At 70.9% G+C, this 57,385-nt stretch carries 47 protein-coding genes and 2 tRNA genes (2 of these 49 cut by a window edge); 30 read left to right on the forward strand and 19 right to left on the reverse strand.

Going from position 1 to position 57,385, the window contains the following annotated elements; genetic code table 11:
* From moxJ to JOD31_RS08940, 12 genes are all read left to right on the forward strand, one after another.
* Positions 1-109, forward strand: the 3' end of a protein-coding gene (gene moxJ / locus JOD31_RS08885; RefSeq protein ID WP_204949975.1) for a methanol oxidation system protein MoxJ. 737 nt of this gene lie to the left of the window's left edge; only the last 109 of its 846 coding nucleotides appear in the window; its start codon lies off the left edge, out of view; its stop codon occupies positions 107-109.
* Positions 110-151: 42 nt separating this feature from the next.
* Positions 152-730, forward strand: a complete 579-nt coding sequence (gene moxG, locus JOD31_RS08890; RefSeq protein WP_204949976.1) for a cytochrome c(L), periplasmic — start codon at positions 152-154, stop codon at positions 728-730.
* A gap of 109 nt (positions 731-839) precedes the next feature.
* A complete protein-coding gene (locus JOD31_RS08895) occupies positions 840-1,145 on the forward strand; it encodes a methanol dehydrogenase (RefSeq protein WP_204949977.1) in 306 nt (101 codons plus the stop codon).
* A 204-nt stretch (positions 1,146-1,349) separates the two neighbouring features.
* Entirely contained in the window at positions 1,350-2,405 is a 1,056-nt protein-coding gene (locus JOD31_RS08900; RefSeq protein WP_210341390.1) for an AAA family ATPase, read from the forward strand.
* A complete protein-coding gene (locus tag JOD31_RS08905; protein WP_271206117.1) occupies positions 2,402-3,280 on the forward strand; it encodes a DUF58 domain-containing protein in 879 nt (292 codons plus the stop codon). Before JOD31_RS08900 ends, JOD31_RS08905 begins: the two co-directional genes overlap by 4 nt.
* A 149-nt stretch (positions 3,281-3,429) precedes the next feature.
* A complete protein-coding gene (locus JOD31_RS08910; protein ID WP_204949978.1) occupies positions 3,430-4,317 on the forward strand; it encodes a hypothetical protein in 888 nt (295 codons plus the stop codon).
* Positions 4,314-5,510, forward strand: a complete 1,197-nt coding sequence (locus tag JOD31_RS08915) for a vWA domain-containing protein (RefSeq protein ID WP_246482402.1) — start codon at positions 4,314-4,316, stop codon at positions 5,508-5,510. The genes JOD31_RS08910 and JOD31_RS08915 overlap by 4 nt, the downstream gene beginning before the upstream one ends.
* Positions 5,507-6,067, forward strand: a complete 561-nt coding sequence (locus JOD31_RS08920; RefSeq protein ID WP_204949979.1) for a hypothetical protein — start codon at positions 5,507-5,509, stop codon at positions 6,065-6,067. The genes JOD31_RS08915 and JOD31_RS08920 overlap by 4 nt, the downstream gene beginning before the upstream one ends.
* Entirely contained in the window at positions 6,064-7,044 is a 981-nt protein-coding gene (locus tag JOD31_RS08925) for a vWA domain-containing protein (RefSeq protein WP_204949980.1), read from the forward strand. Before JOD31_RS08920 ends, JOD31_RS08925 begins: the two co-directional genes overlap by 4 nt.
* Complete coding sequence (locus JOD31_RS08930) at positions 7,044-7,577, forward strand: SRPBCC family protein (RefSeq protein ID WP_204949981.1); 534 nt, start codon at positions 7,044-7,046, stop codon at positions 7,575-7,577. The genes JOD31_RS08925 and JOD31_RS08930 overlap by 1 nt, the downstream gene beginning before the upstream one ends.
* Complete coding sequence (locus JOD31_RS08935) at positions 7,574-8,539, forward strand: YncE family protein (protein ID WP_204949982.1); 966 nt, start codon at positions 7,574-7,576, stop codon at positions 8,537-8,539. The genes JOD31_RS08930 and JOD31_RS08935 overlap by 4 nt, the downstream gene beginning before the upstream one ends.
* A complete protein-coding gene (locus tag JOD31_RS08940; protein WP_204949983.1) occupies positions 8,536-9,552 on the forward strand; it encodes a TraB/GumN family protein in 1,017 nt (338 codons plus the stop codon). The genes JOD31_RS08935 and JOD31_RS08940 overlap by 4 nt, the downstream gene beginning before the upstream one ends.
* Positions 9,553-9,738: 186 nt before the next feature.
* Here JOD31_RS08940 and JOD31_RS08945 read toward each other — a convergent pair whose 3' ends face one another.
* From JOD31_RS08945 to JOD31_RS08955, 3 genes are all read right to left on the reverse strand, one after another.
* Positions 9,739-10,314 carry a TetR/AcrR family transcriptional regulator gene (locus JOD31_RS08945; RefSeq protein ID WP_204949984.1) on the reverse strand — a complete coding sequence of 192 codons (576 nt, stop codon included), beginning with the start codon at positions 10,312-10,314 and terminating at the stop codon, positions 9,739-9,741.
* Positions 10,311-13,700 carry an acyl-[ACP]--phospholipid O-acyltransferase gene (locus JOD31_RS08950; protein ID WP_204949985.1) on the reverse strand — a complete coding sequence of 1,130 codons (3,390 nt, stop codon included), beginning with the start codon at positions 13,698-13,700 and terminating at the stop codon, positions 10,311-10,313. Before JOD31_RS08950 ends, JOD31_RS08945 begins: the two co-directional genes overlap by 4 nt.
* A 262-nt stretch (positions 13,701-13,962) precedes the next feature.
* Positions 13,963-15,105 (reverse strand): zinc-binding metallopeptidase family protein, encoded by a 1,143-nt coding sequence (locus tag JOD31_RS08955; protein WP_204949986.1) that lies wholly within the window; start codon positions 15,103-15,105, stop codon positions 13,963-13,965.
* A 202-nt stretch (positions 15,106-15,307) separates the two neighbouring features.
* Here JOD31_RS08955 and JOD31_RS08960 point away from each other — a divergent pair, with 202 nt between their 5' ends.
* The 4 genes from JOD31_RS08960 to JOD31_RS08975 all read left to right on the forward strand — a co-directional run bounded on the left by JOD31_RS08960 (position 15,308) and on the right by JOD31_RS08975 (position 22,637).
* Entirely contained in the window at positions 15,308-18,625 is a 3,318-nt protein-coding gene (locus JOD31_RS08960) for a transglutaminase family protein (RefSeq protein WP_204949987.1), read from the forward strand.
* A 96-nt stretch (positions 18,626-18,721) separates the two neighbouring features.
* Positions 18,722-21,169: a circularly permuted type 2 ATP-grasp protein gene (locus tag JOD31_RS08965; protein ID WP_271206118.1), complete on the forward strand. Its 2,448-nt coding sequence runs from the start codon at positions 18,722-18,724 to the stop codon at positions 21,167-21,169.
* Entirely contained in the window at positions 21,166-22,044 is an 879-nt protein-coding gene (locus tag JOD31_RS08970; protein ID WP_204949989.1) for a transglutaminase family protein, read from the forward strand. Before JOD31_RS08965 ends, JOD31_RS08970 begins: the two co-directional genes overlap by 4 nt.
* A gap of 8 nt (positions 22,045-22,052) precedes the next feature.
* A complete protein-coding gene (locus JOD31_RS08975) occupies positions 22,053-22,637 on the forward strand; it encodes a cytochrome b (RefSeq protein WP_246482403.1) in 585 nt (194 codons plus the stop codon).
* A gap of 33 nt (positions 22,638-22,670) precedes the next feature.
* On the opposite strand, the gene JOD31_RS08980 is transcribed toward JOD31_RS08975, so the two are convergent.
* Positions 22,671-22,747 (reverse strand) — tRNA-Arg (locus tag JOD31_RS08980).
* A 155-nt stretch (positions 22,748-22,902) separates the two neighbouring features.
* On the opposite strand from JOD31_RS08980, the gene JOD31_RS08985 reads away from it, so the two are divergent.
* Genes JOD31_RS08985 through JOD31_RS08995 form a run of 3 tightly spaced genes read left to right on the forward strand, consistent with a single transcriptional unit; the run spans position 22,903 to position 26,190 of the window.
* Complete coding sequence (locus JOD31_RS08985) at positions 22,903-23,790, forward strand: cation diffusion facilitator family transporter (RefSeq protein ID WP_204949991.1); 888 nt, start codon at positions 22,903-22,905, stop codon at positions 23,788-23,790.
* A gap of 25 nt (positions 23,791-23,815) precedes the next feature.
* Positions 23,816-24,685 carry a thermonuclease family protein gene (locus JOD31_RS08990; RefSeq protein WP_210341391.1) on the forward strand — a complete coding sequence of 290 codons (870 nt, stop codon included), beginning with the start codon at positions 23,816-23,818 and terminating at the stop codon, positions 24,683-24,685.
* Positions 24,686-24,702: 17 nt separating this feature from the next.
* Positions 24,703-26,190 carry a M48 family metalloprotease gene (locus tag JOD31_RS08995; protein WP_204949992.1) on the forward strand — a complete coding sequence of 496 codons (1,488 nt, stop codon included), beginning with the start codon at positions 24,703-24,705 and terminating at the stop codon, positions 26,188-26,190.
* 11 nt (positions 26,191-26,201) lie between these two features.
* Here JOD31_RS08995 and JOD31_RS09000 read toward each other — a convergent pair whose 3' ends face one another.
* Complete coding sequence (locus tag JOD31_RS09000; RefSeq protein WP_204949993.1) at positions 26,202-26,480, reverse strand: BolA family protein; 279 nt, start codon at positions 26,478-26,480, stop codon at positions 26,202-26,204.
* A 141-nt stretch (positions 26,481-26,621) separates the two neighbouring features.
* Between JOD31_RS09000 and JOD31_RS09005 the strand changes: the two genes are divergently transcribed.
* The 5 genes from JOD31_RS09005 (at position 26,622) to JOD31_RS09025 (ending at position 31,670) form a co-directional block, all read left to right on the forward strand.
* Positions 26,622-27,263, forward strand: coding sequence for a J domain-containing protein (locus JOD31_RS09005; protein WP_020187514.1), 642 nt, complete (start codon positions 26,622-26,624; stop codon positions 27,261-27,263).
* Between the two features lie 89 nt (positions 27,264-27,352).
* On the forward strand, positions 27,353-28,348 hold the full coding sequence (gene cobS, locus JOD31_RS09010) for a cobaltochelatase subunit CobS (protein ID WP_204949994.1): 996 nt from the start codon (positions 27,353-27,355) through the stop codon (positions 28,346-28,348).
* A gap of 26 nt (positions 28,349-28,374) precedes the next feature.
* Positions 28,375-28,764, forward strand: a complete 390-nt coding sequence (locus JOD31_RS09015; protein WP_204949995.1) for a hypothetical protein — start codon at positions 28,375-28,377, stop codon at positions 28,762-28,764.
* A gap of 12 nt (positions 28,765-28,776) precedes the next feature.
* A complete protein-coding gene (cobT, locus tag JOD31_RS09020; protein WP_204949996.1) occupies positions 28,777-30,666 on the forward strand; it encodes a cobaltochelatase subunit CobT in 1,890 nt (629 codons plus the stop codon).
* Positions 30,663-31,670, forward strand: a complete 1,008-nt coding sequence (locus JOD31_RS09025) for an esterase-like activity of phytase family protein (RefSeq protein ID WP_204949997.1) — start codon at positions 30,663-30,665, stop codon at positions 31,668-31,670. Before cobT ends, JOD31_RS09025 begins: the two co-directional genes overlap by 4 nt.
* 203 nt (positions 31,671-31,873) lie before the next feature.
* On the opposite strand, the gene JOD31_RS09030 is transcribed toward JOD31_RS09025, so the two are convergent.
* From JOD31_RS09030 to JOD31_RS09045, 4 genes are all read right to left on the reverse strand, one after another.
* A tRNA-Arg gene (locus JOD31_RS09030) sits at positions 31,874-31,950 on the reverse strand.
* Between the two features lie 97 nt (positions 31,951-32,047).
* Positions 32,048-33,511 (reverse strand): sensor histidine kinase, encoded by a 1,464-nt coding sequence (locus JOD31_RS09035; protein WP_204949998.1) that lies wholly within the window; start codon positions 33,509-33,511, stop codon positions 32,048-32,050.
* Between the two features lie 23 nt (positions 33,512-33,534).
* A complete protein-coding gene (locus JOD31_RS09040; protein WP_204949999.1) occupies positions 33,535-34,959 on the reverse strand; it encodes a dihydrolipoyl dehydrogenase family protein in 1,425 nt (474 codons plus the stop codon).
* Entirely contained in the window at positions 34,956-35,756 is an 801-nt protein-coding gene (locus JOD31_RS09045) for a TVP38/TMEM64 family protein (protein ID WP_204950000.1), read from the reverse strand. The genes JOD31_RS09040 and JOD31_RS09045 overlap by 4 nt, the downstream gene beginning before the upstream one ends.
* Positions 35,757-36,032: 276 nt before the next feature.
* Between JOD31_RS09045 and rpmH the strand changes: the two genes are divergently transcribed.
* The 4 genes from rpmH to yihA are packed head-to-tail and all read left to right on the forward strand — an operon-like array spanning position 36,033 to position 39,151.
* Positions 36,033-36,167: a 50S ribosomal protein L34 gene (rpmH, locus tag JOD31_RS09050; RefSeq protein ID WP_020187506.1), complete on the forward strand. Its 135-nt coding sequence runs from the start codon at positions 36,033-36,035 to the stop codon at positions 36,165-36,167.
* Positions 36,168-36,207: 40 nt separating this feature from the next.
* Positions 36,208-36,612 (forward strand): ribonuclease P protein component, encoded by a 405-nt coding sequence (gene rnpA, locus JOD31_RS09055; protein ID WP_020187505.1) that lies wholly within the window; start codon positions 36,208-36,210, stop codon positions 36,610-36,612.
* 20 nt (positions 36,613-36,632) lie between these two features.
* Positions 36,633-38,477: a membrane protein insertase YidC gene (gene yidC, locus JOD31_RS09060; protein WP_204950001.1), complete on the forward strand. Its 1,845-nt coding sequence runs from the start codon at positions 36,633-36,635 to the stop codon at positions 38,475-38,477.
* A 26-nt stretch (positions 38,478-38,503) separates the two neighbouring features.
* On the forward strand, positions 38,504-39,151 hold the full coding sequence (gene yihA, locus JOD31_RS09065) for a ribosome biogenesis GTP-binding protein YihA/YsxC (protein WP_020187503.1): 648 nt from the start codon (positions 38,504-38,506) through the stop codon (positions 39,149-39,151).
* 6 nt (positions 39,152-39,157) lie between these two features.
* Here yihA and JOD31_RS09070 read toward each other — a convergent pair whose 3' ends face one another.
* The 5 genes from JOD31_RS09070 to JOD31_RS09090 form a co-directional block, all read right to left on the reverse strand.
* Positions 39,158-40,210, reverse strand: coding sequence for a sensor histidine kinase (locus JOD31_RS09070; RefSeq protein ID WP_204950002.1), 1,053 nt, complete (start codon positions 40,208-40,210; stop codon positions 39,158-39,160).
* A complete protein-coding gene (locus JOD31_RS09075; RefSeq protein WP_204950003.1) occupies positions 40,207-40,635 on the reverse strand; it encodes a response regulator in 429 nt (142 codons plus the stop codon). Before JOD31_RS09075 ends, JOD31_RS09070 begins: the two co-directional genes overlap by 4 nt.
* A complete protein-coding gene (locus JOD31_RS09080) occupies positions 40,632-42,134 on the reverse strand; it encodes a sensor histidine kinase (protein WP_204950004.1) in 1,503 nt (500 codons plus the stop codon). Before JOD31_RS09080 ends, JOD31_RS09075 begins: the two co-directional genes overlap by 4 nt.
* A gap of 156 nt (positions 42,135-42,290) precedes the next feature.
* Entirely contained in the window at positions 42,291-42,992 is a 702-nt protein-coding gene (locus JOD31_RS09085) for a lytic transglycosylase domain-containing protein (RefSeq protein ID WP_246482404.1), read from the reverse strand.
* A 60-nt stretch (positions 42,993-43,052) separates the two neighbouring features.
* Complete coding sequence (locus JOD31_RS09090) at positions 43,053-44,165, reverse strand: calcium-binding protein (RefSeq protein WP_204950005.1); 1,113 nt, start codon at positions 44,163-44,165, stop codon at positions 43,053-43,055.
* A gap of 217 nt (positions 44,166-44,382) precedes the next feature.
* Here JOD31_RS09090 and JOD31_RS09095 point away from each other — a divergent pair, with 217 nt between their 5' ends.
* A complete protein-coding gene (locus JOD31_RS09095) occupies positions 44,383-45,663 on the forward strand; it encodes a glycosyltransferase family protein (RefSeq protein ID WP_204950006.1) in 1,281 nt (426 codons plus the stop codon).
* A 710-nt stretch (positions 45,664-46,373) separates the two neighbouring features.
* Here JOD31_RS09095 and polA read toward each other — a convergent pair.
* The 5 genes from polA to JOD31_RS09120 all read right to left on the reverse strand — a co-directional run bounded on the left by polA (position 46,374) and on the right by JOD31_RS09120 (position 55,720).
* A complete protein-coding gene (gene polA, locus JOD31_RS09100; protein WP_204950007.1) occupies positions 46,374-49,340 on the reverse strand; it encodes a DNA polymerase I in 2,967 nt (988 codons plus the stop codon).
* A gap of 204 nt (positions 49,341-49,544) precedes the next feature.
* Positions 49,545-49,955 (reverse strand): c-type cytochrome, encoded by a 411-nt coding sequence (locus JOD31_RS09105; protein WP_204950008.1) that lies wholly within the window; start codon positions 49,953-49,955, stop codon positions 49,545-49,547.
* 149 nt (positions 49,956-50,104) lie between these two features.
* A complete protein-coding gene (locus JOD31_RS09110; RefSeq protein ID WP_204950009.1) occupies positions 50,105-51,157 on the reverse strand; it encodes an acyltransferase family protein in 1,053 nt (350 codons plus the stop codon).
* Between the two features lie 130 nt (positions 51,158-51,287).
* Positions 51,288-54,500 carry an efflux RND transporter permease subunit gene (locus JOD31_RS09115; RefSeq protein WP_204950010.1) on the reverse strand — a complete coding sequence of 1,071 codons (3,213 nt, stop codon included), beginning with the start codon at positions 54,498-54,500 and terminating at the stop codon, positions 51,288-51,290.
* Positions 54,501-54,511: 11 nt separating this feature from the next.
* Complete coding sequence (locus JOD31_RS09120) at positions 54,512-55,720, reverse strand: efflux RND transporter periplasmic adaptor subunit (protein WP_204950011.1); 1,209 nt, start codon at positions 55,718-55,720, stop codon at positions 54,512-54,514.
* A 268-nt stretch (positions 55,721-55,988) separates the two neighbouring features.
* Here JOD31_RS09120 and cysG point away from each other — a divergent pair, with 268 nt between their 5' ends.
* Positions 55,989-57,385, forward strand: partial view of a siroheme synthase CysG gene (gene cysG / locus JOD31_RS09125; RefSeq protein WP_204950012.1) — the 5' portion only. It continues 22 nt past the right edge of the window; the window shows 1,397 of its 1,419 coding nt (coding positions 1-1,397); it begins with the start codon at positions 55,989-55,991; the stop codon falls past the right edge of the window.

Consider the following 57,385-nt stretch of genomic DNA (forward strand, 5'->3'; position numbering starts at 1 on the left):
CGATGCGGAGCTCCTCAAGGAGCTCAACGCCGCGATCGACAAGGCGAAGCCCGAGATCGACGCCGTCCTGAACGACGAGGGCGTTCCCACGCTCCAGCCCAACGGCTGAGACGACGTCGATCGCCGACTTCAAAAGGTGAGTGAGTTTCTGATGATCAAACGCAACCTGCTGATGGCGGGGCTAGCCGCCGCCGCGCTGGGCTTCGGCGCGTTCGGCGCCCAGGCCGCCATCGAGCTGCACAACACCGTCACCGGCGAACCGCTGAACCTCGACGACGCCGGCCCCGAAGGCCGCGACACCGAGGCGTTCAAGCAGTTCCTCGAGACCGGCAAGAACCCCTACAACAAGGAGCCGAACTGCCTCGCCAACGGCGAGCAGCTGTTCCTCAGCATGTGCTCGGGCTGCCATGGCCATGTCGCCGAAGGCAAGATCGGGCCCGGCCTCAACGACAACTACTGGACCTATCCGGACAACAACACCGACAAGGGCCTGTTCGAGACCATCTTCGGCGGCGCGTCCGGCCAGATGGGGCCGATGTACGGCGCGGTGAACCCGGACCAGATGCTCCAGATCATGTCCTGGGTGCGCCATCTCTACAAGGATGGCGTCGAGGACGCGAATTGGCTCGACGACGCCGACAAGGCGAACTTCAAGCCCTACGACGGCCATTCGCACGCGCCCAAGCCGGATCCGGCGAAGACGCCCGAGGCCTGCAAGCCCAGCGAATGACAGAAATCTCCGCCGGCGGGCCGGCGCGGGACGGGGCGCGTCCGCGGCCATAAGCGAGCCGCCCCTCGGTTGGAAAAACTGCCTGCAACACCTCAAGGAGGATCAGCTCATGAAGATCGCCGCTCTCGGACGGGTCGCCGTCGCCGCCGCCATCGCTTCCGCCGCGCTCGCCGCTCCGGCGCTCGCCTACGACGGAACCAACTGCAAGGAGCCCGGCGTGTGCTGGGAGCCGAAGCCCGGTTATCCGGCGAAGAACGAGATCAAGGGCTCGAAGTACGACCCGAAGCACGACCCGAAGGAAATCAGCAAGCAGTCGGCCTCGATCCAGGCGATGGAGGAGCGCAACAAGAAGCGCGCCGACAACTTCGCGAAGACCGGCAAGTTCGAGTACGACGTCTCCAAGATCGGCAACTGACCGGCCGGAACGTCTGATCGACGACAATCCCGTGTGGTTCGAGCGCGTTCGAACCGCTCCCTCTCGTCGTCGGGACGGGTCTCTTCCGGCCGTCCCTTCGGGATGACGACAAACCTGACGGCCGCCGGCGGCGGGGCGAGGCCTTGGCTTCTTCCCGCGCGGCGGCCGCCTTTTCCCGGACGCGAACACCGAGGTCCGACCCGCATGGCGCACTCATCGATCGCCGGCATCCGCAACGACTCCGCCGGCGCCGCCTCGCTCGAGCGCTGGCGCGAACAGGCCCTCGCCTTCGAAGCCGAGGTCGGCCGCGCGGTCGTCGGCCAGCCGCACGTGGTGCGCCTGCTGACCATCGCCATCTTCGCCCGAGGCCACGTTCTGCTCGAGGGCGACGTCGGCGTTGGCAAGACCACCATCTTGCGCGCCGTCGCCCGCGCGCTCGGCGGCCCGTTCGAGCGCATCGAGGGCACGGTCGACCTGATGCCGACCGACATGCTCTACACCGCCTTCGTGGACGACGCCGGCAAGCCGCGCGTGGAGCCCGGGCCGGTGCTGCACCATGGCGAGAACCTCGCCGTGTTCTTCTTCAACGAGATCAACCGCGCCCGCCCGCAGGTGCACTCGCTGCTGCTGCGGCTGATGGCCGAGCGCAGCGTGACCGCCTTCGGCAAGGAGTGGTCCTTCCCCCACCTGCAGGTCTTCGCCGACCGCAACCGCGTGGAGAAGGAAGAGACCTTCGAGCTGCCCGCCGCGGCGCGCGACCGCTTCCTGATGGAGATCGGCGTCGAGACGCCGACGGACGTTGAGACCCGGCGGGAGCTGGTGTTCGACCCGCGCTTCCACGACGTCGATCGGCTGATCGGCGGCCTGAAGGAGGGCGTGCTCGACCACCGCGGCCTCGGCGAGGCCGGACGCGCCATCCAGGAGACCATCACCACCAGCCCGACGCTCGAGACTTACGTGCTGGCGCTGTGGGACGCGATCCGGGCGCCGTCCAGCGTCGGGATCGCCATCGACGGCGTCGACATGGCGCGGCTGATCCAGGGCGGCGGGTCCCCACGCGGCGTCGGCGCGCTGGTCCGAGCGGCCCGCGTCCGCGCCTGGCTCGAAGGCCGCGCGATGGTGCTGCCGGAGGACGTGCGCGCGGTGTTCAACCCGGTGATGGCGCACCGCATCTTCCTCGATCCGATCTACGAGGTGCGGCGCGACCGCATCGTGGCGTCGCTCTGCGCGCAGGTGTTCGAACGGACGCCGGCGCCGTGAGCCCCGCGCCGGCCCGCGACGGCCCCCCACGGTTCGATCTGCCGTACCGGCTGTTCGGCCGCGCGCGGGGCGTCGCGACGGGCGGCCACAAGGCGCTGGGCCAGGGTGCGAACGGCGCCTTCCTGCGCCACGCCTCTTTGCTGGAGCAGCCCGACGCCCGGCGCATCGACATGCGCGCCTCGCTGCTCGACCCGTTCGGCGGGCTCAAGGTCCGCCGCTTCGAGCACCGCGCCCGCATCGACGTGTTCGTGGTCCTCGACCTCTCGGGCTCGATGTCCTTTCGCCGCGACGGCCAGGGCGAGGACCCCGTCGCCGACCTCTGCGCCGCGATCGCCCACGCCGCCATCCGCAGCCACGACCGCTTCGGCCTGATCGCCGCAGGTCCCGAGCCCCTCGCGGAGCTCGGCGTTCGGGCCACCGCCCGGCGCGGCGTGCCGGACGAGCTCTGGCGCCGGCTGAGCGCGGAGCCCGGCGCGGGCCGCGGCTCCCGCGGCCTGCTGGCCGCGGTCGAGGAGTTGCCGCAGCGGCGCGCGCTGGTGTTCGTGGTGTCGGACTTCCTCATGCCGCAGGCCGAGATCGAGGACCTGCTCGGCGCGCTGTGGCGCCACGACGTCGCGCCCGTCGTGGTGCGCTCCAGCGCGGTCGAGGCCCCGCCGCCGCGGTTCGGCCTGCTGGAGACCCGCGACCTCGAGACCGGCCGCCGCCGCCTGCTGGTGATGCGCCCGTCACTTCGCGAGAAGTGGATCGCCCACGCCCGCGCCCGGCGCGCGGCCCTCGACGAGTCGTTCCGCCGCTTCGGCCGCCCCGCGTTCGACCTGGTGGACCGGTTCGACGCCGACGCCTTCGCTGACCATCTGCTGACAGGGGGCGCGTGATGCCCCGGGGCGAGCGCTTCTCCGCCGTCATGCCGGCCCCTTGGCGCGCGGCCTCCGCAAAAAGGGCGCGACGTCTCCGCCTCCCTCCCCCTTGCGGGGAGGGTAAGGGTGGAAGTGGTTCAGGATCGAGAGACCTCGTCTTTGCGGGCATGGCGGCTGCCGCGCTGCTCCTGGCCGTGCCGGCGAGCGCGCAGGTGCGGGGCGCCGAGACCTTCGGGCCGCGGCCGTTCGGCGTGCTGCTCGGCGACGTGTTCACGCTGAAGACCTACGTCGACGTCGACGCCGGGTTCCGGCTCGACCCGTCGTCGCTGCCGAAGGTCGGCCCGGTGTCCTACTCGCTCGACCTGCGCAGGATCGACGTCACGGACGGCCCCGCGCCGAACGGCGGCGTGCGCTACCAGATCACGGCCGAGTACCAGACCTTCTACTCCGCCCTGGAGACGAAGGAGGAGAAGGTCCCGCCCTTCACGCTCGCCTTCGCCGACGGCGCGGGGAAGCGCGCCGAGGTCCAGGCCGGGCGCTGGAGCTACCTGACGTCGCCGCTCCGGCCGATCGCGAGCGTCTCGGGCGAGCAGCAGTACGGGCTCCGGCCCGACGCGGCGCCGCACTCCATCAGCCTGCGCCGCGCCGAGATCCTCACCGGGCTCGCCGGCGGCGCCACGCTGCTCGCGCTGGCGCTGCTGGCCTGGAGCCGGGCCTGGCCGCCGTTCCACCGCAGACCCGCGCGTCCCTTTGCGGCCGCCGCCCGCGCCGTGCGGAAGGCGGCCGGCGCCGGCGAAACCGGCTGGCGGGCCGCTGCGCTCGCGCTCCACCGAGCCTTCGACGCGGCCGCCGGCAAGCGGCTGTTCGGCGACGATGTCGCGGCTTTTATCAAGACGCGGCCGGCCTTCGCGCGCCACGAGGCGGCGATCGCCGCCTTCTTCGACGCCTCGCGCCGCGCCTTCTTCGGCGAGGGGACGAACGCCGCCGCGGCGCTGCCGCCGGAGCAGCTGACGCGGCTCGCCCGCGACCTCGCCAGCGCCGAGCGCGCCACATGACCGGGCTGGGCTTCGATCACCCCTGGGCCCTCCTGCTGCTGCCGCTCGCGCTGCTGCCGTTCCTGGTCTCGCCGCTGCGGCTGTCGGGCGTGCCCTCCGCCGAGGTCGCGCCGGAGGACACGCTGTCGCGCGCGGTCGGCGCCGGCATCGTCGCGCTCGGGGCGCTGGCGATCGTGCTTCTCGTCCTCGGCCTCTCGGGCCTGCATCGCCGAGACCATGTGGTGGAGCGCACCGGCGTCGGCGCCAACATCGTGCTGCTGATCGACCGCTCGTCGAGCATGGACTCGACCTTCGCCAACCGCCGCCCGGACGGGGCTGAGGAATCGAAGTCGGTCGCCGCGCGCCGCCTGCTGACCGACTTCGCCGCCCGCCGCCCCGCCGACCGGGTCGCCGTCGCCGCCTTCTCGACGGCGCCGATGCTGGTCATCCCGATGACCGACAAACACGACGCGGTGCGCGCCGCGATCGGCGCCATCGACCGGCCGGGCCTCGCCCACACCGACGTCGGCCGCGGGCTTTCGCTCGCCTTCTCGATGTTCGACGAGACCTCGACCGAGACCTCGCGCGCGATCGTGCTGGTGTCCGACGGCGCGGCGGTGATCGACCGCCGGGTGCAGGACGCGCTGCGCGCCGCCGCCGCCCGCGATCCGGTTCGGCTCTACTGGCTGTTCCTGCGCACTGCGGGCGCGCGCGGCATCACCGACCGACCGCCCCCCGGCGACCCGGACAGCCCGCAGACCTATCCCGAGCGCCATCTCGACATCTTCTTCAAGACGCTCGGCCTGCCCTACCGCTCGTTCGAGGCGCGCAGCGCCGGGGAGGTGTCCGACGCCATCCGCGAGATCGACCAGCTCGAACAGCGCCCGACGCTCTACTCCGAGACCATCCCGCGGCAGGACCTGGACTGGCTGTGCTACTGGGCGGCCGCCGGCGCCCTGCTGCTGCTGCTCGCCGCCAAGCTCAGCGAGCGCCGGCTGGAGGACTGGGAGGGGGAGGCCCTTCTCCCCTCCCCCTTGCGGGGAGGGGTCGGGGGTGGGGGTGGCGCCGGAGAGGGCGCGACGCGCATCGTGGCGTCCCGTCGCCGCGCGCTCCATTCTGCGCCACCCCCCACCCTAGCCCTCCCCCGCAAGGGGGGAGGGAACGCGCCTGACGTCCACAGCCAACAGCCTGACTCCGGGAGGGCGGCGTCGTGACGCTCGGAACGCTCAAGAGCGCGCTTCCCCCTGCGCTTCTGCTGGCGGCGCTGGTCGCGCTCGGGGTCGCTGGCTGGCGGCTTCATGAACTCCGGCAGGAGCGGGCGGTCATCCAGGCGCTGGCTGAGAATCACGACGTGCAGCCGGCGGACGACGCCAGCGGCGCCGTGCTGTTCGCGCGCGCGCACTATCTGCTGATCCGCAACAGGATCGACGAGGCGCAGGGGTTTTCGGGCCGCATCGCCGAGCGCGGCGGGCCGGAGCTTGCGGCGCGGTTCCACTACGACGTCGGCAACGCCCGCGTCCGCCGGGCGCTCGCCGCCATGGACGCCAGCAAGATCGACCAGGCGATCCCGGAGGTGCGGCTCGCCAAGGACGCCTACCGCGAAGCGCTGCACGCCGACCCGGAGCTGTGGGACGCCCGCTACAACCTCGATGTCGCCATGCGGCTGGTGCGCGATTTCCCCGAGCTGGAGAGCGGCGAGGAGGAAGAGGTCAAGGCCCAGCCGAAGAAGCTCTGGACCGACCTGCCCGGCCTGCCGCGGGGGCTCCCGTGAGGCGGCCGGACTGGCGCACGGTCGCGCTCGGCGCCGCGCTCGCGCTCGGCGTCGTCGCGGCGCTGCAGCCGGAGACGGAGGCGGAGCGGCCGACTTACGACGTGGTCGCCTTCGTCGACATCACCGGCAGCATGAACGCGCGCGACTACCGCGACGCCAGCGGCCGGCCGCAGAGCCGGCTCGAGGCGGTGAAGACCCGGCTCTCGACCGCGGTCGGCCGATTGCCCTGCGGCTCCAAAATGGGCCTCGGCGTGTTCACCGAGCGGCGGGTGTTCCTGCTGTTCGAGCCCATGGACATCTGCCGGAACTACGGCGCCATCGCCGGCGCGATCGCGGGGCTCGACTGGCGCATGGGGTGGGAGGGCGACAGCCGGGTGGCCTCCGCCGTGTTCGCGGCGCTCGACATGCTGGCGCCCATGAACGCCGACATCGTGTTCCTGACCGACGGCCAGGAGGCGCCCCCGATGCGCACCGACATGCCGCTCGAATATTCCGGCGACAAGGACAAGGTGAAGGGCCTGCTCGTCGGCGTCGGCGGGACCGAGCTGGTGCCGATCCCGAAGCACGACGACTTCGGCCGCGAGACCGGGTTCTACGCCATGGAGGACGTGCCGCAGGCCTCGCGCCTCGGGCCGCCGCCCACCGGCGCCGAGAACCTCCCCGGCTACAACGCCCGCAACGCCCCCTTCGGCGAGATGCCGGCGGGTGAAGAGCACCTCACCTCCGTGCGCGAGAGCTACCTCGGCGATCTCGGCCGGATGACCGGGCTCGGCTACGCCCGGCTCGACCAGCCCGACGCGCTGGCCCAGGCGATCGCCGCCAACGCCCGGCCGCGGCCGGTCCCGGTCGCCGTCGATCTCTCGCCCCTTCCCGCCGCGGCGGCGCTTCTCGCGCTCGTCGCGCTCTACGGCGTCCCCCCGCTCGCCCGACTCGGGCGGCGGCGCGCGCCAACTCATGCCTCCAGGAGTTTCAACTGATGCTGTCACGCAGGACCGCCGTCGCCGCCCTCGCCTTCGTTCTGGCGGCGCCCGCCTATGCGCATGGTCCGACCCCGCAGAAAGTCGACCAGAGCGTCATGGTGAAGGCCGACCCGGCGAAGGTGTGGGCGCTCGTCAAGGACTTCGGCGCGATCCAGTCCTGGCACCCGGGCGTCGAGAAGAGCTCGGCCACGGGCGCCGCCGCCGGGGCCGAGCGCACGCTCGCCCTTAAGGGCAAGCCCGGCGAGATCGTCGAAGGCCTCGACGAGGTCGACGAGGCCAAGAAGAGCATTTCCTACCGCCTGTCCGGCGAGGCGGGCGAGACCCTGCCCGTGAGCTCCTACTCCGCCGCGATGATCGTGACGGCGAAGGACGGCGGCGCCGAGGTGAAGTGGGAGGGCCGGTTCTACCGCGCCGACACCTCGAACGAGCCGCCGGAGGGCAAGGACGACCAGTCCGCGGTCGACGCCATGACCGCCTTCTTCAAGACCGGCCTCGAGGGCCTGAAGGCCAAGGCCGAGGCCGGCGGATGATCGCCCCTCGCGCCCTGGTCCGCGCCGCCGCCGTCGCGCTCGCCCTTTCGGGCGGGGCGGCGGGGGCCGCCGCGGCGGACGTCCCCGTGCTCGCGGTCGTCTCCCAGACGGCCGCGACGGTGACCTTCCTGCCGATGGCGCCGGGCGACGAGAAGGGCGAGGAGGTCAAGATCGGCGAGGCGCCCGCCGCGATCGGCGTCGGGCCGGACGGCCGCTCGCTCTACGTCACGCATCCCGACCTCGGGCGGGTCACCCTGCTGGACGCCGTCACCCGGAGGATCACCTCGATCTTCCAGGTGAAGGGCCAGCCCTTCGGCGTCGCCGCCACCGACGAGCACCTCTACGTCTCGGACTGGAGCCGCAATATGGTCCACCGGCTCGACGTCGCCACCGGCGCGTCGACCGGGGAGGTCGAGGTCGGCAAGTCGCCGGCGGCGCTCGTGATGACCAAGTCGGGCGCCCGCGCTTACGTGGCGAACCGCGAGAGCGACAGCGTCAGCATCGTCGATCTCAAGACCATGACCGCGACCGGCGAGATCAAGGTCGGCCGCGCGCCGTTCGCGTTGGCGCTGTCGCCGGACGAGCGCCGGCTCTACGTGGCGAACGTCCAGAGCGGCGATCTCTCGGTGATCGACCTCGAAAGCGGCCAGGAGCTGAAGCGGATCGCGGTCGGCCGCATGCCCTACGGCGTCGCGCCGACGCCGGACGGGACGCAGGTCGCGGTGACGAACCAGCAGGACGGCGCCGTCGCGCTGGTCGACGCCAAGACCTTCGAGGTCACGGCCAAGGTCAAGGTCGGCCAGTACCCGGAAGGAATCTGGCTCGCGCCGGACGCAAAGACCGCGGCGGTGGCGAACTGGTTCGACGATTCGGTCTCGCTGGTCGACCTCGCGACCGCCAAGGAGCTCGGCCGGGTGACCGTGCCCGCCGGGCCGCGCTACCTCGCGGTGCTCGCCCCATGAGGCGCGCCGCTTCGCGCCTTGCGAAGCGGCTCTGCGCGGCCCTCGCCGCGTCGCTTTTCGGACTGGCTGCGGCGACCGCGGCCCCGCTCGTCTGTCAGGGGACAGATCTCGTCGGCAAGATCCGCGACGAGGACCCCGCGGCCTTCGCGCGCTTCGAGGCGGCGGGCCGGAAGACGCGCGACGCCGAGGGCCTGCTGTGGCGGGTCGAGAAGGACGGCGCCGCGCCGTCCCACCTGTTCGGCACCATCCACCTCTCCGACGAGCGCCTGAAGCCTTTGGCCGCCCCGGTGACGGCCGCGCTGGCTTCGGCGAACCTCGTGCTGATCGAGCCCCGCGAGATCGCCGATCCGCAGGCTGCGGCCATGGCCCGCGAGGTCGCCGGGCGGCGGGCGGTGCGCCCCGGCGGCAATGCGCTGTTCCAAGTGCCGGCGGTCGACCGTCTGGCGGTGATCAACCTGCTCGCCGCCCGCGGCGTGCCGGAACACACCGCGCAGAAGCTGGAGCCGTGGTTCCTCGCCATGCTCGCCACCGCGCCGAGCTGCGAGATCGCCCGCATCGACGAGGGGATGCTGAACGTCGACCAGCTGGTGGTCGAGGCCGCGCGGGCGAAGGGCATCCGGGTCGAGGGGCTCGAAGACGTCGACGAACAGATGGCGACGCTCGCTGCGGTGCCGGAGGAGCTCGCGGTGCGGGTGCTGGTGGACGCCGCGCGGCTCGGCCCCGGCTTCGCCGACTGGGTCGAGACCATGGTCAACCTCTACCGCGACCGCCGCATGGGCTTCCTCGCCGCGGCGGTGCGCGACGCCGACCTCGGCGGCCCTCGCATGCGCACGCAGTACGACTACCTCGAGGCGCTGCTCGGCGAGCGCAACGCTCGCATGCACGCGCGCTCCCGCTCCGCCTTCGCCGCCGGCGGCGCCTTCATGGCGGTTGGCGCGCTGCATCTCGCGGGCGACGACGGCCTCGTCGAGCGCCTCCGCCGCGACGGCTACCGCGTCACGCGGGCGTGGTAAGGGCGGCTGGGACCGTCGTGGAATAAACGCGACGGCGTTCTCACGCTCGCGTCGCTCCGGACCTGTCCCGGAGCCCATCATCCCGCCGGTCCAGCATGAGCCTGAACCCGCGGGATGATGGGCCCCGGCGCTCCGGCCGGGGCGACGTCGTGGTTCGGTGCGTCAGATCCGATCGACATCACATCTTCACATCCGCGCGCCCACCGCCGCGAGCACCGCACGCGTGACCTCCTCGGCGTAGGCCGAGGGCGGCTGGGGCAAGCGTCCGTAGAGGCGGAAGATCGCGGGCTGCACCACCAGGCCGAGGGCCAGGGCGCTCACCAGCGCCACGTCGCCCTGCGCGATCTCGCCCCGCGCCATGGCGTCGGCGAGCGTGCGGGCGAGCGCCGCCACCACGTTCTCCGGCGCGTCCGCGGCCATCCCGCCGAGGTGGTCGTGCTGGGTCACCAGCACATAGGCGAAGGCGTCGGGGTCGGCGTCGAAGGCCGCGTAGAAGAACCGCACCAGCGCCGCGACCGTCGGGGGGAACGGCTCGGCCTTCGCCCGGATCTCCTCGACGCCCGCCGCGAAGCCCCCGTAGCGCGACAGGAACAGCGCGCGGGCGAGCTCGTCCTTGGAGGCGAAGTGCCGGTAGAGCGCGCCCTCGGTCACGCCCACGGCCTTCGCGATGTCGCGGGTGGAGGTCCCATCGACCCCCTTCTCCGCGAACAGCGCGAGCGCCGCCGCCTCGATCCGGGCGCGGGTGTCGGGCGCGCGGCTCACGCCGCGTCCTCCGCAGGCTCCGCGGCCAGCGCCTTCACCGCCACGTAGTCGGTCTTGCCGGAGCCGAGCAGCGGCAGCTTGTCGAGCGCGCGGATTTCCGCAGGCGCCGCCAGATCCGGCAGGCCCGCCTCGCGGACCGCGGCCTGCAGGGCGCGCCGGTCCGCGCCTCCTTGCGTCGTGAACAGCACCACCCGCTCGCCCTTGCGCGGGTCCGGCGCGGTGACGGCGGCGTGGGCGGCCTCCGGCCAGAGCGTCCGCGCGACCTCCTCGACCGCGCCGAGCGAGACCATCTCGCCCGCGATCTTGGCGAAGCGCTTGGCGCGGCCCTTGATCGCCACGAAGCCGTCGGCGTCGATCGCGACGATGTCGCCGGTGTCGTGCCAGCCCCCCTCGGGAGCCTCCAGCACGCCGGGGTTCTCGACGCGCAGGTAGCCCGCCATGACGTTCGGCCCGCGCAGGTGCAGCCGACCGCCTTCGGTCACGCCCTCGACGCTCTCGAGCCGGTGCTCGATCCCCGGCAGGAGCCTGCCGACCGTCCCGGCCCGATTGAACATCGGCGTGTTGACCGCGACCACCGGCGAACACTCGGTAACGCCGTAGCCCTCAAGGATGCGCAGGCCGAACTTCTCGCCCCAGACCTTGCGGGTCTCGGGCTTCACGGCTTCCGCGCCCGCCACCACGAAGCGCAGCGAGCGGAAGTCGTAGGGATGCGCGGTGCGGGCGTAGCCGGCGAGGAAGGTGTCGGTGCCGAACAGCACCGTGGCGTTCGACGCGTAGACCATCTCCGGCACGATCCGGTAGTGCAGCGGCGAGGGGTAGAGATAGGTGCGGACGCCCGAGACCAGCGGCAGCAGCAGGCCGCCCGTCAGCCCGAAGGCGTGGAACACCGGCAGCACGTTGAACACGGTGTCGGCCGGGCCGAAGTCGATGCTGGCCGCGACCTGCGCCACGTTCGACAGCAGGTTGCGGTGGGTCAGCACGACGCCCTTCGGCGTCCCCTCGGAGCCCGAGGTGAACAGCACCGCGGCGGGCGCGGCGGGGTCGCCGGCGGGCGCCCTGCCGCTCGCGAGTAGCCCTTTGAGCCGGTCGAGAGCGCCGATGGTCGACCGGACGTCCTCGAGATAGACGAGCCGAGCGACCTCGCCCAGCGCCGCCTCCTCCTTCTGCAGCCGCCCCTTCTCGATGAAGGCGCGCGAGGTCAACACCAGTCTCACCTGCGCCGCCGCGCAGGCGGAGACCAGGGCCTTCGGCCCGGCGGAGTAGTTCAGCATCGCCGGCACGCGGCCGGAGCGCGACAGGGCCAGCAGCGTAACCGCGACGCCCGCCGCGTTCGGCAGCAGCACGCCGACGGCCTCGCCCGCCGTCGTCTGGGCGTCGAGCTTGGCCCCCAGCGCCGCGGCGCCGGCGAGCAGCTTGCGGTAGCTGAGCTTCGTCCCGAGCGCATCCTCCACCGCCAGACGGCCGAAGCCCTCCGCGCGGGCGGCGGCGACCACGGCTTCCGTCAGCGTGCGGTCGGTCGGGGTGGTGTCGAACGTGGTCTTGGCCATCACGTCGGTCAGAGCGGCTCCGGCGGCGCGGCGGCGCTTGCGGCCGACGAGGTCCTTGTCCACCTCCAGCATGACGGGCGGAAGAATGGTCACGACCACCTTGGGGAACAGCCTCTTCCGGATCTGCCGCGCGGTGAGGTAGGAGGCCGGCGAGCGATCGAGGCCCTCGATCCGCACCGGGATCACCGGCGCCTCGGCCTTGTCGGCGATCAGCGCCGAGCCGTCGTAGATCTTCATCAGCGAGCCGGTGACCGTGATGCGCCCTTCGGGGAAGATCACCAGCCGGTTGCCCTCCTTCACCAGGTTGATCAGCGCGCGGGTCGCGAGCGGCTTGGTGGGGTCCATCGGGAAGGCGCGGACCATCTTCAGAAGCGGGCGCACCCACCAGCGCGTGGCGATGCCGCTGTCGATGGCGAAGACCGGGTCGTCGGTCAGCAGCGACATCACCAGGGGCGCGTCGAGCAGGCTGGTGTGGTTGACCGCGATGACCGCCTTGGGGCCGGCCTTTTCGAGGTTCTCCATCCCCCGGACCTCGACGCGGAACAGCAGCCCGAACAGAAGATGCACCGCATCGCGCAGAAGGGAGCCCGGCAGCGTGCGTCCGAGCAGGACGGCGGCGACGAGGTTCGCCACGCCCAGCACGGCGAGAATCGTCGGCGTCGTCAGCCCGGCGGCCTGAAGGCCGAGCACCGCCAGCGAGGCCGCCACGATGAAGGCCGAGTTCAGCACGTTGTTGGCGGCGACCACGCGGGCCCGGCGCTCCTCGCCGGCCTCCGCCTGCAGGAAGGCGAAGGCCGGCACCACGAACAGGCCGCCGGCGGCCGCGAACAGCACGAGGTCGGCCATGATCCGCCAGTTCGCCGGGGTCTCGAGAAAGGCGAGCCAGCCGAGCCGCGGGTCGGCCGCGGTCGCGCCGAAGGTCGCGAGCGACAGGTCGAGCGCGGCGAGGCCGATCAGCACGCCGGCGACGGGCGTCAGCGCGAGCAGGATGCGCCGGCCGCTCAGGCGCGCCGCGACCAGCGAGCCCACGGCGATGCCGACCGTGAACAGCACCAGGAACAGCGTGACGACGCTCTCCTGCCCGCCCACCACGTCCTTCACCAGCGGCGGGATCAGCGCCAGCGTGACCGCGCCGACCGCCCAGAACCAGCTGACCGCGACCGAGGCGATCCACGCACGCGGCTGGCGCTTCAGCTCGCCCAGCAGCCGGAAGGTGCTCTTCAGCACGTTGCGCTCGATCGCGAGATCAGGAGCGCGCTCGCCGGTGGGCGGAATCAGCCGGGCGCAGGCGTAGGCCCCGACCGAGACCACGAGCGTGGTCGCCGCGATCGCCCAGGGGCTCGCCTCCGCGATCATGATCCCGCCGCCGACCGTGCCGGCGAGGATCGCGAGGAAGGTCGCGGTCTCGATCAGCGCGTTGCCGGAGACCAGCTCCTCGCGCTTCAGGTGGTCCGGCAGCACGCCGTACTTCACCGGCCCGAACAGCGCCGACAGCACGCCGGTGAGGAACAGCGCGAGGAACAGCAGCGGGGTCGAGGCGAGGATGAAGCCCAGGCCCGCGATCGCGGCGACGACGATCTCCGCGAGCTTGGTGCGCCGGGCGACCAGCGCCTTGTCGTAGCGGTCCGCAAGCTCGCCGCCGAGCGCGGAGACGAGGAAGAACGGCAGGATGAACAGCGCGCCGGCGAGCGTGACCAGCATCGGCCCGCCCGAGCCGCCGACATGGAACAGCAGCAGGATGGCGAGCGCGTTCTTGACGAAGTTGTCGTTGAACGCCGCGAACAGCTGGCACCAGAACAGCGGCGCGAAACGGCGGGTGCGGAGCAGCGAGAGAAGCATGGGACGCCCCTTGCAAGGAATGTATGTAAACATTCACTCACATTTTGAGGTGCGTCAAGGGCGAGGGGAGAGAGGGGGGTCGCCGAACTGCGGGGACGTCGAGTTCATGCTCTGTGTCCCGGCCTTGAGCCGGGACACAGAGCCACAGCGATAGGAAGAAGAGTCGGAGGCTCGGCATCTTCGGGAAGAGCTGCGGTTCTGTGTCCCGGCTCAAGGCAGGGACACGAGGCCGGCGCTGTCCGGCGCCGCGCCTAAGGCCTCATCAGGCGACCTGGCGGTCGTCCGGGGTGGGGGCCGGCTCGATGTCCGGCGTGTCCGGCAGGTCGGAGCCGGTCGCGCCGTGGGCCACGCGGCCGTGCACCAGCTCGTGGATGAACGACAGCTTGCTCACGACCGATTCCGACAGCACGAAGGGATAGGGGTCGGCCGCGCCCATCGAGCGGTTCAGCGCGTTCAGGGCGCCCGACAGGGCGAGCCACGATTCCACGATCTCGGTGATGGTCGTGTTCGGCGAGAACACGTCGAAATCGATCTTGGCCGTCAGCAGGTCCTCGCGGTCGACGCGCGGATCCACGCGGAACCCCCACGAACGGCCGGTGTCGAGCGTGTCGGTGATGTGGAGGTAGTGCGCCCAGGTCTCGGCGAAGTCCTCCCAGGGGTGCGCCGCGGCGTAGTGCGAGACGTATTCGTTCTGCCAGCCGGGCTTCGGGCCGTTGGCGTAATGCGCCTGAAGCGCCTGATTGTAGTCCTGGCTGTCGTCGCCGAACACCGAGCGGCACGCCTCCAGCGCCCCGCCGTCGCGCACCAGCCGGTCCCAGTACCAGTGGCCGATCTCGTGGCGGAAGTGGCCGAGCAGCGTGCGGTAGGGCTCGCCCATGGACGTCCGGCGGTTTTCGCGCTCGGCGTCGTCGGCCTCGGCCAGGGCGATGGTGATGAGGCCGTCGTCATGGCCCGTCATCACGTTCTGGCCGGTGGCGTCGTCGTTGCTCAGGAACTCGAAGCCGAGCCCTTCGGGGTGCTCCGCGCGGCTTTCCAGCGGCAGCTTCAGGCGGAGCAGGCTGTAGAACAGCCGGCGCTTCGCGATCTCCATCTTCTGCCACAGCGCCACGTTGCTCGCGTCGGCGAGGTTCGGCACCACGAGGTTGTGGCGGCAGGCGAGGCAGAAGGTCTCGTCCTGGTCGGCCGAGACCATCCAGTTGCAGACGCCGTGGTCGTAGTTCGCGCAGTAGCGCCAGGGACGATCGTCGGACTTCGCGCCCACCGCGGTCCACCCGCCGCCCAACGGCTCGAGCGCCAGCATCGCGTTCGACGCCGGCTCGTAGCCGAGCGCGTGATTGCAGCGCTCGCACACCACGTTCTCGAAGAACAGCACGTGGCTGCAGGAGGGGCAGGAGAAGAGCTTCATAGCCGTCGAGTCCTTTTGGCGCCCGCGCGCCACGATTGTTGTCGCTGCAATGCGCGCCGCGGCGAAACGGTTCCGTCCTGCGCGAAATTACTATCGCGGTATCTGGGCGCCGCGTTGGAACGGGAATGGACGACGGCCCTTGCTGCGGCGCCGCAGGCGGTTAAGCTCACGCCCAACCAACCGGAGCGCCGACCCCCGCCACATGTCGATCCTAGCCGCCCTGCGTCATGTCACGCATTACAAGTACGACCGTCCCGTCCAGCTCGGGCCCCAGGTGATCCGGCTGCGCCCGGCCCCGCATTCCCGGACGAAGGTCCCGTCGTTCTCGTTGAAGGTGAGCCCGGCGAACCACTTCATCAACTGGCAGCAGGACCCCTTCGGCAACTACCTCGCCCGCTTCGTGTTCCCGGAGCCGACGACCGAGTTCAAGATCGAGGTCGACCTGCTGGCCGACATGACGGTCTACAACCCGTTCGACTTCTTCGTGGAGGACTACGCCTCGGAGTGGCCCTTCGCCTATGAGGAGTCGCTCGCCGTCGATCTCGCGCCCTACCTCGAGACCGAACCGGCCGGCCCGCTGCTTCAGGACTTCCTCGCGACGCTCGACCGCAGCGAGACCCGCACGGTCGACTTCCTGGTCGGCCTCAACCGCGTCCTCCAGCAGCAGACCGCCTATCTCATCCGCATGGAGCCCGGCGTGCAGACGCCGGAGGAGACGCTGACCAAGCGCTCCGGCTCCTGCCGCGACACCACCTGGCTGCTGGTGCAGACGCTGCGGCATCTGGGCTTCGCCGCCCGCTTCGTGTCGGGCTACCTCATTCAGCTCAAGCCCGACCTGGTCTCGCTCGACGGCCCCGCGGGCACCGACCACGACTTCACGGACCTGCATGCCTGGACCGAGGTCTACCTGCCGGGCGCCGGCTGGATCGGCCTCGACGCCACCTCGGGCCTGCTGACCGGCGAAAGCCACGTACCGCTGGCCGCCACGCCCCACTACCGCACAGCGGCCCCGATCTCGGGCCTCGCGAGCTACGCCGAGGTCGAGTTCGACTTCGAGATGAAGGTCGACCGCATCGCCGAACGGCCGCGGGTGTCCTTCCCCTTCTCCGACGACAGCTGGGCGGCGCTCGACGCGCTCGGCGAAAAGGTCGACGCCGAGCTCGTCGCCAACGACGTGCGCCTCACCATGGGCGGCGAGCCCACCTTCGTCTCGATCGACGACTTCCAGTCGGCCGAATGGAACGCCGACGCCACCGGCCCGCAGAAGCGGGCGCTGGCCGACGACCTGATCCGCCGGCTGCGCGACCGCTTCGCGCCCGGCGGCTTCCTGCACTACGGCCAGGGCAAGTGGTACCCCGGCGAGACCCTGCCGCGCTGGACCTTCTCGCTCTACTGGCGGAAGGACGGCAAGCCGATCTGGAAGAACCCGGACCTCATCGCCCGCGAGAAGAGCTCCGAGGAGGCCGACGTCGCCGGCGCGGAGGTTCTGACGCGCGGCGTGGCCGAGCGGCTCGGCGTCGCGCCCGACAACGCCCAGGCGGCCTACGAGGACCCGTCCTACTGGCTGGTGCGCGAGGCGCAGCTGCCGGCCAACGTCGACCCCTCGAACCCGAAGCTCGAGGACGCCGAAGAGCGCGCGCGCCTCGCCCGGGTGTTCGACCGCGGGCTGAACAACCCCACGGGCTTCGTGCTGCCGATCCAGGCCTGGCAGGCGCAAGGGGTGCGCTGGGTCTCGGAGCGCTGGGGCACGCGGCGCGGCAAGCTGTTCCTGTCGCCCGGCGACAGCGCGCTCGGCTACCGCCTGCCGCTCGGCGCCCTGCCCCATCTCAGCAAGAGCGACTTCCCCTATTTCTTCCCCGCCGATCCGGTGCGCGAGATGGAGCCGCTGCCGGACCCGGAGACGATCGCGCTCGGCCATGAGCAACGCCGCATCTCGACGCCGGACCAGCCGGTCTGGCAGGCGCCCGCGACGATGCAGAACGAGATCGTCGGCTACGTCCGCACCGCGCTCTCGGTCGAGCCACGCGACGGCAAGCTCTGCGTCTTCATCCCGCCGATGGAGTCGATCGAGGCCTATCTCGACCTGCTCGCGGCGATCGAGGACACGGCGGAAGAAAGCGGCCTGCTGGTCCAGATCGAGGGCTACGCCCCGCCGTTCGACCCGCGGGTCAACGTGGTGCGCGTCGCGCCCGATCCCGGCGTGATCGAGGTCAACGTCCACCCCGCCGCCTCGTGGCGGGAGGCGGTCGCGATCACCACTGGCGTCTACGACGACGCGCGCCAGTCGCGCCTCGGCGCCGACAAGTTCATGATCGACGGCAAGCACGTCGGCACCGGCGGCGGCAACCACGTGGTGGTCGGCGGCGCGACGCCGCTCGACAGCCCGTTCCTGCGCCGGCCCGACCTCCTGAAGTCGCTGGTGCTGCACTGGCAGCGCCACCCCTCGCTGAGCTACCTGTTCTCGGGCCTGTTCATCGGGCCCACGAGCCAGGCGCCGCGCATCGACGAGGCCCGGCACGACCAACTCTACGAGCTCGAGATCGCGATGGCGAACGTGCCGGCGCCGGGCGAAGGCCTGGCCCCGCCGCCGTGGCTGGTCGACCGGCTGTTCCGCAACCTGCTGATCGACGTCACCGGCAACACCCACCGCTCCGAAATCTGCATCGACAAGCTGTACTCGCCGGACGGCCCGACCGGCCGGCTCGGTCTGGTGGAGTTCCGCGGCTTCGAGATGCCGCCGGACCCGCGCATGAGCCTCGCGCAGCAGCTGCTGATCCGCGCGATGATCGCGAAGTTCTGGAAGGAGCCGGCGCAGGGCGGCTTCGTGCGCTGGGGCACGCGCCTCGCCGACCGCTTCATGCTGCCGGCCTTCGTCTGGGAAGACTTCCTCGACGTGCTCGAGGATCTGAAGCGGTCGGGCTACCCGGTGCGCGCCGAATGGTTCGAGGCCCAGGCCGAGTTCCGCTTCCCGTTCTGCGGGCGGATCGAGCGCGAGGGCGTCTCGCTTGAGCTGCGCCAGGCGCTGGAGCCGTGGCACGTCATGGGCGAGACCGGCGCGATCGGCGGCACCGTCCGCTTCGTGGATTCCTCCGTCGAGCGCCTGCAGGTGAAGCTCACCAACGCGGACCCGGCCCGTCATGTCGTCACCTGCAACGGGCGACCCGTGCCGCTGACGCCGACGCGGGTCTCGGGCGAGCAGGTCGCCGGCGTGCGCTTCAAAGCGTGGCAGCCGGCCTCCGGCCTGCATCCGACCATCCCGGCGCACGCGCCGCTGACCTTCGACATCTACGACAAGTGGTCGAAGCGCTCGCTCGGCGGCTGCGTCTACCACGTCGCCCATCCCGGCGGCCGGAACTACGACACCTTCCCGGTCAACTCCTACGAGGCGGAGGCCCGCCGGCTCGCGCGTTTTGAGGACATCGGCCACACCGGCGGGTCGTTCGAGCCGACGCGCGAGGCCCCGAACCCGACCTTCCCACACACGCTCGACCTGCGTCGTCCCGCCTGGCTCGGGGGATGACGCGCCGATCTGTCCATCGCCAAACGCGGCGTGAGGCGCCATCGTCGCGCGGCGACGATCGACGAGTCGTTCCCTCCGCCCGAAGAGCCTGGTGACGTGCCCCCCGCGAAAGTCCTGACCCCGGCCGCGCCCGAACGCGCGGCCAAAGGCGCGCTCCTCGCCGGCTACCGTCCTCCCGTCGGAACCCACGACGAGATGATGACGGCCGACGGGCAAGTGCGGCCGCATTACCGCGAGATGATCGCCTCGCTCGCCCGCATGGACGAAGCCGAGCGCTCCCGCCGTTTTGCCACCGCCGCGCAGTATCTGCGCGAAGCAGGCGTGTTCTACCGCGTCTACGGCGCCGTCGATCAGAGCGACCGGCCGCGCTCCTGGCCGCTGGCGCACCCGCCGCTGATCATCGCGCGGGACGAATGGGCGACGCTGGAGGCCGGGCTGATCCAGCGCGCGGACTTCCTCGAGAAGCTGCTCGGCGACCTCTACGGCGAGCGCTCGCTGGTGCGCGACGGCGTGCTGCCGCCGGCGATTCTCGGCCGCAATCCCGAGTTCCTGCGGCCGGTGGCCGACCAGGGGAAGTCCGGCCAGCCGCTCATCCGCTTCATCGCCGTCGACCTCGGCCGCGGGCCGGACGGCCAGTGGTGGGTGCTGGGCGACCGCACCCAGGCGGCCTCCGGCGCCGGCTTCGCGCTGGAGAACCGCGTCGCCACCTCCCGCGCGTTCCCCGACCTGATCCGCGACCTCAAGATCCAGCGGCTCGCGCGCTTCTTCCGGGATTTCCGCGAGACGCTCTATTCGCTCGACGACGGCAAGGGCGTGCGGGCCGGCCTGCTTTCGCCCGGGCCCCACAACGAAACCTACTTCGAGCACGCCTATCTCGCCCGCTACCTCGGCCTGCTGCTGCTCGAAGGCGGCGACCTCGCGGTGCACGGCTCGTCGGTGGAGGTGCGCACCGTCGACGGCGCGAAGCCGATCCGCGTGCTGTGGCGCCGGCTCGATTCGGACTTCGCCGATCCGCTGGAGCTTTATGCCCGCTCGCGCATCGGCACGCCGGGCCTCGCCCGCGCGGTCCGCGCCGGCGGGGTCGAACTCGTCAACGCGCTGGGGTCCGGCATCCTCGAGACCCGCGCGCTGCTCGCCTTCCAGCCGGCGCTCGCCAAGGCGCTGCTGGGGGAGGAGCTGAAGCTGCCGACGGTCGCCACCTGGTGGTGCGGGCAGGAGAAGGAGCGCGCCTTCGTCGCCGAGAACCGCGACCGCCTGTCGCTCGCCCACGCCTTTCCGCAGTCGGCGGAGGCCGGCGAGCGCCGCAAGCCGCTCGACCTCGGCATCCGCGCCGCGGACTCCGAGGGCTTCGCCGACATGCTGGAGACCAACGGGCTCGACGTGGTGGCGCAGGAGATCGTCGGGCTCTCAACCGCGCCGGTGTTCGTGGACGGCAAGCTGGTCGCGCGGCCCGTCACCATGCGGGTGTTTTTGGCGCGCGGCGCCGACGGCTGGCGGGTGATGCCCGGCGGCTTCGCGCGCACCTCGAGCTCGACCGACCCCAGCGCGGTCTCGATGCAGTCCGGCGGCCATTCGGTGGACGTCTGGGTGCCCGGCGAGCACGAGGAGCGCCAGGTCTCGCTGCTGGAGAAACCCCGCGGCGGCTTCGCCCGTCGGCTGCCGAGCGCGCCGCCCGCTCGCGCCGCCGACAACCTCTACTGGCTCGGCCGCTACGTCGAGCGCGCCGAGGCCGCGACCCGGCTGGTGCGCCTGCACGCCGCCCGGCTCGCCGAAGGCGAGCGCGTCGGCGCGCTGGAGCTGGTGGTGGGCGAGCGGCTGGCGGCGATCGGCGTCGACGCCGCGGTGGGCGATCCGACCGAGGGGCTGCTGGACCTCGCTGGCCAGGCCTTCGCCACCGCCTCGCGCATCCGCGACCGGTTCTCGCCGGACGGCTGGCGGGTGCTGGGCGAGATCGTCGACATGATCGAGGCTTTCCGGGAGGAGCCCGGCGACGTCGCGGCGCTTGCGAGCGGCGTGCTCACCCGGCTGTCCGGCTTCGCGGGCCTCGTGCACGAGAGCATGTACCAGCACACCGCCTGGCGCTTCCTGCAGTCCGGCCGGCTGATCGAGCGCGGGCGGGTCACCGCGCTGGTCGCCGCCGCGCTCGCGGGCGAAACGACGCTCGAAGGCGGGCTGGAGGCGCTGCTGGAGTTCACCGACAGCCGCGTCACCTACCGCAGGCGCTACTCGGTGGACCTCACCCGCGAGACGGCGCTCGATCTCTCCGTGCTCGATCCGCTCAACCCGCGGTCCGTGGCCTTCCAGGTCAACGGCTTCAAGACGATCCTCGACGCGCTCCCCGGCCGCAGGCACGGCGAGACGCTGGACATGCTGTCGCGGCGCGCGGTGCGACTGCAGTCGCGGCTCACCACGGGCCACCCCTCCGAGATCGACGAGGCCTTCCTGAAGCGGATCGCGGAGGATCTGGCAGGGCTGTCCGACCTGCTGTCGCGCCGGTACTTCGGCGCCGGGCCGGCGCTGGCCGAACGGCTGGAAAGCGAATGATCTACGACCTCGTCCTCAAGATCGGCTACGACTACCCCTCGGAAGTGAAGGACGCGCGCCACATCCTGCGGGTGCGGCCGCGGTCGGGACGGGGCCAGGAGGTCGGCGCGACGCAGGTGACGATCGTCCCGCGGCCGGACGAGCAGACCGCCGAACGCGATTTCTTCGGCAACGCGCTCGACCACCTCCTGCTGCTGCCGCCGCACGAGGCGCTCTCCGTCACGATGAAGACCCGGGTGACGGTCACGCGCCCGGCCCCCGATCTCGCCAAGACGCCCACCGTCGCCGCCGTCCGCGCCGCCGCGGCCCGCCTGCGCGATCCCGGCCCGGGCGGGGCGATGCACTTCCTCGGGCCGAGCCGTCTCGTGCGGCTGGGCGAGACCTTCACCGCCTATGGCGAAGCGGCGATGGACGACGACGCGCCGATCGGCGAGGCGCTGCTCGCCTTCTCCAAGAGCATCAAGGCCGATTTCAAGTACGCGCCCGGCGCGACCACGGTCGACACGCCGGCGGAGGAGGCCTTCGCCCGCCGCGAGGGCGTGTGCCAGGACTTCGCCCATGTGATGATCGCGAGCCTCCGGGGGATCGGGATTCCCGCGGCCTACGTCAGCGGCTTCCTGCGGACCGAGCCGCCCAAGGGCCGACCGCGGCTGGAGGGCGCCGACGCGATGCATGCGTGGGTCGACGTCTGGCTGGGCGAGGAGATCGGCTGGATGGGGTTCGACCCCACCAACGCCATGGTCACCCTCGACGACCACATCGTGGCCGCGGTCGGACGGGACTACTCCGACGTCGCTCCCATCGACGGCGTCCTCATCACCGCCGGCCCCCAGAAGACGCGCCACAGCGTGGACGTCGTTCCCGTCAAGCCATGAGCGCCCAAATGCAGGAGAGCGTCGCCGCAGGGCGGCGGCCGGACGGCGTCGCGCTGGACACGCCCCGGCGCTACGGGCTCGTCACCCGGCTGTTCCACGGGACGCTGGCCGCGCTCGTGCTGTGGCAGTTCGCGATCGTCGCGCTCTACAAGATCTTCGGCGAGACGCCATGGCTGAACGGGATCGCCCGCTTCGGCCCCCACGGCTACGTGGGCCTCGCGGTGCTGGCGATCGCCGTGCCCCGGTCGCTCTGGCGCCTGAGCCAGCTCCGCCGCCAGCCGCCGCAGGAGCGCGGCGCGCTCGGCCGCCTCGCGCGGCTCAGCCACCTCGCGCTGCACGGGCTGATGGTCGTCGTGCCGGCGCTCGCGCTGGTGCGCATCTACGGCAAGGGCAAGGGCTGGGAGATTGGCGGGGTCACGCTCATTCCCACCACCGGCCGCGAGGAGCCTTGGCTGATCGCGGCGCCGGACGCGCTGCACGGGCCGCTGTCCTGGGCGCTGCTGGCGCTGATCGCGGGCCATGTCGGCATGGCGCTGACGCACGCGCTGGTCTGGCGCGACGGGACACTCAAGCGGATGTTCGGGCGGCTCTGAGCGTCGCCCGCCGGCGCGGACCGGCTGGGAAACTGGCGATCCCGGGAGGGCTCGAACCTCCGACCTACGGTTTAGGAAACCGTCGCTCTGTCCAGCTGAGCTACGGGACCGGCCGGCCGCGGTCGTAGCATGGCCGATCGCGTTTTGCACGGGGGCGCGCGGCGGGTTTCGCGACCGCCTCGCAGTTGCGAACTCAGCGGTTGAACGGTTGTCGCCGGTCCGCTAAGCGCTCCGCTTCCGAACACGCGCGAACGGCGGGCGAGGCATGGACCAGACGGCGAAGATCGCCCTCGGAAGCATCGTTGTCGGCGTCGCGGTGCTGGCGCTGAAGACGGTCGCCTATCTGCTGACCGGCTCCGTCGCGCTGTACTCGGACGCCGCCGAGAGCGTCGTGAACGTGGCGGCGGCGGTCGCGGCCTTCGTCGCCGTGCGCCTCTCCGCGGCGCCGCCCGACAGCAACCACCCCTACGGCCACCACAAGGCCGAGTACCTCTCGGCCGTGACCGAGGGCGTGCTGATCGTCGTGGCGGCGGCGGCGATCTTCAACGAGGCCTACCGCGCCTTTCTCGATCCGCGTCCTCTGGAGCTGACCCCGCTCGGCATCGGGGCGAACCTCGCCGCGAGCGCGATCAACGCCGTCTGGTGCCTCCTGCTGCTGCGGCGCGGCCGCACCCTGCGCTCGCCCGCGCTCGTCGCCGACGGCAAGCACCTGATGACCGACGTCGTCTCCTCGATCGGGGTGCTGATCGGCATCGGCGCGGCGGTGTGGACCGGCAAGGCCTGGCTCGACCCCGCCATCGCCTGCCTCGTCGCCGTGAACGTGCTGTGGTCGGGCTTCCAGCTGGTGCGCGCCTCGGTCGGCGGGTTGATGGACGAGGCCGCCGACGACGCCACCGTCGCCCGCATCAAGAGCGTGATCGCCGCCAACGCCGACGGCGCGATCGAGGCCCACGACCTGCGCACGCGGCAGGCGGGGCGGCTGACCTTCGTGGACTTCCATCTGGTGGTGCCGCGCGACCTGCGGGTGGCCGAAGCGCACGACATCTGCGACCGCATCGAGCGCGCGCTGCACGACGACGACGCCGACACGATCGTGACCATCCACGTCGAGCCCGACGAGAAGGCGAAGCACGCCGGAATCATCGTGCTGTAACCCCCGCGTTAACCCGTCATCCACCATGCGAAACCTACCGTTTCGCGTGTTCCAGAGTGCTGCGCCCGCGTTCCTGACAGGCCCCGCCATCGCCCTGCCGGCGACGGTCGCGCTCGCCCTGCTTCTCGCCGGTTCCCCCTCCCTCGCCGCGCCCTGCGTCCTGTCCGCCAAGGCCGAGAGCGTCCGGGTGGAGCGGGCGCTCGACGGCGACACCGCGGCGCTTGCGGACGGCCGGACGCTGCGGCTCGCCGGCATCCTCGCGCCCAAGGCGCCGCTCGGGACGCGGGAGGCCGACTGGCCGCCGGCGGACGCCGCCGCGACGACCCTCCGCGCCCTCGTCGCGGACCGCCCTTTCGTCCTCCGGGCCGCGCTCGCGAGCCCCGACCGGCACGGAAGGATCGTCGGCTATCTCGCCGCCGAGGGAGCCGCCGACCCCGCGGGGCTCTCGGCCGAACTGCTCGCCCGCGGCGTCGCCCGCGCGGCCGCCGACAGGGCCGGGCGTGACTGCCGCGCCACGCTCCTCGCCGCGGAGGACGGCGCCCGCCGCGCAAGCCTTGGTTTGTGGACAAATACGTACTACGAGGTCCGGGACGCCGCCGACGGCGACGCCTTCGCAGGTTCCGTCGGCCGTTTCGAGATCGCCGAAGGACGCGTGGCGAGCGTACGCACCGTGAACGGACGGCTTTACGTGAATTTCGGACGCCGCTGGCGCGACGCTCTTGCACTGGTCCTGAGCGAGGCCGCCGCGAAACGGCTGGGCGGCGCGGAGGCTCTCGGCCTGTCGCCCGGCGCGCGCCTGAGGGTTCGCGGCATGATCGAACGGCGCCTCGGCCCGACGATCGCCGTGACCGAGGCCGCCCAGATCGAAAAGCTCGGCCTGGCGGGCGCGAGATGACGGGAGGGGCTTGCGGCATGACGGGCCTCGGCGGGCGGCATCGGGACAGGCGGACCTTCGCCCTGCGTCTCGCAGCGCTTGCGAGCGTCGCGGCGCTGCTGGCCGGCTGCGGCAGCTTCGGCGGCGAGAAGCCGACGCCGCAGCCGATCGTTCCCGCCGCCGCGCCCAAGGTCGCCCCCGCGCCCACCGCCGTCAGCCAGGAGCAGGCGCGCATCGCCGCGGCCTATGGCGGCGTCTACCCCAAGCCCGACCTGGTGGCGCTGCTCAACTCGGTGGCCGACCGGCTGGCCGCGGCCTCCGAGCGGCCCGACCTGCGCTACAAGGTAACGCTGCTCAACTCGCCGCTGATCAACGCCTTCGCCCTGCCGAACGGCAACCTCTACGTCACCCGCGGCCTGCTCGCCGTCGCCAACGACACCTCCGAGATCGCGGCGGTGCTCGCGCACGAGATGGCGCACGTCACCGCCCGGCACGCCTTCCAACGCGCCGACGAGGAGCGCAAGGCGGTGCTGGTCAGCCGCGTCGTCTCCGACGTGCTCGAGGACCGCGAGGCCGGCGCCGTGGCGCTCGCCAAGAGCAAGCTGTCGCTCGCGAGCTTCTCCCGCGCGCAGGAGCTGGAGGCCGACCGCATCGGCGTGCAGAACATCGCGCGGGCCGGCTTCGACCCCTACGGCGCCTCGCGCTTCCTGCTGTCCATGGGCCGGCAGTCGGAGCTCCGCAGCGCGGCGCTCGGGCAGAAGCCCTCGCAGCCCGGCCTCGACTTCCTGTCGACGCATCCCTCCACGCCCGAGCGCGTGCAGCTCGCGGTCACCGCGGCCCGCCAGATCAGCGCGCCCGGCGTGGGCGAGCGCGACCGCGACGCCTATCTCGTCGCGCTGAACGGCACGACCTACGGCGACGACCCGGCGCAGGGCTTCGCCCGCGGCCGCCGCTTCCTGCACCCGCGGCTGGGCTTCACCTTCCTGGCGCCGGAAGGCTTCACCTTCGAGAACGGCTCCGAGGCGCTGCTGGGCGTCGCCCCCGACGGCCGGGCGCTGCGCCTCGACGCGGCGCGGCTCGGCTCCGGCCAGACGCTCGAAAGCTACATCAACGAGAACTGGATCGACGGCGTCGAACCCGGGCCGGTCGAAAAGCTCGAGGTCAACGGCATGGAGGCGGTCACCGTGGTCGCGCGCGGCAAGGAGTGGACCTTCCGCTTCGCCGCCGTGAAGTTCGGCGCGGACGTCTACCGGCTGATCTTCGCCGCGCGGGACCTGACGCCCGACATCGACGAGGGCTTCCGCGCCTCGCTCTCGACCTTCCGCCGGCTGACGCAGGCCGAATCGGAGCAGGCGCAGCCGCTCAGGATCGAGGTCGCGACGGTCCGCGCCGGCGACACCGAGGAGACGCTGGCGCGCCGGATGGCCGTGACCGACCGCGCGCTCGAGCGCTTCGCCGTCCTCAACGGCTTCGCCCCTGGCGACCCGCTGCAGGCGGGCCTGCGCGTCAAGGTGATCGGGGAGTAGTTCGCCGGCCGCTACGGCCGACCGGGCTCCTCGGGCGCACGGGCGTCGATCGCGAGGGCGTGGACAGGGCCGGCCAGTTCCTCCGCCAGCAGGGCGTTGACGCGGCGGTGGCGGTCGACCCGGCCGAGGCCGGAGAACGCGGCCGACGTCACCTTCACCCGGAAATGGGTTTCGCCCTCGGGCCGGGCGCCGGCGTGGCCGGCGTGCAGGTGGCTCTCGTCGATGACGTCGAGCCGCGTCGGCGCCAGCGCCTCCATCAGCTTGGTCTCGATCCGCGCGCGCACGGTCATGGCGTCTCTCCCGTCGGGGTCGGCGAAGCAGCCGCGATGTGGGTCGCCCCGGTTCGCCGCGTCAAGCCCGCATCATGCCCCTCTCCGTTGCGGCCGCGCGTTCTTGTTCGCGCTCCCCCCGCCCCCCATAATGCCAGCGTCATGAAACTCGACAGCCCATGGTTCGACCGGATCCGCGTGGCGCGGGGCGAAAGCCGCCCGCAGCCGCAGGTGGCGAGGTGCGACCATCCCGGGTGCCGCGAGCCCGGCGTCCACCGGGCGCCGAAGGGCCGCGACCGGGAGAACGAGTACTGGCGGTTCTGCCTGGCGCATGTCCGCGCCTACAACCAGAACTACAATTTCTTCTCCGGCATGTCCGACGAAGCGGTGATGGCCTACCAGAAGGACAGCCAGACCGGGCACCGTCCGACCTGGACCATGGGCCAGAACGCCGCCGCCGGCGCGACGCCCGAGGCCCGCGCGAAGGCCGAACGCGCCCGCGGCGGCAAAAACCGCGGCTGGGCGAGCGGCTTCGCCTTCGACGACGCGTTTCACATGTTCGACGAGGACGGCCCGAGCGGCGCGCCCCAGAAGCCCGAGCGCGAGCTCAAGAACGTCGAGCGCAAGTCGCTCGAGGCGCTCAACCTTGGCGCGAGCGCGAGCGGCGAGGAGATCAAGGCGCGCTACAAGGAGCTGGTCAAGCGGCTGCATCCGGACGCAAACGGCGGCGATCGGAGCACCGAGGACAAATTGCGCGAGATCATCCAAGCCTATAACTATCTCCGATCCGCCGGCTTCTGCTGACACGATCGCCCTTTTCAAGACGCGCGCTTAAGCTGACGAAGCGCGCCCCCGGTTCCGCGCGACGCCGTCCGGGACCGCCTGGAGGCCCCATGACCGACGCCCTCGACGCTCCGCTCTCCTCCCCGACGCCCGACATGAAAGTGTCGGTGCGCCAGCTCTTCGGGATCGACAGCGACCTCGAGGTTCCGGCGTTCGGCGAGGCGCAGGGCGCCGTGCCGGACCTCGACCCGGACTACCTGTTCGACCACGACACCACGCTCGCAATCCTCGCCGGCTTCGCCCGCAACCGCCGCGTGATGGTCACCGGCTATCACGGCACCGGCAAGTCGACCCACATCGAGCAGGTGGCGGCCCGGCTGAACTGGCCCTGCGTGCGCGTGAACCTCGACAGCCACGTCAGCCGCATCGACCTGATCGGCAAGGACGCCATCGTCCTCAAGGACGGCATGCAGGTCACCGAGTTCCGCGACGGCATCCTGCCCTGGGCGCTGCAGAACAACGTGGCGCTGGTGTTCGACGAGTACGACGCGGGCCGGCCGGACGTGATGTTCGTGATCCAGCGCGTGCTGGAGCAGTCGGGCAAGCTCACTTTGCTCGACCAGCGCCGCGTGCTGCGGCCGCACCCGGCGTTCCGCCTGTTCGCGACCGCCAACACGGTCGGCCTTGGCGACACCTCGGGCCTCTATCACGGCACCCAGCAGATCAATCAGGGTCAGATGGACCGCTGGTCGATCGTCACGACGCTGAACTACCTCGCGCACGACAAGGAGGTCGACATCGTCCTCGCCAAGTCGCCGCGCTACCAGAAGGAAAAGGGCGGGCGGGACACCGTGTCCAAGATGGTCCGGCTGGCCGACCTCACCCGGCAGGCCTTCATGAACGGCGACCTGTCGACCGTGATGAGCCCCCGCACCGTGATCACCTGGTCGGAAAACGCCGACATCTTCGGCGACATCGGCTTCGCGTTCCGGCTGACCTTCCTGAACAAGTGCGACGAGCTGGAGCGCAGCCTGGTGGCCGAGTTCTACCAGCGCTGCTTCGGCCGCGAGCTGCCGGAGAGCGCCGTCAACGTGGCGATGAGCTGACGCGCGGCTCGAGCGCTGGAGACCTCATGGCGACCGCGGCGGATCTCGCTCCCGGACAGGCGTGGAGCTATCACGACGCGCAGCTTCCGAGCTCGCGGGTCGTGATCGGCCGGATCGACGCCGCCGGGGCGTCGACAGTGGCGTCCGTCTCGATCGTGGACGCGCCGTTGCCGGACCCGGAGACGGGCGCGCTGGTCCCGCGGCTCGTGGAGCACGCGCCGATCGCGATCGACGCCCTGCTCGCGAGCCTGCTGCGGCGCGAGGGCGACGTTCCGATCCCCGAGGGCTTCGAAGGCGGCTACCGCATCTGGCGGAACGCCTTCGACACGGGCCAGGGCGGCTTCTTCACGCTCGGCGTCGAAGAGATCGTCCGCATGTTTCAAACCGCCCTCGCCCCCCAGCGCGCGGCGAATTAGCGGAGGCGTCCCATGTCCGGATCCAACCGCAAGCCCGGCGAAAAGCCCGCGGCGCCGTCCGAACCGTTCAAGCGGGCGGTCGCGGGCTGCCTGCGCGCGATCGCCGGCGACCCGGAGATGGAGGTCGCCTTCGCCTCGGAGCGCCCGGCGCTGACGCCCGGCAAGGCGCGGCTGCCGGAGCCGCCGCGCAAGCTGACGCCCCATGACGTCGCGATCCTCCGGGGCCACGCCGACTCGATGGCGCTGCGCGTCGCCTGCCACGACGCCAAGACCCACGCCCGCCTCGCCCCCCAGGGCACGGAGGCGCGCGCAGTGTTCGACGCCGTCGAGCAGGCGCGCTGCGAAGCGATCGGCGCGCGGCGGATGGCGGGCACCGCCGGCAACCTCACCGCCATGCTCGAGGACCGCTACCACCGCGGCCCCTATGCCGAGATCACCGACAAGGCCGACGCGCCGCTGCAGGACGCCGTCGCGCTGCTGGTGCGCGAGAAGCTGACCGGCCGCAAGCCGCCGGAGGCGGCCGCCAAGCTCGTCGACCTGTGGCGGCCCTGGCTCGAGGAGCGGGCGGGCCCCGACTTCGCCCGGCTCGACCGCGTCGTCGAGGACCAGGGCGCCTACGCGCGCGCGATCCGCGACCTGCTGACCTCGCTCGACATGGGCGAGGAGCTCGCCTCCGACCGCCAGGAGACCGACGACGGCGAGGAGAGCGACAACGGCGATCCCCCGACGCAGGAAGGCGAGTCCGCCGACGCGCCCGAGGACTCGAGCGACGGCGCCGACCCCGCCGAGACCGACGCCTCCTCCGAGGCCGAGGACGACGCCGAGCAGATGGAGGCGGCCGACGCGCCGCCCACCGACGCGCCCGACGACGACGAGCTCGGCGAGGCCGAGGAGGCCACCGAGCCGTGGCGGCCGCAGGACAGCCGCAACGCCGAGCGCGAGAAGCCGGACTACTTTGCCTACACCACCAAGTTCGACGAGGAGGCGCTGGCCGAGGACCTCTGCGACCAGGAGGAGCTGACGCGGCTGCGATCCTACCTCGACAAGCAGCTCGCCGCGCTTCAGGGCGTGGTCGGCCGGCTCGCGAACCGTCTGCAGCGCCGCCTGCTCGCCCAGCAGAACCGCGCCTGGGACTTCGACCTCGAGGAGGGCATGCTCGACCCGGCGCGCCTGTCCCGCGTCGTGGTCGACCCCATGAGCGCGCTGACCTTCATGCGCGAGCGCGACACCGAGTTCCGCGACACCGTGGTCTCGCTGCTGATCGACAACTCCGGCTCCATGCGCGGCCGGCCGATCACGGTCGCGGCCACCTGCGCCGACATCCTGGCGCGGACGCTGGAGCGCTGCGGCGTGAAGGTCGAGATCCTGGGCTTCACCACCCGGGCCTGGAAGGGCGGCCAGTCGCGCGAGGCCTGGCTCGCCGCCGGCAAGCCGATGGCGCCCGGCCGGCTCAACGACCTCCGCCACATCATCTACAAGGCCGCCGACGCGCCCTGGCGGCGCACGCGCAAGAACCTCGGGCTGATGATGCGCGAGGGGCTGCTGAAGGAGAACATCGACGGCGAGGCGCTGGCCTGGGCGCACGAGCGGCTGCAGCGCCGGCCGGAGCAGCGCCGCATCCTGATGGTGATCTCGGACGGCGCGCCGGTGGACGACTCGACGCTGTCGGTCAACGCCGGCAACTACCTCGAGAAGCATCTGCGCCGCGTCATCGAGGAGATAGAGATGCGGTCGACGGTGGAGCTGATCGCGATCGGCATCGGGCACGACGTGACCCGCTACTACCGCCGCGCCGTCACCATCGTCGACGCCGAGGAGCTCGGCGGCGTGATGACGGAGAAGCTCGCCGAGCTGTTCGACGAGAAGGCTCCCGCCGCCCGCGGGCGACGGGGCCACGCGTGAGGCCTCCAGGCCTCGCGCTCGTCCGCCGTCTCGCGCTCGCCGGCTCTCTTGCGCTCGTTAGCCCTTTTGCGCTCGGCCTCGGCGGCGCCGCCGCGGAGGAGGCGCCGGTCGAGGTCTACGCCTCGCCGATCGAGCGGTTCGATTCCGCGACGCCCGTCGGCGGGGCCTACGGCAAGCTGGTTTTTCTCGGCGGATTGACGCTGTCGTCGCGGGACAAGGACTTCGGCGGGCTGTCCGGCCTCAGGCTGTCCGACGACGGCCGCCGCTTCACCGCGATCAGCGACCGCGGCAACTGGTTTCGTGGGGCGATCGCCTACGACGGCGCGAAGCCGACCGGATTGAGCGGCGTCATGCGCGAGCCGATCGTCGGGCCGCGCGGCCCCCTGCCCGGCCGCCGGGGCGCGGACACCGAATCGCTCGACATCCGCGGCGGCAGCGCCTGGATCGCCTCGGAGCGCGTCCACGAGGTGCTGCGCTTCGCCCTCGACGCCGAGGGGCGCGCCGGCGCCGGCCGCCCCGTGAAGCTGCCGAAGGCCGTCGGCGGCGCGCCGTCCAACGCCGGCTACGAGGCGATCTCGACCATGACGTCGGGCGCGCTGATGATGATCGGCGAGAAATATCTCGACGCCGCGGGGAACAACCGCGCCTTCGTGGTCGGGACCAGGACGCCGTTCGAGTTCGCGGTGAGGCGCACCGAGGACTTTTCGCCCACCGACGTCGCGCGGCTGCCGGGCGGGGGCTTCGTGCTGCTGGAGCGGCGCTACGTGCCGCCCCTGTCGCTGTCCGTCCGCATGCGGCGGCTGTCCGAGTCCAACGTGAAGGCCGGCGCGGTCGTGGACGGCCCGGTGCTGATGGAGGCGACCCTGTCGCAGGCGATCGACAACCTGGAGGGCGTCGCGACCCATCGCGGCGCGGACGGCCGCACGGTGATCACCGCGGTCTCCGACGACAACTTCTCCGGCTTCCAGCGCACGGTCCTGCTGCAGTTCGCGCTGCCGGAGTGAGACGCCGTTGAGGCGGCGCGCGGCCAGGCTGGCGGCGCGATCAGCGTGAGGACGGGGGTCCTCGCGACGCCGACACGCAAGATTTTAGCGGACGCGCCGCCGACGCGAGACGCGGCCGAACGCATCATGGGCGCAGGGCTACGACGCGCGCGCCCGAGAGCGAACACTGCGCGACGATCCATACGATGATCGAAAGATAAGATTGGCGCGCCCGAAAGGATTCGAACCTCTGACCCCCAGATTCGTAGTCTGGTGCTCTATCCAGCTGAGCTACGGGCGCGCTGGCCGGGGGCGGTGGAGCCCCTCGGCGGAGGCCGGTTTGTTAGCCGCTCGCCGCGGGGAATGCAAGCGGCCCGGCGCAGGAAAAACGACGCCGGTCACGCGCTCGCGCGCTGACGAGCGTGCGCCTGCAGGTCGATGGGGCGATCCGGCACGGTGATGCGGAAGGTCGCGCCCAGGGCGCCGTCCACGAGGCTGATGGAGCCGCCGTGGGCGCGCACGAGCTCTGCGGCGATGGCGAGGCCCAGCCCGGTGCCGCCGGTGCGGGTGGAGCCCTGGAAGGGCTCGAACAGGTGCTCGCGCGCCTTGCGGGGCAGACCCGGGCCGGTGTCGGAGAACTCGAGCACCGCGACGGCGCCCTCGCGGCGGCCGGAGATCCGGATCTGGTCCCGGTCCGGGTCCGGGTCCGGGCCGCCCCGGCCCTCGAACGCCTGCAGGGCGTTGCGGCCGAGATTGAGCAGGATGCGGAACATCTGGTCGGGGTCGGCGTCGATCATCAGTCCGCGCTCGACCGCGGCGGAGAACCGCACCGGACCGCCGGGCGCGACGCCGAGCGCCGTGCGGACGTCCTCGACCACGTCGGCGAAGGCGACCGGCCGCCGCTGCGGCGGGCGCTCCTGGGCGCGGCCGTAGGACAGCGTCGACTGGCAGAAGGCGATCGCCCGGTCGAGCGTGGCGATCAGCTTCGGCGCGAGCTTCTGCACCGTCGGGTCCGAGACCGTGCCGAGCCGGTCGGACATCAGCTGGGCCGAGGCCAGCAGGTTGCGCAGGTCGTGGTTGATCTTCGAGACCGCGAGGCCGAGCGCGGCGAGCCGGGACTTCTGCTGCAGCTGGCCGTGGATCTCGCTCTGCATGCGCTCGAGCTCGGCCTCCGCGATCCCGATCTCGTCGGCCCGGTCGGAGGCGACCACGATTCGGCTCGCGTCCTCCGGCGCCTCGGCGAATCGCACCATGGTCTCGGTCAGGCGGCGCACCGGGCGCACGATCATCCGGTCGAGCGCGAGATAGACGAGGCCCGCGGTGGTGGCCGAGATCAGCAGCGAGAGCAGCAGCACGGTGCGCGAGAACGCCAGCATCGCCTGCCGGAGCTGCGTCTCGTCGACCACGATCTCGATGAAGTCGCCCTGGTTCGGGGCGACGTCGACCACGCGGGCGAGGCGCTTGTGGCCGTTCAGCAGCGTGTCGAAGGCGTCGAGGATGGCGGCCGCGTCGTCCGGATCGCGCCGGTCGATGGTGACCGCGACCTCGCTCGGCATCTCGGCGACGGCGAGCAGCCGGCGGGCGTCGCCGGTCTTGAGCACGAGGGCGAGCGCGTCGACGCTCTTCAGCAGCCGGCGGGCGAGCGTCTCCTCGACGGCGCCTTCGGGCGCGGCGTCGAGGGCGAGCGCCGCCGTGCGCGCCCGGTTCACCTGATCGTCGATGTAGTTGAGCCGAAAGTTCGCGATCGTCGGCACGTAGACGAGGATTTCCGCCATCATCACGAAGACGACGGTCAGCCCCAGCAGCTTGCCGGACAGGCCGAGCTTGCGGCGGGCGTGGACGTTGGGGGGGCTGAGCGTCATGACGATCGGTGGCGCGCGCTTCTTCAGGGCAGCTTCCGCACGAAGCGGATGATGCGGCCGACCCAGGGGTTCGTCAAACGGTCGGCCACGTGGAGGATCGCCGCCCGCCGCGAAATCTCGCCGAGCGTGGGGTAAGGCAGCGTCAGGGAGGCGATCTCCGTCAAGGCCCATTTCTTCTGGACCGCCGCGGCCCACAGGTGGATGAGCTCGCCGGCCTGCTCGCCGGCGAGGCTCGCGCCGACCACCCGGCCGCGTCCGTCGGTGATGACCTTGAGATGGCCCGCGACCCGGCCTTCGGCCCGCGCCCGGTCGTTCTCGTGAAACGGCCAGCGCCATACGCCGATGGTCTTGTGCGCCGCGCGCGCGGCGTCCTCGTCGAGGCCCACGGTCGCGATCTCGGGATCGGTGAAGGTGACGCGCGGGATCGGCGTCGCGTCGAAGGCGGTCGGCAGACCGAACAGCGCCGCCCGCACCACGAGCCCGCCCTGGTGGCCGGCGACATGGGTGAAGTTCGGTCCGCCCGCGGCGTCCCCGGCGGCGTAGACGCGCCGGTTCGAGGTGCGCAGCGAACGGGACACCTTGAGCCCCGCCGGGGTGTGGCGGACGCCCGCCGCCTCGAGGCCGAGGTCGGCCAGCGCCGGCTTGCGGCCCGTGGCGATCAGCAGATGCGTGCCGGCGATCTCGCGCGGGCCGGCGCCCTCGTCGATCACCAGCGCCACGCCGTCCGCGACGCGCTTGGCGGCGACCACCGTCACCCGTGCGTGCAGCGTGACGCCCTCGCGCTTCAGGGCGCCGAGCGTGTGCGCCACGATCTCGGGGTCTTCGCGGGCGAGCGGCGGGCCGGAGTCGACGATCGTGACCTCGGAACCGAGGCGGCGGAAGGCCTGCCCGAGCTCGAGCCCGATGGGGCCGGCGCCGAGCACCAGCAGACGCTCCGGCAGCGCCGTCAGGCCGAACACGGTCTCGTTGGTCAGGTAGGGCACGGCGGCGAGCCCCGGCACCGGCGGGATCGCCGGACGCGAGCCGGTGGCGATCACCGTGCGCCGGGCGCGGATGCGCAAAGCCCCCGCCTCGACCGTGCGCGTGTCGACGAACCGGGCGGCGTCCCGCACCACGCGGACGCCGAGCGCCGTGTAGCGGGCCTCGGAGTCCGTCGGCGCGATGGTCGCGACGACGCCGTGGACGTGGGCCATGACGGCGGCGAAGTCGACCGTCATCTCCCCCGCTTTGACGCCGAAGGCGCCCGCGCAGCGGACCGCATGGGCGCGCTTCGCCGCGGCGATCAAGGCCTTCGAGGGCACGCAGCCGACGTTCAGGCAGTCGCCGCCCATCTCGCCCTTCTCGATGAGCACGACGGAAGCGCCGAGGCCGGCGGCCGAGGAGGCGATCGTCAGGCCGGCGGAGCCCGCGCCGATGACGCAGAGATCGGGCGTCAGGATGTCGCTCACGCGGCGGGCCCTTTGCGTCTGCGCAGGCGTTTCGCCGCGACCGGCAGCAGCGCGACGACCGCGAGGCCGCCGAGCGCCAGCAGGATCGGCGTCGAGACGAGGGTGGAGGGATCGAGCCGCGCCGCGCAGTCCGCGCCGCCGCGCGCGAGACAGGCGCCGCGGCGCTCCGCCTCCTGCGCCACGACGCCGCCAAGCCCGGCGCCGACGAAGGCGAAGGCGAAGGTTCCCGGCACGATGCCGAGCGCCGTCGCCGCGACGAAGGTCTTCAGCCGCACCCCGAGCGCGGCCGGCGCGAGGTTCACCACGAAGAACGGAAACACCGGCGCGAGCCGGAGAAAAAGGAGATAGGCGAAGGCGTCCTCGCGAAACCCGTCGGCCAGCCGGGCGATCGCCCCCCTGGCGCGGGCGACGAGCGCGTCGCCGATCGCAGTGCGGGCGATCAGGAAGACGACGGTCGCGCCCACCGTGGCGGCGACGACGGCCAGCGCCCCGCCGAGGAGCCCGCCGAACAGGAAGCCGCCCGCCAGCGTGGCGACGAGCGCGCCGGGCAGCGACAGGGCGACAAGCGCCGCATAGACCACGACATAGGCGGCCGCGGCGACCGCGCCGTTGTCCGCGACGAACCCCTGCAGCGCGCCGGCGTGGGCGACCAGCGCGTCGAACGACAGCAGCCGATGGACGCCTCCGGCGAGCGCTGCGGCGACGAGCGCGAGAAGAAGGATGACGGGCGCGAGCCGGCGCCAAAGCGGGCGCCTGGGCGAAGGCGTGTCGTCCAGCGGCTGGTCGGATGCGTCCATACCGTCCTTATAGGCTGATCCGCCGCCCGCGCGAGACCCGTCGAGCGGTGGCGGCCGCGTTCACTTCGGCGTCAGAGAGAGGGCCGATCCGCCCCGCGGGGACCGGCGAACGTTCCGCGTTTCGCGCGACGCCGATTGACTTCGACGGGGCCGGACCCTTATAAGCCGCCCCGTGCCGCGCCCGCGTCTGACGCGGGCCGTTTTGTTTTGGCCGCGCCGCGCCAGCTTCACGCCGGAGGGCGGGGCGGAACGGTCGCGACGACCGGAGATAGACCCGTGAAACGGACCTACCAGCCCAGCAAGCTCGTTCGCAAGCGCCGCCACGGCTTCCGCTCGCGGATGGCGACGGTCGGCGGCCGCAAGGTGATCGCAGCCCGCCGCGCCAAGGGCCGCAAGCGCCTCAGCGCCTGACGACGGCGGATGCGTCGCGCCGCCTCCGGCAGGGACGCCGATGCCTAAGGTCGCGGACGGGCTCGATGTGATGCGCCGCCGCGCGGATTTCGTCGCGGCCACTCGCGACGCCGTGAAGATCGGCGGACCGCTCGTCGGCCTGCAGATGCGCGACCGCGGCGATCCCGCCGCGCCGCCCCGCGTGGGCTTTACCGTGACGAAGCGCGTCGGCGGCGCCGTCGAGCGCAACCGCATGAAGCGGCGGCTCCGGGTCGCCGCGCGGCTGGCGATCGCGCCCTCGGCGCGGCCCGGCTGCGACTATGTGCTCGTCGCCCGGCGCGCGGTGCTGGACGCCGAGTTCGCCCGCATCGTACGAGACCTCGGCGACGCCCTGCGCCGCGCCCATGGACGGGCCGACCGCGGCCCATCGGACCGCGCGTCCGCCGCCCCTCCCCCGCCTGCCTGAGGACCGCCCCAAAGCGGACGATGATGGACAACCGCAACACAATCCTCGCGATCGCGCTTTCGGCGCTGGTTCTCATCGGCTGGCAGTTCTTCTTCGCGAAGCCGCAGATCGACGCCCAGCGCCAGCAGCAGGCGACCCAGCAGGCGCTGACCGCGGACAAGAGCGACGCGGCTCAGCCCGGCGCCGCCAACGCGCCGCAGCCCGGCGGCCAGGCCGCGCCCAACGCGCCGGCCAAGACCCGCGAAGGCGCGCTGCGGGACAGCCCGCGCATCCCGATCGACGCCGAGCGCCTGCACGGCTCGATCGCGCTGATCGGCGGCCGCGTCGACGACGTGACGCTCAAGGACTACCGCGAGACGGTGGACCCGAAGAGCCCCGAGATCGTGCTGTTCGCGCCGATCGGCAGCCCGCAGCCCTATTACGCCGAGTTCGGCTTCGTGAACGCGCCGGGCGGCCAGGTTCCGCTCCCCAACGCGCAGACCGAGTGGAAGGCCGAGAGCCAGGGCCCGCTTACCTCGCAGACGCCTGCGGTGCTGACCTGGGACAACGGCCAGGGCCTGACCTTCCGCCGCACCATCTCGGTCGACAAGGACTACCTCTTCACGGTGAGGGACGAGGTCGCGAACGCGGCCGGCGGCCAGCCCGCGACGCTCTATCCCTACGCGCTGATCTCCCGCCACGGCGAGCCGCACATCTCCGGCTACTACGTGCTGTTCGAGGGCCTGATCGGCGTCATGGGCGACCAGGGCCTGCAGGAGCTCGCCTACAAGAAGATCACCGACGACGGCCCGCGCACCTTCCGTCCGACCGGCGGCTGGCTCGGCATCACCGACAAGTACTGGGCGGCCGCCCTCGTGCCGCCGCAGGACAAGCCCTACAACGCCCGCTTCGCCGCGACGACGGACGGCGGCAAGACCTACCAGACCGACTACCTGCTCGATCCGATGACGGTGCAGCCCGGCGCGACCGCCGCGGTCGCCGGCCAGCTCTTCGCCGGCGCCAAGCAGGTGTCGGTGATCGACGCCTACGAGAACAGCCCGAGCTGGTGGCAGAAGGCGCTCGGCGCCCAGACCGCCGACCGCGCCGGCATCCAGCGCTTCGAGCTGATGATCGACTGGGGCTGGTTCCACTTCATCACCAAGCCGATGTTCTACGCGCTCGACTTCTTCTACAAGATGGTCGGCAACTTCGGCATCGCGATCCTGATCGTCACGGTGATCCTGAAGCTGTTCTTCTTCCCGCTGGCCAACAAGTCTTACGTCTCGATGTCGAAGATGAAGCTGGTGCAGCCCGAGATGGCCCGCATCCGCGAGCGCTTCAAGGACGACAAGGTCAAGCAGCAGCAGGAGCTGATGGAGCTCTACAAGAAGGAGAAGATCAACCCGCTGGCCGGCTGCCTGCCGGTGGTGGTGCAGATCCCCGTCTTCTTCGCGCTCTACAAGGTGCTGTTCATCACCATCGAGATGCGGCACGCGCCGTTCTTCGGCTGGATCCACGACCTCGCGGCGCCGGATCCCACGTCGCTGTTCAACCTGTTCGGCCTGCTGCCCTACGACGTGCCGCACTTCCTGATGATCGGCGTCTGGCCGCTGATCATGGGCGTCACGATGTTCCTGCAGATGCGCCTCAACCCGGCGCCCGCCGACCCGGCGCAGCAGATGGTGTTCACCTGGATGCCGGTGTTCTTCACCTTCCTGCTGGCCTCGTTCCCGGCGGGCCTGGTGATCTACTGGAGCTGGAACAACTTCCTGTCGATCGTGCAGCAGGCGCTGATCATGAAGCGGCAGGGCGTGAAGATCGACCTGCTGGGCAACGTGCTCGACACCTTCAAACGCAAGAAGCCAACGGACGCGGCGAAGGGCTGACGCCCTTCGCCCGCGCCCCGGATCCGATGACGGACGAGCCCGCCGAAGACCCCTTCCTCGACATCGGCCGGCGGCTGTTCGCCGGTCCGTGCGATTTCGTGATGGGGGCCGCCCGCCTCGAGCAGCTGCCGGCGATGGACCGGCCCGAGATCGCTCTCGCCGGGCGGTCCAACGTCGGCAAGTCGAGCCTCGTCAACGCCCTCACCGGCCGCAAGACGCTGGCGAAGACCTCGAACACCCCCGGCCGCACCCAGCAGCTCAACTACTTCGACCTCGGCGGGCAGGCCTACCTCGTCGACATGCCGGGTTACGGCTACGCCCAGGCGCCGGTCGATCAGGTGCGGAAGTGGACCGGCCTGGTGAAGTCCTACCTGCGCGGCCGCGCGAGCCTCGCCCGGGTGCTGCTGCTGATCGACGGCCGCCATGGCCTGAAGACCGTGGACGGCGACGTGCTCGACCTGCTCGACCAGAGCGCGACCTCCTACCAGATCGTGCTGACGAAGCTCGACCAGGTGAAGCTCGGCGAGCGCGAGGCGCGCATGGCGGAGACGCTCGACGCGCTCAAGCGCCGGCCCGCGGCCTATCCCGAGATCCTGGTCACCTCGAGCCGCGAAGGCCTCGGCCTCGCCGAGACCCGCGCGACCATGGCCCGGCTGATCTCCGAGCGCCGCTGAACCGCCTCAGGCGGGGAACGCCAGCATCACCCGGGTGCCGTTGTGCGCCGCGTCGCGCTCCAGGCGGGAGTGGATGCCCTGCGCCATGGTGCGGATGATCTTCTGGCCAAGGCCGGTGCCGCGGGGCGCGGCCTCGTCGTTCATGCCGACGCCGTCGTCCTCGACCACCAGCGTCAGCATCGCGCCGTCCTGGCGGAGCTGCACGCGCACCTCGCCCTCCTCGCCGGGCGCGTAGGCGTATTTGAAGGCGTTGGTGACGAGCTCCGTCACGATCACGCCGAGCGAGACGGCGCGGTCGGTCGCGACCTTCACCGGCGCCACCGCGAGCGAGATGCGGTGCGGCCGCTCGACCGTGCGCAGCGTGCTGGCGAGTTCCTCCGCGAGGCCGACGAGGTAGTCCGACATGTTGACGACGCGCACGTCGTCGGAGGTGTAGAGCCGCCGGTGGATCTGGGCGATCGCCATGATCCGCGCCTCGGTCTCGCGCATCATGTCGCGCGCCGGGCCGTCCGGGATCGAGCCCGCCTGCAGGTGCACGAAGGCGGAGACCAGCTGCAGGCTGTTGCCGACGCGGTGGTTGACCTCGCGCAGCAGCGTCTCGGCGCGGTCCCGGGCCTCGACGACCGCCCGTTCCGCGGCTTCCTTCAGGCGGCGCATCTCGACCTGTTCGATCGCCTGGGCGATCGAGGCGCGCAGCAGGTCCAGGAACTCGCCGCCGACGTCCTTGATGACGTAGTCCACCGCGCCGGCCTTCAGCGCGGCGATCGCGACCCGGCCTTCGTCCGTGCCGGTCACGTAGATCACCGGCGGCGAGTTCGGCAGCGTCTTGATGGCGGGCAGAAGGTCGAGCCCGGTCTCGCCGGCGAGGAAGTGGTCGAGAGCGATCACGTCGAACCGCTCGGCGGTCAGCAGCGTCAGCCCTTCCGCGCAGGTCGCGACCGCCCGCACGTCGTAGCCGGCGCGCGTGAGGTCGCGGCTGACGAGACGGGCGAGCCCCGCATCGTCCTCGATGTAGAGGATGCGCCGCGCCCCCGGAAGGGACGCGCTGTCTGGGCTCATGCGTCGGGAACCTGCATGACGGAGAGGAACAGACCGAGCTGGCGGATCGCCGTGGCGAAGGTCTCGTAGTCGACCGGCTTGGTGATGTAGACGTTGCAGCCGAGGTCGTAGCAGCGCTGGATCTCGACCTTGTCGTCGGTGGTGGTGAGCACGATCACCGGCGCGCGCTTCAGGCGCTCGTGGGCCTTCAGCACGGTCAGGATGTCGATCCCGGTCATGTCCGGGAGGTTGAGATCGAGCAGGATCAGCATCGGCCCGTTGGCCGCCGCCTCCTGCGACTGCAGGAAGGCGAGCGCCGAGGTGCCGTCGGCGAAGTGGCGGATCTCGTTGTTGACGCCCGCGCGTCGGACGTTCTTCTCGATCAGGCGGGCGTGACCCCCGTCGTCCTCGATCATCACGATGGTCACGGGGCGCTGCGTGTTCATGCTGCCTGGCTTTCGGACTGGGGCCGATAGACGGCCGGGAAGGTCAGATGGAAGGTCGAGCCTCGGCCCGGCTCGGAGTCCAGTCGGATCGAGCCGCCGAGGCGGCGCACCGTCGCGCGCACGAAGGCGAGGCCGAGCCCTTCGCCCGGCTGGTCCTGGGCGCCCGCGCGGCGGAACAGCTCGAACACGCGCTCATGGTCCTTGGCGTCGATGCCGCGCCCGTTGTCCTCGATCGAAAAATCCACGAACGCCCCCCGGCGTCGGCCCGAGACCACGATGCGGCCCGGGCGCGAGCGATCGAGGTACTTTACCGCGTTTTCGATCAGGTTCTGCATGATCTGCTCGATGGCGAGCCGGTCCGACACGAGGACCGGCAGGCCGGCGGCCGCCACGATCTCCGCGTTCGCCGCGGCGGTCTGCTGGTGCATCGTCGAGGCGATCGCCGTCACCATGTCGGCGATCGAGATCGTCTCCGGCGTCACCACACGGCGCCCCTCCCGCGACAGCTTGAGGATCGCGTTGATCAGCCGATCCATCTTGGACGTCGAGGTGCGGATGAAGCCGATGGCTTCCGGCAGGTCCTCCTCCACCGCAAGCCTGGCCTCGGGCCTGAGCAGCTCGGGGGCGCCTTCCGCGATCGCGTCGAACTGCTCCTTGAGCTCCTTGCGGGCCGCATCCAGCTCGCTGGTGAAGCCCATCACATTCACGAGCGGGGCGCGCAGGTCGTGGCTTACGATGTAGGCGAAGCGCTGGATTTCCTGGTTGGCGCTGACGAGCTCCGACGTGCGTTCGGCGACCGCCGCCTCGAGCCCTTCGTTGGCCGCCTTGAGCTCGGCCTGGGCGGCCTTGATCTCTCTGGCCTGCCGGCGCACCAGCAGCTGGGCGCCGTAGGCGAGGCCCGCCGCCAGCAGCAGGCCGAGCAGCACCACCGCGAGCTGCCACCGGGCGCTCAGATCGGACGCCGCGGAGCGCTCGGCGAACTGCGCGTCCTCGTGCGCGACCATCTCGTCCGCGATCCGGCGCACGGCGATCATCGCCTCCCGGCCGCGGTCGGTCTTCACCAGCGCCAGCGCCTCATCCCGCCGGCCCTGCCGCTGAAGCGCGACGGTTTCGGCGAGCTCCTCAAGCTTGGCGGCGACGGCCTTCAGCAAGGCGTCCGCCCGCTCGCGCTGCACGCCTTCGGACGGGCCGGCGAGCGCCAGAACCCGCTCGGTCCGCTTGGAGCGATCCGCCAGCGCCGCGTCGTAGGGCGCGAGGTAGGCGACGTCGTCCGTCAGCAGATAGCCGCGCTGGCCGGTCTCCGCGTTCTGAGCGAGCACCAGCATGCGTCGGACCTCGGCGCGGAACTCGAGCGTCTGCGCGATCTGATCGCTGAAGGCGGCGTTCCGCTGGGCGAGCCAAATCGAGGACCCGCCCACGGCGACGAGAGCCGCGAAGCCGAGGAGCAGGAGAAGAACCTCCTTGCGGTCGGTCAGAGCGCCCGAATGCGCAGTCGCCATGTTCGCCTTGCGACGCGGTCTCGCGTCATTCCACGCGCATCGGCCCGGCTCACCGTCGACGTCGCGTTCATTGCCCCATCGTCACATGCCTTGCACAGCGCTCCCCGTCCAGACCGCCGGAGGCCGTCTAGGCATTTTTTCGTCTGACCGAAGCCTTCATCGCGCGATCAGTCCCAGGCTGGCGCTTCCGGCGCGGTCGAGCGCCTTCCGCCGGCTGTCGACCGCGCGCCAGTTGAAGCGCATCCGCACCCGGCCGTTGGCGAGCCGCCGCGCGCCGGCCGGGGACGCGCCCGCCGTCGCCCCGAAGGTCGCGACCGGCACCTCGCCCGTGACCGCGAAGCCGCGCGCCGCGAGGATCGCCCGCACCCGCACGCAGTACGCCACGGACAGGCGCGAGAACCGCGTTTCGCCGTGGCCGGCGCGGTACTTCATGACGGTCCCGCAGATGTCGTTGCCGGTTTTCCGCCAGGCCTCGCCGAGATAGCGCACACCGTAGCGGACGTTGGTCTCGGGATCGAACAGCTCGGGCAAGGCCGCGCGGAAGCCGAGCATCCGCGCGGTCGAGGGCAGCACCTGCATCAGCCCAATCTCGCCGACGCCGCCGACGGCCTTCGGATTGAAGCCGCTTTCGACCTCGGCCACCGCCTCCGCCAGCTCCGACGGCACGCCGTTCGCGGCCGCGGCCGTCCGGATCAGGCCGCGGAGCGCGTCCTCGGCCGGCGCGGGCGACGCCGGAGCCGGCGCTTCGGTCATGGCGCCGCCGGGCGGGGGCGCCTCGGCCGCGGCGGGCGAGCCGGCGGCGAGCGCCGCCCCCAGGGCGATCGGAGCCAGACGCATCAGCACGTGCGAAACCGCCATCCTCATGACGACGAAGCGCCGGCGGCGCTTCGTCGAGCGACGTTCACGGGGTCGCGCCCGTCAGACGATTTCGAAATCGCCGCGCGAGAGCGTGCTGACCCCGTCCAGCGTCGCGATGTAGAGCGAGCCGGCCGATCCGCCGCCATCCCGGTCGTAGTAGAGCTTGTGGGAGTCGGTGTCGAACAGGAAGCTCCCGACCGATCCGACGGCGTCGGGATCGGCGTCGACCACGAGCCCGAAGCCCGCCGTCAGCCCGGAGAAGCCCGACGCCTTGAACTCGAGCTGGTCCTCGCCGCGGGTGAAATCGAAGATCACGTCGCCGCGGTCGGCGATCGAGTCGTAGCGGAAGGTGTCGGCGCCCGAGCCGCCCGTGAGCCGGTCCGCGCCGACGCCGCCGACCAGGAAGTCCGCTCCGCTGTCGCCGTAGAGGCGGTCCACGCCGTCCTGCCCGAACAGCACGTCGTTCCCGGAGCCGCCGCCGACCGTGTCGTTTCCGACGCCGCCCACCAACCGGTCGGCGTCGTTGCCGCCTTCGAGCCGGTCGTTCCCGGTCCCGCCGTCGAGGGTGTCCGCGCCGTCACCGCCATAGAGCTGGTCCGCGCCGTCCTGCCCCACGAGCCGGTCATTGCCGCGCTCGCCATAGAGCTCGTCATCTCCGGTCCCGCCGATGAGGACGTCGGTTCCATCATAGCCGTAGAGCTGGTCGTTGCCCGACCCGCCGTCGAGGCGATCGTTTCCGGTTCCGCCGTCGAGGATGTCGTCGCCGCTGAGGCCGGCGATGGTGTCGTTCCCGCCGTAGCCCTCGAGGTAATCGTCGCTCGATCCGCCGGTCGCCGAGTCCGCGCCCGACAGCAGGTCCGCGACGAAGCCGGAGGGGCGCCCGTCGACCGCCACGCGGTCGTAGTACTCTTCGAGCGAGTAGGACGCCTGGTCGATCCGGCCGACGAGATCGCCGGACGGATCGTAGAGGAAGATGTCGGTGATCGTGCCGTCCGTCGGCTCGTCGAAGCGGTTGAAGTCGAAGCCGGTCCCCTGCAGCACCAGCTCGTATCCGTCGTCGCTGACGAGCGAGACCTCGGTGGAGCTTCCGCGCTCGAAGACCGCGTCCGGATCGAACATCTGCACGAAGCGCAGATCGTCGATCGCGTCGTTCGTTACTGTTGCGATGGCCATTGCGTCGTCACTCCCATCGTCGCGGCTGCGTTCGAGGCGCCGCGATCACGCCAAACAGAAAGGTATCGCCCCACCGTGACGGTGCCCCGCCTTCTCGCCCAAACCGTGGCGAGATTGCGGCCGGCGGGGTCGAACTCGTTAAGCGTGTCCGTTGACCTTTCGCACAACAGTCCATGGCACCCTGCGACCGCCTGAAACGCGAGGGAGCGCAGACGCCATGACCGCAACCGACGCCACGCCGATCGAGGCCGAACGCCGTCGGTTCGATCGCTGGACCGTCGTGGCCGCGGTCGCGGGCGCGCTCGCCTTCGCGCTGGTCTTCGCCCTGGCCTACCGCGCGCTGCGCGAGACTGGCGGCTCGAACTCCTACGCGCTGCTGGCCGACGCCTGGCTCCACGGCCGGTTCTTCAGCCCGTCCTGCTTCGACAGCGACTGCGCCGTCTTCATGGACCGCATCTACGTCATCTTCCCGCCGGTCCCTGCGCTCGTCGCGGCGCCGCTGGTCGCCGTGTTCGGCCCGAACGCCTCCGGCTTCGTGGTGATCTCGACGCTGCTCTGCGCCGTCACCGGCTGGAGCTGGTGGTCGATCGCCGGCCGGCTGGGGCTGACCACCGAGGCGCGAGCCTGGGCCACGCTCGCCTTCGTGTTCGGCACCCCCGCGATCTATGTCGCGCTGCGCGGCGACGCGGTGTGGTTCTTCGCCCAGGCGGTGGCGCTGACGCTGGTCAGCCTCGCGATCCTCTCCGCGCTCGACCGCCGGATCGCGCTCGCGGGGGCGCTGATCGGCCTCGCCTTCCTGTCCCGCCAGATGGCGCTGTTCATCGCGCCGTTCCTGTTCGCGCTGTCGCGACCGAAGGGGGCGAAGCTCATCGCCTTCGACCGCGCCACCATCGCCGACGCGCTTCGCCTCGGCCTTCCCGTGCTCGCCGCGATCGGGGTCTACTGCCTGTACAACTGGGTCCGCTTCGGCGCGCCGCTGGAGACCGGCTACAAGTACATCGCGTTCTACCCCAACGAGGCCGACCGCAACTTCATCACCTGGCGCATCCTCGACATCGGCCTGTTCTCGAAGGACTACTTCGTCTTCAACGTCGCGCACATGTTCCTGCAGGGCTTCCACATGGAGTTCGGCGGCAAGTACATGACCGACATCGTGAGGATGGACCAGATGGGAACCTCGTTGCTGGCCGCGAGCCCCTTCGTCCTCTACCTGCTCTACGCCCGCGCCGACGCAAAGCTGCTGGTGGGCCTGCTCGTGGCGGCGGTGGTGTGCGGGATCACGCTGTTCTACCACTCCAACGGCTTTTCCCAGCACAACGTGCAGCGCTATGCGCTCGACTGGCTGCCGGCGCTCTACGTGCCGCTCCTCGCGGGGGCCTTCACCGGCGATCCGGCCAAGGTCGCCGAGCGGCTGAAGCCGTTCAAGCTGCTGACCACCTACGCCATCGCCCTCAACGTCGCGGCGTTCGGCGTGGTCGCGCTCACCAAGGGCGCCTGACCCGTCCTGCCTGAAATCGACCGCACCGCGAAACGATCTCATCGAAGGCGCGTTGTCATTCTGATAGCTCCTTGAAACACAAATCGACGGAGCCGGAGATGAACGCTACCGATCCTTTGAGCCTATCTTTGAATCGGGACGTTCAGGATGCAATCGGCCAAGAATTAAAGGCGAGTTACAGGACTTTTGTCCGCACGCCGCTCGATGGACGCATGCAGCGTCTGCTCGATGAACTTGGTCGGTGCGAGGCCGACGAAACGCCGGCCCCCGCCGTATCTGAACGCCCCCAAGACTGACGCGCGGCGCAGCCGACGGCTGCGCCGGTTTTCCGGCGTTCGTTCATCACGTGTCGATGGTCGCCCCAGAACCGTTTGGAATTTTAAGAGTGCGGTCCTACATTGGTGGACAGACAGAACGATCCACGCTGAACCGCCCCCAAGGAGCGATCGCCGTGACGAGTATCGAACTATTCGCGTATGTCGCTCTCGCCGCTCTCAGCGGCGGCTTTGGCTGGGCCGCGCTCGCCGCCTCCCGCCCGCAGCCGGTTCCCGTGCGCGTAAAAGCGCGGCGCGACCACCGGCGCTGATGGTCTGTTCGTCGCAGCCGGAAAACTGACCACGTACGCTGCGGCGGCGGCAAACCGGCGCGCTGTAAGGCAAGCGCGGCGTCGGAACAGTCTCGCGCCCACGCGCTCCTGAGCGCCGCCTCCCTCAGTGCGCCTCGTCCCAGTTCGTCGCCGCCCGCGCGTCGACCTTGAGCGGGACGCTGAGCGACAGCGCCGGCAGGGGCGCCTGCTCCATCACGCGGACCACGACCGGGATCGTCGCCTTGATCTCGGCGTCGGGGACCTCGAACACCAGCTCGTCGTGCACCTGCAGCAGCATCTGGGCGCTGAGACCGGCGTCCGCCAGCGCGGCCTCCATGCGGACCATCGCGCGGCGGATGATGTCCGCGGCTGAGCCCTGGATCGGGGCGTTGATCGCCGCGCGCTCGTAGTTCGCCCGCTCCGCCGGGTTCTTGGCGTTGATCAGCGGGTAGTGGCACTTGCGGCCGAAGATGGTTGTCACGAAGCCGTCCGCCCGCGCCGCCGCCTTGGTCGCCTCCATGTAGTCGCGGATGCCGGGGAAGCGCTCGAAGTAGGTCTTGATGTAGAGCCCCGCCTCCTCGCGCCCGATCGAGAGCTGGTTGGCGAGGCCGAAGGCCGAGATGCCGTAGATGATGCCGAAGTTGATGGCCTTCGCCCGCCGGCGCACGTCGGAGGGCATGCCCTCCACGGGCACGCCGAACATCTCGGAGGCCGTCATCGCGTGAATGTCGAGCCCGTCCGCGAAGGCCTGCCGCAGCTGCGGGATGTCGGCCATGTGGGCGAGCACGCGCAGCTCGATCTGGCTGTAGTCGGCCGAGATCAGCTTGGTCCCCTCCTCGGCCACGAAAGCGCGGCGGATCTTCCGCCCCTCCTCGGTGCGGATCGGGATGTTCTGGATGTTCGGTTCGGTCGAGGACAGCCGGCCCGTGGTGGTCGCGGCGAGCTGGAAGTTGGTGTGCACCCGGCGTGTCTCGGGATGCAGGTAGGTCGGCAGCGCGTCGGCGTAGGTGGACTTGAGCTTCGAAAGCTGGCGCCACTCGAGAATCCGGCGCGGCAGGTCGTGGCCGCCGGCCGCGAGCTCCTCCAGCACGTTGGCGGCCGTGCCCCAGGCCCCGGTCTTGGTCTTCTTGGCGCCCGGCAGGCCCATCTTGCCGAACAGGATGTCGCCGAGCTGCTTGGGCGAGCCCAAATTGAACGGCTCGCCGGCCATCACGTGGATGTCGGCCTCGAGCGCGCCCATGCGCTGAGCGAGCTCGCCCGACAGCCTCGACAGCATCGCCCGGTCGATCGCGATCCCGCGCCGCTCCATGATCGAGAGCGTCGCCGGCATCGGCCGCTCCAGCGTCTCGTAGACGGTCGTCATGCGCTCGGCGACCAGCCGCTGCCTGAACAGTCGCCACAGCCGCAGCGCCACGTCCGCGCGCTCGGCGGCGTAGGGCGCGACCTTGTCGATCGGGGCCTGCTCCAGCGGCAGCCGCCCGCGGCCCGTGCCCGTCACCTCGTCGGTCGTGATCAGCGCGTGGCCGAGGTGCCGGCGGGCGAGTTCGTCGACGCCCTGGCCTCCGAGCCCGCTGTCCAGCACGTAGGACATCAGCAGCACGTCGTCATAAGGAGCCGCGCGGTGGCCGCGCTCGGCCAGCAGCGTCAGCGCCTGCTTGAGGTTGTGGCCGATCTTGAGGATGGATTCGTCGCCGAACAGGTCGCTCAGCAGCGTCAGCGCCTCGGGGGTCGGGATCTGCCCCTCGACCGGTCCGGCTCCGCCCTCCGACAGCAGGTCGCCGCCCGCGGAGAGGTGGCCGAGGGGAACATAGGCCGCGACCCCCGGCGCGACGCTGAGCGCCACGCCGACGATCTCGGCGCGCATGGGGTCGATCGAGCTGGTTTCGAAGCCGAAGGCGACGTGGCCCTGCTCGCGGGCGGCGGCGACCCACTCCGCGAGCCCTTCCGCGGTGCGCACCACGTCGTAGGTCGAGCGATCGACCGGCGCCGCGGCCGCCTCCGCCCGAAGCTTTTCGGCAAGCGCCTGAGGCGTCGGCCCCTCTGCGGTCGCGGCGGTACGCTCAAGCTGGTCGATCTCGTCGGCCCGGCTCGCCGGCGAATCCGGCTCGGCGTCGAGATCTCCGGACGGCGCAGGCGCGGATCCGGAGGTCCGCTTGGCCGACATCATCTCGGCGTCGGGCGTCACGGTCGCGATGTCGACGCCGGTCGCTTCCGCCACGCGGCGGGTTAGGGTGTTGAACTCCATGGCCTTCAGGAAGGCCACCAGCCGCGTCGGGTTGGGGTCCTCGACCGCGAGGTCCGCCAGCGGCACGTCCAGCGTCATGTGCTGGTCAAGCGTCACCAGGCGCTTGGAGATGCGCGCGAGCTCGGCGTTGGCGATCAGGTTCTCGCGGCGCTTGGGCTGCTTGATCTCGTGGGCGCGCTCCAGCAGCGTCTCGAGGTCGCCATACTCCTCCAGCAGCTGGGCTGCGGTCTTGGCGCCGATGCCCGGCACGCCCGGCACATTGTCGACGCTGTCGCCCGCGAGCGCCTGCAGGTCGATCATCTTGTCCGGCCCCACGCCGAACTTTTCGAACACCTCGTCCGGCCCGATGCGCTTGTCCTTCATCGGGTCGAGCATGGTCACGCCGCCGCCGATGAGCTGGAACAGGTCCTTGTCGGAGCCGACGATCGTCGTCTCCGCGCCGGCCTCGGAGGCGAGCCGCGCGTAGGTCGCGATCAGGTCGTCGGCCTCGTACCCGCCCTGCTCCAGCGCCGGGATCGAGAAGGCGCGGGTGGCGTTGCGGATCAGCGGGAACTGCGGGATCAGGTCGTCCGGCGGCTCGGAGCGGTTGGCCTTGTAGTCGGCGTAGACCTCCTTGCGGAAGGTGGTCTCGGACTTGTCGAAGATCACCGCGAGATGGGTCGGGTCGACCCAGCCGGCGTCGCGCAGCAGCTTCCAGAGCATGTTGCAGAAGCCGGAGACCGCGCCGACGGGCAGCCCGTCGGAGGGCCGCGTCAGCGGCGGCAGCGCGTGGAACGCCCGGAAGATGTAGGACGAGCCGTCCACGAGGACGACGTGATCGCCTTTGGCGACAGGACGGCTTGGCATGCGGCGGAGGTCCCGGTCGAGGTTCGGCCGGGACTATAAGCGTCGAGAGGGCGAAGGAAACCCGAAACGGCGCGGCGCGGCCACGTCGGGCGCGCTTCAGCGATCCCCCGACCAGACGCAAAAAACCCCGCCGCTCGGAAGCGACGGGGGTTTTCCGAAAGTCGTCCGGCGCAGAGCCGGCGCGACGGCGTCAGATGCTCCGGATCACTCCGGGAGCTTGAGCGTCGCGCCAGACTGGGCGGAGAACGCCGTCGCGCCCGGCGTGTAGCCGTTGAGCGAGAGGATGTAGGCCATCAGCGGGTCGAGCTGCTCGTCCTTGAGCGACTTCGGCGCCGTCTGCGGCATGTTTTCGTACACCCAGGTGCGGACGTCCGCCGCCGTCTGACCGCCGAAGCGGCCCTTGAAGGTGTCGCCGTGCAGCTCGGGCCCGAGGGCGCCGTTGCCGTCCTTGGCGTGGCAGGTGCGGCAATGGGTGTTGTACTCGGACTTGCCCTTGGTGAGCTGGTCCTGCGTGAACGGGCCTTCGTCAGCCGCGGCCGCTCCAGCGGCGAGGGCGAGGCCGGCGGCGACGGTCGCGTATGCAAAGACACGAGCGATCGGACGACGGAAGGTCATACGGCTAACTCCTTGGACATAGCGCCTTCGCGGCGGCGTTATGGAGGCGTTATAGAACGATTGGAGTTCGCCTGCAGGCCCCGATCCTTATACTTTATTCTTAACTTAATGTGACGTAGCGCCGCGGGGGACCCGCGCGCTTTGCCGGCTCAGGCCGCGACGGGCGCCACGCTTTGGCGGGGCCGGCGATCGATCCAGAACGCCTTCGGCCGGACGAACAGGAACGTCCCCCATCCCGTGCGCCTGACGGCCCATTCCAGGACGAGCGGAAGGATCACGCCTGCCGCGGTGACGATCGCCGAGATCGTCCCGATGTCCGGAATGACGCCCAGCTTGAGCAGGATCACGCGGGTCGCCGCCATCGGCAGGAAGAACGCGAGGTAGATGACGATCGAGCGCTCGCCCGCATAGCGCAGAGGCTCGCCGGCGGCGGTTCCCGCGATCAGCGCAGCGACCGTGATGATCGCGCAGGCGCCCGCGACGCCAAGCGCGAGACTGACGCCGATCCACTCGGAGACGCCGCCCAGGACTGCGGCGCCGTTCGCCAGCGCCCAGGCCAGGAGACCGCCCATGGCGAGCGCCCGGCGCGTCCGTGCGAACTCCGCGAAGCGGAAGATCAGGGGCGCGGCGTACCAGCCGAGCATCACATAGAACAGCCGGGCGCAGAACTCGTCCGGCACGGTCCAGCCGGTGTGGACCCGCAGGCTTTCGAGCAGGGCCGCGAAGGCCAGGACCAGAAGCGGCGGAACCCGGCGGACGAGCTTGGCGAAGACGAAGAAGATCGGCAGCAGGTAGATGAACCACAGCGTGCCGAAGGGGTCGACCAGCGACAGCGCGAACTGGTGCGCGACCGCGCCCAGGCCGTCGCTCAGCGCCAGCCCCGGCCATTTCACCGCGCCTTGGATCAGCAGCCAGAGCAGGTAGAAATAGGCGAAATGCACGACCTTGCGGTCGATGTAGGTGCGCCAGTCCCGGTCGATCACCACGGCGAGGAACAGGCCGGAGATCAGGAAGAAGTCCGGCATGCGGAAGGGCCGGGCGAAGGCCACCACATGGTGCATCCAGCCGACCTCGCCGGCCGCCTTCTCCACGCCGAGGGTCGAGTGCATCATCACCACGAGGACGATGCAGACGCCTTTCGCCACGTCGACCCAGTCGACCCGCGGGGCGCCGCCTTCAGCCCCGATCCCTGTTCCGCTCATGACCGATCCTCACGGGGCCCTCCCGGGGCCCGCCGCGCAGCATCCTGACGCAGAACATCTGAGGATCCATGAACGGGAACGCATCCAAACGGACGCGTTCCCGTAACCCGACGTTAACCCCGCCGCGCGCTCAGGCCGGCCGCGGGGGCGCGTCGTGCGGCGCTTCATGCGCCGGGTCGCCGCCGCCGGAGGGCTTGGCGCCGTCCGCCTTGGGCTTTCCGCCGCGGAAGCGATCCACCATCAGGCGGATCGCGACGTAGAACACCGGCGTCAGGAACAGGCCGAGGATCGTGACGCCGACCATGCCCGCGAGCACCGCCGTGCCGATGGCTTGGCGCAGCTCCGCCGCCGCGCCGGTCGCGAAGGCCAGCGGCACCACGCCGAGCGAGAAGGCGAGCGACGTCATGATGATCGGCCGCAGACGGTCGCGGCACGCGTCGACCGCCGCCTGGATCACGCTTTCGCCCTCGTCCTCGCGCTGCCGGGCGAACTCCACGATCAGGATCGCGTTCTTCGCCGCGAGACCGATCAGCACGATGAAGCCGATCTGGGTGAGGATGTTGTTATCCGACCCCCGCGCCGCCACGCCGAGCAGCGCCGCGAGCAGCGACAGCGGTGTGATCAGAATGATCGCGAGCGGCAGCGCCCAGCTCTCGTACTGCGCGGCGAGGAACAGGAAGACGAACAGGATGGCGAGGGCGAACACGAAGACCGCGGTGTTGCCGGCGAGTTTCTCCTGATAGGCGAGGTCGACCCATTCGAACGCGGCCCCGGGGGGCAGCGTCTCCGCCGTGAGCTTCTCCATCAGCGCGATGGCCTCGCCCGTGGAGACGCCCGGCGCCGCGTCGCCCTGGATCGAGATCGCGTTGTAGATGTTCTCGCGCTCGACTGTGTAGGGACCCGTCTGGTTGCGCTCCGTCACCAGCGTCCCGAGCGGCACCAGCGCGCCGTTCGAGGACCGGACCTTGAACTGGTAGACGTCCGCCAGCCGCACCCGGAATGCCGCGTCAGCCTGCGCGTTGACCTGGAAGGTGCGCCCCAGCGCCGTGAAGTCGTTCACATAGGCGGTGCCCAGGAGCGTCTGCAGCGCTTCGAAGATGTTCTGGATCGGGACGTTGAGCTGCTGAGCCTTGACGCGGTCGATGTCGAGATAGACCTGCGGCGCGCGGGTGTTGAAGGAGGTGAACACGCGGCTCAGCCGGCCGGACGCGTTGGCCTTCGCGATCAGCTCGTTCACGGAGCCTTCGAGCGCGACGAAGCCGATGTTCGTGCGATCCTGCACGTACATCTTGAAGCCGCCGCCGTTGCCGATGCCCCGCACGGTGGGCGGCAGAATGGCGAGCACGAAGGCTTCCTCGATCGCGAACAGGCGCTTCTGGGCTTCCGCCAGGATCGCCGGCGCGCGCTGGCTCGCGCCGTGCTTCGTTCGATCGGCGAACGAATCGAAGATGATGAAGCTCGTCGCGGCGTTCGAGGCGGCCGAGAAGGTCGCGCCCGAGAAGCCGGCGATGGTCACCGCGTTCTTCACGCCCGGGACCTGGCGGACGATCTCCGCGGCGCGACGCGCCACCTCGTCGGTGCGCTGGAGGTTCGCGCCCTCCGGCAGCTGCGCGATCAGGATCGCGTAGCCCTGGTCGGCCTGCGGGATGAAGCCGCGGGAGACGCTCGAGAACATGTAGATCGCGCCGCCGATCAGCACGACATAGATCATCAGGAAGATCGCCCTGTGACGGACCATCCAGCCCACGGAGCGGCTGTAGCCGTGCGCGCCGCGATCGAAGTTGCGGTTGAACAGGTCCGCCGCCTTCTGGCCGAGATTGCGCCGCCCCCCATGCGCGTGCGGCTTGAGCAGAATGGCGCAGAGCGCGGGCGAGAGCGTCAGCGAGACGAGCGCCGAGAGAACGGTCGAAGCGGCGATCGTCAGCGCGAACTGCTGGTAGAAGATGCCGGAGATGCCGGGGATGAACGCCGTCGGCACGAACACCGCGCACAGCACCAGCGCGATCGCGATGACGGCGGTGCCGACCTCGTCCATCGTGGCGTGGGCCGCCTCGCGCGGCGTCTTGCCCATGGCGATGTTGCGTTCGACGTTCTCCACCACGACGATGGCGTCGTCGACGACGATGCCGATCGCGAGGATCAGGCCGAACAGCGTCAGCATGTTCAGCGAGAAGCCGAACGCCGACATGACCGCGAAAGTCGCCACCAGCGACACCGGGATCGCGACCACCGGGATGATCGCGGCGCGCCACGACTGCAGGAAGATGAACACGACCAGCACGACGAGCGCGACCGCCTCGTAGATGGTGTGCTCGACCGCCTCGATCGACTCGTTGATGAACTCGGTCGGATTGTACTCGATCCGGTACTCGAGCCCGGGCGGGAAGGCGCCCTTCAGCGTCTCCATCGCGGACTTGATCTGCTCCGCGGCGTCGGTGGCGTTGGTGCCGGGGCGCTGGAAGATGCCCATGCCCACCGTGGGATCGGCGCCGAGGTAGGAGTTCGACGAGTACTGGCGCGCCGCGAGCTCCACGCGCGCCACGTCGCCCACCCGCAGCAGACGGCCGTCGTCCGTGGCGCGGACGATGATCTGCTTGAACTGTTCAGGGGTCTGGAAGCGCCCCTGAGTCGTGACGGTGATCTGCTGCGCCGTGCCGGCGGGCGAAGGCGGGGCGCCCAGCGAACCGCCTGACACCTGCACGTTCTGCGCCGTGATCGCCGAGACCACGTCGCCGGCGGCGAGGCCATAGGCCGCGAGCCGGTTGGGGTCGAGCCAGACGCGCAGGGACAGCTCCCGCTCGCCGAAGATCCGGATGTCGCCGACGCCTTCGATGCGCTTCAGCGCGTCGATCACGTTCACCGACGCGTAGTTCGACATGTAGACGGTGTCGAGCGACTTGTTCGGCGAGATCAGGTTGACGACCATCAGGAAGTCCGACGACCGCTTGTTCACCTGCACGCCGTTGCGGCGCACCGCCTCCGGTAGGCGCGGATCCGCCTGGCTGACGCGGTTCTGCACCTGGACCTGTGCGATGTCCTGGTCGGTTCCCGGCTGGAAGGTGACCGTCAGCTGAAGCTGGCCGTCGCCCGTCGCCAGGGAGTTCATGTAGATCATGCCCTCCACGCCGTTGATCTGCTGCTCCAGCGGGGCGGCGACGGTCTCGGCGATGGTCTCGGCGTTGGCGCCGGGATACTGCGCGGTGACGCTGATTGTCGGCGGCGCGATCTCGGGATACTGCGCGATCGGCAGGCCGATCAGCGCGACGCCGCCCAGAATCATGAGGACGATGGAAACGACCGACGCGAAAATCGGCCGGTCGACGAAGAAATGTCCGATGCCCATGGCGCGCGCCCTTACTTGGCTTCGCCGGGCTTCGCAGCGCCGTGTTGCCCCGGGGTCGTCTCGGGCTTGGTGGGATCCACCATCTCGGGCTTCACCTCCGCGCCGGGCCGCGCGCGCATCAGGCCGTTCACGATCACCTTGTCGTCGGGCGCGAGGCCGGATTTGATCACGCGCAGCGCGCCGTTGAGCTGCCCGGGCTCCACGACCTTTGGAACCACCTTGTTGTCGGGCCCGACCGTCATCACGATCTTGCGGGTCTGGTCGGACAGGATGGCGTCGTCCGGCACGAGCAGGGCGTCGTATTCGGGGCTCGACGTCAGCTGGACCCGACCGAACACGCCGGGGGTCAGGAAGCGGTCCGCGTTCGGCACGGTCGCGCGCAGGCGCAAGGTGCCGGTCTGCTGGTCGAGCTGGTTGTCGGTAAAGTCGATGCGGCCGTCGATGTTGAACTCGGTCGAGTTCGGCAGCGCGATCTTCACTGGCGCGCCGTTCTCGTCCGGCTTCAGCGCGCCGGAGCGGATGAAGCCGATGTAGCGGAGGAAGCTCTGCTCATCGACGTCGAAGTAGAAATAGATCGGCTGGACGCCCACGATCGTGGTGAGCACCGTCGAGCTAGCGCCGGACGCGATGAGGTTGCCCTCGGTCACCAGCTTGCGGCCGATTCGGCCGTCGATCGGCGAGCGGACGTCGGTCCATTCCAGATTGAGCCGGGCGGTGTCGGCCTGGGCGCGGGCGGACTGCAGGTTGGCCTGCGCCGCGGCGTAGGCCTGCTGGCGCTGCTGCGCGACCTGGTCGGTGATGTTGCCGGTGCGGATCAGGTCCTTGGCGCGGTCGACGTCGGACTTGGTGAGGTCCACGCTGCTCTGGGCGGTGATGATCGCCGCCTCGGCCTGGGCGAGCGACGCCGCGTAGGGCCGCGGGTCGATCTTGAAGAGCAGGTCGCCCTTCTTGACGTAGGAGCCGTCTTTGAACGCCACCTGCATCAGCTGGCCGCTGACCTGCGCCCGAACTTCGACCAGGCTGGACGCCTGGAACCGGCCGGTGAACTCGGCGGTGTCCGCCACGCGGCGCTGGACGGGCGTCGCCGCGGAGACGGGGAGCGGTCCGGGCGCGCCCTGGGCATGCGCGCCCCCGGACAGCGCGAGCAGCGCGGCGGCGGACACGAACGCGAGGCGACGCCGGGCGAGAACCAAGCGCGAAAACGCGGCGATGCGGGACATTGGGGTCACCTGCACGAAACAAGGAGATGACACGCGGCGGAGCGCGCCGCGCGTGCGTAAAAATCCGGACGTCCCCGACACGGTTCTTAGGATGCGGCGCGGCGAAGGGCAACCGGCGCGCGCTCTCAGAACCGAAACGTGACTTTGCTGCAACGCGTCAAACGCCGCGCATCTTTAATACATTCTAATTTTGTTATACATGACCATCTTGCTATTTTTGATGTGTAATACCATTGTGTGGACCTTCCTGGGAGCGCCCCGAGATCCGATGCCGCGTCTGACCTCTTTTCCAGCCTTCGTCCGCGTCGCGGACCGCGTCGTCGCGATCGTCGGCGGCGGCCCCGCCGCGGCGGCGAAGGTGCGTCTGCTCGGCGAAACGCAGGCGCGCCTGCGCGTCGTCGCGGCGCATCCGGAGGATGAGCTGCGCGCCGACGTCGCCCGGCTCGGCGCGACGCTGATCGAAGAGCCGTTCGCGCCGCGTCATCTCGATGACGCCGTGCTGGTGTTCGCCGCGACAGAAGACGAGACCGCCGACACGGCGATCGCCGACGCCGCCCGCGCCGTCCGCATTCCGGTCAACGTGGTCGACCGGCCAGCGCTCTGCGACTTCACCACCCCCGCCCTCGTCAACCGCGCCCCGCTCGCGATCGCGATCGGCACCGAGGGCGCGGCGCCGGTGCTCGCCCGCCATGTGCGCGCGAAGATCGAAGCCATGCTTGCGCCCGATCTCGGCCGCCTCGTCGCCTTCGCCGACGGGCTGCGGGCGACGGTCGCGCAGATGCTGCCCGCGGGCGAGGCGCGACGCCGGTTCTGGGCGCGCGCCTTCGAGGGCGGCGTCGCGGCCCGCGCGCTGGCCGGCGATCTCGCCGGCGCCCGCGACGAGGCGCTGCGGGAGCTGTCCGCCGGCGCGGACGTCGCCGGTTACGTCTGGCTGATCGGCGCCGGGCCCGGCGCGACTGACCTGCTCACTCTGCGCGCACAGCGCGTTCTCCAGGAAGTCGACGTCATCGTTCACGACGCGCTGGTGCCGTCCGAGGTCATCGCAATGGGCCGGCGCGACGCCGAGCGGATCTCCGTCGGCAAGCGCAAGGGTCATCACGAGGCGACCCAGGACGAAATCGAGACCATCCTGGTCCGCGAGGCCAAGGCCGGCCGCCGGGTCGCACGGCTGAAGAGCGGCGACCCGATGGTGTTCGGCCGTGTCGGCGAGGAGATGGCCGCGCTGACGCGGGCGGGCGTTCCGTTCGAGGTGGTGCCCGGCGTCACCGCGGCTTTCGCCGCGGCCGCCTCGGCCAAGGTTCCGCTGACATTGCGCGGCGTCGCCTCGAGCCTCGTCTTCGCCACCGGTCACGACCTCGACGGCCGCACGCTGCCGGACTGGTCGGGGCTCGCTCTTGGCGGCGCGACCGTCGCGGTCTACATGGGCCGCTCGGTCGCCGGAGCGGTCGCCGAACGGCTGATGGAGGCGGGCCTGTCAGGCCACACCCCCGTCGCCGCCGTGGAGAACGCCGCCCGTCCGGGCGAGCGCGTCTTTGCAGGCCGCCTCGCCGACCTGCCGGCCCTGGCCCACGAAGCCGACGCCGGCGCTCCCGTCCTGATTCTCATCGGAGAGGCGCTGGCGCAGGCCGACATCGGCGACGCCCGCCCCCTCGCCGCCGCGGCCGT

The organism is Methylopila capsulata, assembly GCF_016907975.1.
In the GTDB taxonomy this organism is placed as follows: domain Bacteria; phylum Pseudomonadota; class Alphaproteobacteria; order Rhizobiales; family Methylopilaceae; genus Methylopila; species Methylopila capsulata.

Bases quoted from the DNA above. Each gene is read 5' to 3' on its own strand.
- JOD31_RS09110 (WP_204950009.1), bottom strand. From the start codon at position 51,157: ATGAGCGGAACAGGGATCGGGGCTGAAGGCGGCGCCCCGCGGGTCGAC.
- JOD31_RS08930 (WP_204949981.1), top strand. From the start codon at position 7,044: ATGCTGTCACGCAGGACCGCCGTCGCCGCCCTCGCCTTCGTTCTGGCG.
- JOD31_RS09070 (WP_204950002.1), bottom strand. From the start codon at position 40,210: ATGAGCCCAGACAGCGCGTCCCTTCCGGGGGCGCGGCGCATCCTCTAC.
- JOD31_RS08990 (WP_210341391.1), top strand. From the start codon at position 23,816: ATGCGAAACCTACCGTTTCGCGTGTTCCAGAGTGCTGCGCCCGCGTTC.
- rnpA (WP_020187505.1), top strand. From the start codon at position 36,208: ATGCCTAAGGTCGCGGACGGGCTCGATGTGATGCGCCGCCGCGCGGAT.
- JOD31_RS09045 (WP_204950000.1), bottom strand. From the start codon at position 35,756: ATGGACGCATCCGACCAGCCGCTGGACGACACGCCTTCGCCCAGGCGC.
- polA (WP_204950007.1), bottom strand. From the start codon at position 49,340: ATGCCAAGCCGTCCTGTCGCCAAAGGCGATCACGTCGTCCTCGTGGAC.
- JOD31_RS09095 (WP_204950006.1), top strand. From the start codon at position 44,383: ATGACCGCAACCGACGCCACGCCGATCGAGGCCGAACGCCGTCGGTTC.
- JOD31_RS08960 (WP_204949987.1), top strand. From the start codon at position 15,308: ATGTCGATCCTAGCCGCCCTGCGTCATGTCACGCATTACAAGTACGAC.
- JOD31_RS09000 (WP_204949993.1), bottom strand. From the start codon at position 26,480: ATGACCGTGCGCGCGCGGATCGAGACCAAGCTGATGGAGGCGCTGGCG.
- yidC (WP_204950001.1), top strand. From the start codon at position 36,633: ATGATGGACAACCGCAACACAATCCTCGCGATCGCGCTTTCGGCGCTG.
- JOD31_RS08970 (WP_204949989.1), top strand. From the start codon at position 21,166: ATGATCTACGACCTCGTCCTCAAGATCGGCTACGACTACCCCTCGGAA.
- cobT (WP_204949996.1), top strand. From the start codon at position 28,777: ATGTCCGGATCCAACCGCAAGCCCGGCGAAAAGCCCGCGGCGCCGTCC.
- JOD31_RS08940 (WP_204949983.1), top strand. From the start codon at position 8,536: ATGAGGCGCGCCGCTTCGCGCCTTGCGAAGCGGCTCTGCGCGGCCCTC.
- JOD31_RS08895 (WP_204949977.1), top strand. From the start codon at position 840: ATGAAGATCGCCGCTCTCGGACGGGTCGCCGTCGCCGCCGCCATCGCT.
- cobS (WP_204949994.1), top strand. From the start codon at position 27,353: ATGACCGACGCCCTCGACGCTCCGCTCTCCTCCCCGACGCCCGACATG.
- JOD31_RS08910 (WP_204949978.1), top strand. From the start codon at position 3,430: ATGGCGGCTGCCGCGCTGCTCCTGGCCGTGCCGGCGAGCGCGCAGGTG.
- JOD31_RS08915 (WP_246482402.1), top strand. From the start codon at position 4,314: ATGACCGGGCTGGGCTTCGATCACCCCTGGGCCCTCCTGCTGCTGCCG.
- JOD31_RS08950 (WP_204949985.1), bottom strand. From the start codon at position 13,700: ATGCTTCTCTCGCTGCTCCGCACCCGCCGTTTCGCGCCGCTGTTCTGG.
- moxG (WP_204949976.1), top strand. From the start codon at position 152: ATGATCAAACGCAACCTGCTGATGGCGGGGCTAGCCGCCGCCGCGCTG.
- JOD31_RS09085 (WP_246482404.1), bottom strand. From the start codon at position 42,992: ATGGCGGTTTCGCACGTGCTGATGCGTCTGGCTCCGATCGCCCTGGGG.
- JOD31_RS09115 (WP_204950010.1), bottom strand. From the start codon at position 54,500: ATGGGCATCGGACATTTCTTCGTCGACCGGCCGATTTTCGCGTCGGTC.
- JOD31_RS08985 (WP_204949991.1), top strand. From the start codon at position 22,903: ATGGACCAGACGGCGAAGATCGCCCTCGGAAGCATCGTTGTCGGCGTC.
- JOD31_RS09015 (WP_204949995.1), top strand. From the start codon at position 28,375: ATGGCGACCGCGGCGGATCTCGCTCCCGGACAGGCGTGGAGCTATCAC.
- JOD31_RS09075 (WP_204950003.1), bottom strand. From the start codon at position 40,635: ATGAACACGCAGCGCCCCGTGACCATCGTGATGATCGAGGACGACGGG.
- JOD31_RS08955 (WP_204949986.1), bottom strand. From the start codon at position 15,105: ATGAAGCTCTTCTCCTGCCCCTCCTGCAGCCACGTGCTGTTCTTCGAG.
- JOD31_RS09105 (WP_204950008.1), bottom strand. From the start codon at position 49,955: ATGACCTTCCGTCGTCCGATCGCTCGTGTCTTTGCATACGCGACCGTC.
- JOD31_RS09080 (WP_204950004.1), bottom strand. From the start codon at position 42,134: ATGGCGACTGCGCATTCGGGCGCTCTGACCGACCGCAAGGAGGTTCTT.
- JOD31_RS08935 (WP_204949982.1), top strand. From the start codon at position 7,574: ATGATCGCCCCTCGCGCCCTGGTCCGCGCCGCCGCCGTCGCGCTCGCC.
- JOD31_RS09035 (WP_204949998.1), bottom strand. From the start codon at position 33,511: ATGACGCTCAGCCCCCCCAACGTCCACGCCCGCCGCAAGCTCGGCCTG.
- JOD31_RS09005 (WP_020187514.1), top strand. From the start codon at position 26,622: ATGAAACTCGACAGCCCATGGTTCGACCGGATCCGCGTGGCGCGGGGC.
- JOD31_RS09090 (WP_204950005.1), bottom strand. From the start codon at position 44,165: ATGGCCATCGCAACAGTAACGAACGACGCGATCGACGATCTGCGCTTC.
- yihA (WP_020187503.1), top strand. From the start codon at position 38,504: ATGACGGACGAGCCCGCCGAAGACCCCTTCCTCGACATCGGCCGGCGG.
- JOD31_RS08995 (WP_204949992.1), top strand. From the start codon at position 24,703: ATGACGGGCCTCGGCGGGCGGCATCGGGACAGGCGGACCTTCGCCCTG.
- JOD31_RS08900 (WP_210341390.1), top strand. From the start codon at position 1,350: ATGGCGCACTCATCGATCGCCGGCATCCGCAACGACTCCGCCGGCGCC.
- JOD31_RS09120 (WP_204950011.1), bottom strand. From the start codon at position 55,720: ATGTCCCGCATCGCCGCGTTTTCGCGCTTGGTTCTCGCCCGGCGTCGC.
- JOD31_RS08975 (WP_246482403.1), top strand. From the start codon at position 22,053: ATGCAGGAGAGCGTCGCCGCAGGGCGGCGGCCGGACGGCGTCGCGCTG.